Here is a 44,142-nt window from a genome sequence, read left to right on the forward strand (position 1 = left end):
GGCGATCTTCTCGCGGTCCAGCGTGTGAACCCAGTGAAACCTCTCGGCGATCGTCCGCGTCTTGTTCGATTGAATCCGCCCGATGAAGTGCCATACGACGCCGAGCTCCGCGAGTTGCTCGAGCTTCGGTTCCGCCTCCTGGACGTAGCTCTCACCGAAATCGCGCAGTCCGGCGGCAAACGCGGCTTGAATGTGCTCTATGCTTTGTCGTTTGCTGACGCCGACGATCGTTACGTCGTCGTCGGCGCGTCTGGCGCGAATCAGCGCTTCGCGCACGCGCGCTCGCACGGCCTCCAGGTGGTACGTGATATCAGTCACGCTTTGCTGTAGCCGCTAGCTATACTATGAAAGACTCGCGTTCGCTCTGGATCGGGGCCGGTTTCGGCTTCAGTTAAGGATCGCTATGGCCGCAGTAGACATCGCCCAGCTGCTCGCTTTCGCCGTCAAGAACAACGCATCAGACCTGCATCTCTCCGCCGGCGTTCCCCCGATCATCCGTGTGGACGGCGACGTGAAGCGCATCAACATGCCAGCACTGAAGCACAAGGAAGTGCACAGTATGGTATACGACATCATGAACGACAAACAGCGCAAGGACTTCGAGGAGTTTCTCGAGACGGACTTTTCCTTCGAGATCCCGAAGCTCGCGCGCTTTCGAGTGAATGCCTTCAATCAGAACCGCGGCTGCGCGGCCGTGTTCAGGACCATCCCGTCCGAGATCCTCACCCTCGACGATCTCAATGCGCCGCGCATCTTCAAGGACATCTCGATGCACCCGCGGGGCCTCGTGCTCGTCACCGGGCCGACGGGGTCCGGCAAGTCGACGACGCTGGCTGCGATGATCGACTACATCAACGAGAGCAAGCCCGATCACATCATCACGATCGAGGATCCGATCGAGTTCGTGCACGAAAGCAAGAGGTCGCTGATCAATCAGCGCGAGGTACACCGCGACACGCTCGGCTTCAGCGAGGCGTTGCGGTCGGCGCTGCGCGAGGATCCGGACGTCATCCTCGTCGGCGAGATGCGCGATCTCGAGACTATCCGCCTCGCGTTGACCGCGGCCGAAACCGGCCACCTCGTCTTCGGCACTCTGCACACGAGCTCGGCGGCGAAGACGATCGACCGCGTCGTCGACGTCTTCCCGGCGGCCGAGAAGGAGATGGTGCGCAGCATGCTCTCGGAGTCGCTGCGCGCGGTGATCTCGCAGACGCTGTTGAAGCGCATCGGCGGCGGGCGCGTCGCGGCGCACGAGATCATGATCGGCACTCCGGCGATCCGCAATCTAATCCGCGAAGGCAAGGTCGCGCAGATGTACTCCGCGATCCAGACCGGCCAGGCGCAGGGCATGCAGACGCTCGACCAGAACCTCCAGGAGCTCATGGCGAAGGGCCTCATCACGAAGGAAGAGGCGCGCTTCAAGGCCGTGATCAAGGAAAACTTCTGATCGTCCCGGAGCCGTAGCCAAGCGAAAGGGCGGAGATGGAACGCGATCAAGCCGTCAGATTGACGCAGAACCTGCTGAGGAAGATGGTCGAGCTGAACGGCTCGGATCTCTTCATCACTGCGGACTTTCCGCCGGCGATCAAGATCGACGGCACGATCAAGCCCTTCGCCGACAAGCCGCTGACGCCTGCGCAGAGCTCGCTGATCGTCCGCTCGATCATGAACGACAAGCAGGCGAAGGAGTTCGATGCGACGAAGGAATGCAACTTCGCGATCGCGCCGCAGGGCATCGGCCGGTTCCGCGTGAGCGCGTTCGTCGCGCAGGGCAACGTCGGCGCCGTGATCCGGCAGATCGTCACGAAGATCCCGACCTTCGAAGACCTCGAGCTGCCGCCGCAGCTCAAGGACGTCGCGATGACGAAGCGCGGCCTTTGCCTCGTCGTCGGCGGCACCGGATCGGGCAAGTCGACGACGCTCGCGGCGATGATCGGCTACCGCAACGAGAACAGCCGCGGCCACATCATCACGATCGAGGATCCGGTCGAGTTCGTGCACACGCACCGCGGCTGCGTCGTCACGCATCGCGAGGTCGGCGTCGACACGGAAAGCTGGCACAACGCGCTGAAGAACACGCTGCGTCAGGCGCCGGACGTCATCATGATCGGCGAGATTCGCGACCGGGAGACGATGGAGTACGGCATCCAGTTCGCGGAGACGGGGCACCTCTGCGTCGCGACCCTGCACGCGAACAGCGCGAACCAGGCGCTCGACCGCATCATCAACTTCTTCCCCGAGGAGCGCCGCCAGCAGCTCCTGATGGATCTCTCGCTGAACGTGACCGCGCTGATCTCGCAGCGGCTGATTCCGCGCGAGAACGGCATGGGGCGCGTCGCGGCGATGGAGATCATGCTCGCGTCGCCGCTGATCCGGGACCTGATCTTCCGCGGCGAGGTCGCCTCCATCAAGGAGGTCATGGCCAAGTCGAACCGGCTCGGCATGCAGACGTTCGATCAGGCGCTGTTCAATCTGTACGAGGACGGCGTGATCTCGTACGACGAAGCGATCCGCAACGCCGACTCGCAGAACGAGCTTCGCCTGCGGATCAAGCTGCAGAGCAAGCGGGAATCGGCGGCCGCGCAGGAGCAGGGCGAGAGCCTGCGCCTGCTCGAGGAGGAGCGCGCCACTCGATTCTGACTGCGAGCTGCGTCTCGCGCGCCGCCCGAGGGAGGGCTTCGGTCCGGGCGCAGCGAAGGGGACGGTCCGCCATTCGAAAAATCGGCCTGCTACAACGCGATGAACGTCAAGCCGCTCTTCAAGCTGATGGTGGACAAGAAGGCGTCCGACCTCTTCTTCACCACCTATGCGCCCGTCATGATCAAGATCGACGGCAAGATCATGCCGGTGAATCAGATGGAGCTGACGCCGAAGATGGTGCGGCAGGCCGCGCTCGAGCTGATGAACGAGGAGCAGCTCGAGGCCTTCACGCGCGATCTCGAGATCGATTTCGCGATCTCGGAGCCCGGTCTCGGCCGCTTCCGCGTGAACATCTTCCATCAGCGCGGCAACGTCGCGATGGTGCTTCGGTTCATCACGCCCGATCTGCCGCGCCTCGAGGATCTCGGCGTGCCGGAGATTCTGAAGGATCTCGTCATGCTGCGCCGCGGCCTGATCCTGATGGTCGGCGCGAGCGGCTCGGGCAAGTCGACGACGCTCGCGGCGATGATCGATCACCGCAACCGCAACTCGGCGTCGCACATCATCACGATCGAGGATCCAATCGAGTTTCTGCACACGAATCAGAAGTCGATCGTGAATCAGCGCGAGATCGGGCTCGACACGCATTCGTTTGCGCGCGCGCTGCGGAGCGCGATGCGCGAGGCGCCCGACGTCGTGCTGATCGGCGAGATCCGCGACCGCGAAACGATGCAGGCGGCGATCGACCTGGCCGGAACCGGCCACCTCGCGATCGCGACTCTGCACGCGAACAACGCGCCCGAGACGCTCGACCGGATCATCAACATGTATCCGAACGATCAGCACAACCAGGTGCTGATGGATCTTTCGCAATACCTGCGCGCCGTGATCTCGCAGCGGCTCGTGCGCTCGAAAGAGGGGCGACGCGTCGCCGCGGTGGAGGTCATGCTGAACACGCCGCACATCTCCGAGATGATCAAGAAGGGCGACATCGCGCACGTGAAGGAAGCGTTCCGGGAGACGCGCGAGCCCGGCGTGCAGACGTTCGACGAGGCGCTGTTCGAGCTCTACCGCAACGGCGTGATCAGCATGGAGGAGGCGCTGTCGAACGCCGATTCGCGCAGCAACCTCGAGGCGAAGATCAACTTCGGGTGACGGCCCGCTAGAGCGGCGCGTCCGGATTTGCGATCGTGCGCCACATGTGCGCGACGGGGCTGCCGTCGTTGCCGAGCCCTTCCTTCGGCTGCCGGAAGTGCCGGCCGATCAGGTCGACGAACGGCTCGATCGACACGACCGCGTTCGGATCGAACGCGTACAGGTCGCTGACCGTCACTTCTCGGGCGGCGTCGTACCAGCGGTGCCTTCGGGCGTAGTCGTACGCGGCCTGGATGTGCGGCGGCGGCACGTAGTCCTCGCCGAAGATCCGGTGGTAGAGATCGGGGTAGCGGTAGCCCGCGGTCTCGTCGGGATAGAACCGCAGGGCCTGGTGATAGCGGATCGCGAACGCCGTGCGCTCGGGGACGTAGGGCTCGAAGAGCTGCGCGCCCCAGTAGCCGTGATCCGTCTTCATGATCTCCTGCACGACGTCGTGCAGCAGGCACGCGAGCACGATCTCGTCGTCCGCGCCGCGCTCGCGGGCCTTGTTCGCGCTCTGGAAGCAGTGGTTGCGCGTCCGCGTGAACCTGCGCTCGAAGAAATCGAGCAGCGTCGGTGAGTCCGGCATCGCGGGCAGGCGCGTGACGTTCGCACCGGTGGTGTCGAGGAACAGGTTGCCGACGCCGCGCCGATAGGGGCGCGTCGTGATCGCGGCCTCGACCTCGGCGGCGGTCGGGAAGTCGGACGCGGTGCCCGCATTCGCCGCGGCACCGGAATCGAGCTGGGCGATCAGCGCGTCTTCCAGCGCGTCCGCCCGCGCCTCGTGACTCATAGCCGCCACGGCCGCGGCACCGCCGAGTGCCGCGATGAAGGTCCTGCGATCGAGCTCCATGACTACCTCCCCCGGGCGGCCGGAGTGCCGCCTGCATCCCTACTTAACGCGAACGAGGACGGCGATCAACTCGCGAAATCGGGGGTCCGAAATCGGGGTCAGAGCCCTTTTTGTGCTTCCCGTCGAGCGCGGAATCGGGGTCAGAGCCCTTTTGTGCTTTTCCCGCCGCGCCGCCGAACCCTCTTGGGTGCAGCGGCATGTCGGTCGGCCGCGCGGCGAAATTCAGGGTCAGAGCCCGTTTACGCCTTTCCTACGTGCTGCCGAATCGCCCCCCGCAGGCAGCGCACTGGGGCGGCCGCGAGTGGCCAAATTGGGTTCAGAGCCCCATTGCGGACATCGAAATTGGGGTCAGAGCCCCTTTGCGGAGATCGAAATTGGGGTCAGAGCCCATGGCGGAGATCAACTGGGGGCGTGCCAGTCGGCCGCGGGGGCGCGCGTTCGATCTGCGCTTTCGGCGGCACGCGGGAAGAACATCCTGTCGCTCGACGGCGGCCGTCCATGGCCGCCGAACGGCCGCCGAAAGCGCAGATCGAACACGCACCCCCGCTACGTCGGCGCGGGGGCACGGGGCAGCGCGCGGAAGAGCGGCTTCGCCAGGCGAAGCCGAAATGGGATCGGAGCCACATTGGGTGCCGGAGCCACATGGGGGCCGGAGCCACATTGGGGTCAGAGGGCTCTGACCCCAATGCTGCTGCTGGAAAAGGGCTCTGACCCCAATTTCACTGACCCCAATTTCACGCTGACCCCAATTTCACGCGAAGACGGCGGGGTAGACCTCGCGGGCCTCGAAGACGGGGCCGTCGACGCAGACGCGCTTCATCGCGGGGCCCGCCGGGGTCTCGATACGCACGGTGCAGCCCGCGCAGCCGCCGACGCCGCACGCCATGTACTCCTCGAGCGCGAGCTGGCACGGCAGGTCGAACTCGTGCGCGAGGACGGCGAGCGCGCGCAGCATCGGCTCGGGGCCGCAGCCGATCAGCTGCGTCTCTCGACGGGCGTCGTCGGGCATCGTCTCGAGGAGGCGTCTCGCGAGCGACGGGACGAAGCCGGCGTAGGCGCCCGCAAGGCCCGCGTTGCTCGCGAGCCGCGACGGGATGCCGAGGGCCTCGAGAAACGCCATGCCGTGCGTCGCGTCCGGCGGCGCGCCGGGCACCGGCAGCGCGGACGGCACGAGGTCGAACGGGAACGGCAGCTCGCTGCCCATCAGCACGATCGGCGTACGGAACTCGGGCCGCCCGGCGAGGCGTTCCGCCGCGAAGATCATCGGCGGGATGCCGACGCCGCCGCCGATCGCGAGCACGCGCGGCCGGGAAGGCGACGGGAAAAAGCCGCGGCCGATCGGCGCGAGCAGGCTCAGGCGCTCTCCCGGGCGGCGCGCCGTCAGCTTCTCGAGGCCGGCGCCGACCGGCTTGTACAGGAACTCGAGCCAGCCCCGGTCAGGGTCCGCGCGCATGATCGACAGCGGCCGCCGCAGCGGGACGCACGGGTCGCACGTGACGTGCGCGAAGGTGCCCGGCTCCGCTCGCCGGGCCGCGGCCGGCGCCGCGACGCGCAGCACGAACTGTCGTCCCGGCCACGCGTCGTGCGCGAGGATCTCGGCGTCCTCGAGGTAGATGGTGCCGCGCGTCCCGGGACCGCTCCCGCCCGCGCCGCTCACCGCCGTCACGTCATCGCTCTCCATTTTCCGCAGTGCTCATCCATTGCTCGGCGATCAGGCACGCGGCCCGGGCGTCGATCTCGGCCTTGCGGCTTCGCCGCCGCAGCGCTCCGCTCCTGCGGGCCTCCGCAAGGTCCGCCGCGGCGGCGGCCGACGTGAAGGCCTCGTCGACCGTCTCGACCGGCAGCCCGTAGCGGCGCGCGAGCGCGGCCGCGAACGCCCGCGCGGCCTCCGTGACCGACGTCGCGCCCTCGGATGACTCCGGCACGCCGACCACGAGCCGCTCCGGGCGCCATTCGGCGACGACCGCGTCGATCAGCGGCCACGGCGGCTCGCGGCCGCTCGCGAGCGTCGTCAGCGGCGACGCGGTGCGCGTGCGCAGGTTGCCGGTCGCGACGCCGATCCGCCGGCGGCCGAAGTCGAAGGCGAGCACGATTCCGCTGCCGCGCGTCGACGCCACGCCGCCGCCGGCCTACGCGTGCCCGGCGTAGCTCGCGAGCTGGTGGATGTCGACGCCGAGCAGGCCCGCGGCCGCGCGCCAGCGTTGCTCGAACGGCGTCTCGAACAGCACCTTGTGATCCGCCGGCACGCTGAGCCATGCGTTCGCCGCGATCTCCGCCTCGAGCTGACCCGAGTCCCAGCCCGCATAGCCGAGCGCGACGAGCACCGGCTCCGGCCCCTCGCCTCGGGCCATCGCCGCGAGGATGTCCTGCGAAACCGTGATCTTGATTCCGCCGCCCGTCTCGAGCGTGGAGTCGTAGCGTCGATCGGAACGATGCACGACGAAGCCCCGGTCGCGCTGCACGGGACCGCCGGCGAGGACCGGCAGCTCGGCGAGCCGCGGATCCGTCGGCTCGAGCGAAAGCTGCCGAAAGACCTCGGCGAGCAGCATGTCGGTCGGTCGGTTGATCACGATGCCCATCGCGCCTTCTTCGTCATGCTTGCAGATGTAGGTGACCGTCTCGTTGAAGTTCGGGTCGACCATCGCGGGCATCGCGATCAGGAAGTGATCCTGAAGGCTCCGCACCTGCCGTGTTTCGCGTTCCATGATGAACCGGATTCTATCGCAGGTCGCCGGAGCACGTCGCCGCGGCAGCAGGTCGCGACGAAGGACGGTGTGACGTCAGTCTGCGATCGGCGACGAGGCCGCCGCGGAGCGCGCGTCTGTGCCGCCCGAGAAGTCCCACTCGTACGCGAAGCGCAGCACGTCGTATTGGCTGCGGATCTCGGGCGGCAGCGGATCGAACGGCGCGGCGAGCCGCAGGATCGTCAGCGCGGCCTGATCGAGCGCGCCGTCGCCGGACGAACGACGGACGACGATCTCGGTCAGCGCGCCGTCCGCGCCGATCGCGACCTCGAGCATCGGACGGCCGACGTTCTTCCGCTCGCGTAGCGTCGCCGGAAAGTTCAGCGTGCCGATCCGCTCGACGCGCCGCCGCCACGTATCGAGGTACTCGGCGAGGATCGACTCGCGCGTCGACGGCGCCGCGGCGAAATCGGGATCGTCGGTATCCGGCAGCGCGGCGACGTCGTCGATCTCGAGCGCGAGGGTCTGCTCTGCCGAGCGGTCGAGGAGCGCCGCACGCGTCTCGGCCTCGGCCGCCGAGACCTCGGTCGCCTTCGGCACGGCCGCGACCTGCCGCGCGGACGCTCCCCGGGTCACGATCTCGTCGGCCGCGGGCGCGGCCTCGCGCGGCCTCGCGTCCGCGGCGTCGGCGGCGCTCGGATCCCCGACCGCGGTCATCGGCTGATCGGCGGCGAGCGTCGTGGTCGGGCGGACCCCGTCTCGCGGCGCACCGCCGCCGTCGATGTTCGCCTGCGCGAGCCACTCGGCATCGGGCCGCGGCTCGTCGATCCGGTTCGTGTCGACGACGAGCGTGACCTTGAGCGACGGCAGCGCATCGTTTTCGGGCGCGCGGGGGGCCGTGAACGTGACGCCGAGGATCAGCACGCCGTGCGCGAGCGCCGCGAGAAACAGCGTCGAGCTCAGCCGGTCCGCGCTGACCTTTGCCGGCGGCGCGCTCGCGTCGGGCGGAGAGGACGTGCCCCGCGCGTTACGAGTCGGCGACGACATCCCACTGCTCCGCGGTGCCGGCGACGAGGCGCCGGCGCATCGTTTCGGTCGCCTCGATCCGCCCGCTCGAGTCGACGCGCAGCACGGCATCGACGTCGAGCGCATCCGCGACGTCGGCCCAGTCGTCGCCGGCGACGAAGAGCGCCGTCGCGGCGGAGTCCGCCGCGACGCCGTCGCGAGCGATCACGGTCACGGCCCGGCTCTCGTCGGCCGGCCGGCCGGTGCGCGGATCGAGGAGGTGATGCAGCCGTTCGCCGCCGCGCTCGACGTAGCGCTCGTAGTCGCCCGACGTGAACGCCGCTTCTCCGTCGGCGAGCTCGATGACCCCGAGCACGTCGTCCGCGCGCGGGTCCTGAATGCCGATGCGCCATGCGCGGTCGCCGCGCGTCCCGAGGACGCGAAGATCGCCGCCGGCGTTGACGAGCGCGGACGTGATGCCGTGCCGGCGGAAGAGCTCGACGATGCGGTCGACGGCCGCGCCCTTCGCAATGCCGCCGAGGTCGAGCAGCACGGGCGTCCGCGCCGAGACCTCGACGCCGTCGATGTCGACGGCCGCGATGCTCGCGCCGGCGCCGAGCCACGCGTCGATCTCGGCGGGTGTCGGCTCGCGGGGCTCGCCGGCGGCCTCGTGGAACCCGTAGCGCTCGACGAGCGCCCCGACCCCGGGATCGAAGGCTCCGCCGCTCAGGGCGTTGGCGCGCTTCGCCGCGACGAGGAGCGCGGCCATCTCGGGGCTCACGGTCGCCTCGCGGAGCTCGGCGAGCGCACGGTTCAGCCGCGCGAGCTCGCCGTCGGGCGCCCACGCGTAGTAGTCGATCTCGAAACGGCGCAGGAACGCCTCGGCCTCGTCGAGGGCGGCCTCGGCCGTCCGCGGCGCCGCGACGACCGCGAGATCGACCCACGTGCCCATCGCGTATACGCGACGTTCCGCGAGGCCGGGCCGGTCCGCGCACCCTGCGACGATCAGCGCCGCGAGAAGGAACGGGATCGAAAATGGTGTCAGACGCCTTTTTCGTGCGACTCGCGAAAATGGTGTCCGACACCTTTTTCGCAGAGATGGCGTCGAGCGTCTTTCGCGTTCAGGGCGAAAAAGGCGTCCGACACCATTTTCGAAAAGGTGTCCGACACGGTTTTTGCTCGCGGGAATCACGCGCAACCGGTCACTTGTCGAGCCGCCGCTCCACGGCGTCGAGCAGTCTAGCAGCGATGTCGATGCCGAATTGCCGATCCAATTCACGTATTCCGGTCGGGCTCGTGACATTGATTTCGGTGACGAAATCGCCGATCACGTCGAGCCCGGCGAACAGCACGCCCTTGGCCGCGAGCGTCGGCCCGACCTCGGCCGCGAGCCAGCGGTCGCGCGGCGTCAGCGGCCGGCCCTCGCCGCGGGCGCCCATCACGAGGTTGCCGCGCGATTCGCCGGGCGCCGGGATCCGGGCGAGCGCGTACTCTACCGGCTCCCCGTCGATCAGGATGACGCGCTTGTCGCCGTCGGCGATCTCGGGAAGGAAGCGCTGCGCGAGCGTGAAGCGGGTGCCGTTCTGCGTCAGCGTCTCGAAGATCACGTTCGTGTTCGGATCGCCCTTCGCCACGACGAAGATCGAGCGCCCGCCCATGCCGTCGAGCGGCTTCAGGACGATCTTCCCCTGCTCGTCGAGGAACCCGAGCAGGTCCGGATGCGAGCGCGTGATCAGCGTCGGCGGCGTGCAGTGCGGGAACCAGGCCGTGTAGGCCTTCTCGTTGATTTCCCGAAGGCTCGCCGGCTTGTTCACGACGAGCACGCCGCGCTCCTCGGCGAGCTGCAGGATATACGTCGTATAGACGTACTCCATGTCGAACGGCGGATCCTTGCGCATCAGCAGGGCGTCGAGACCCTCGAGGGGACCTGCCCACTCGTCGCCGTACGTGAACCACCGCTTCGTGTCGTCCTCGACGGTGAGCAGCCGTCCCCGGCCGAAAGGTCCGCCGTAGCGCACGGACAGACCGTTCTGCGTGAAGTACGCGATGCGCCAGCCGCGGCGTTGAGCGGCGAGCAGCATCGCGAGCGTCGAATCCTTCTGCGGCTTGATCGACTCGATCGGGTCCATGACGACGCCGAGCAGTCGTGACGAGCTGTCCATCGGTCCTCGCTTTTTGAGTGCAGGTTCGCAGTTTCGCCGAAAACGGCAACGCTACCATAGCTCGCGGAACGCGGTGCTCCGGTACCGCGACGAGGCGCGTTCGGGACGTAATCGCAGTCCTCGGTCGGCGGCTCCTCCGACCGACGGACGGAGTCGTTGGAAGCGTCTCATCAATATGTTAAAAGGCGCGTTGAGCTCGCGCGGTGCCGCTGTGGAGCAACCGGGGAGCGGCGGCCGCCGAAAGCGCAGGGAGAAGTGCGTGTCGACCGGTAACGCGGTAAGCCCGAGGCCGAGCCTTCAGGGCCTCAAGATCCTTGTGATCGACGACAGCAAGACGATCCGTCGCACCGCCGAGACGTTGCTCGCGAAGGAAGGGTGCACGGTGTACACGGCGGTCGACGGCTTCGACGCGCTGTCGAAGATCGCGGACCACCAGCCCGACATCATCTTCGTCGACATCATGATGCCTCGTCTCGACGGCTATCAGACCTGCTCCCTGATCAAGCACAACAAGCTCTTCAAGGACACTCCGGTGATCATGCTGTCCAGCAAGGACGGGCTGTTCGATCGTGCGAGGGGCCGGCTCGTCGGTTCCGAGCAGTACCTGACGAAGCCCTTCACGAAGGACGAGCTGTTGAGTGCGATTTCGAGTCACGTCGGGCGCTGAGGCCGTTCGACGTCGGGGGGCTGACCATGGCACTGATCATGATCGTCGACGATTCGCCTACCGAGGTGCACGTGATGAAGACCGTGCTCGAGAAGCACGGCTTCGACACGGTGTCCGCCGCGGACGGCTCGGAATGCATCTCTCTCGCGCGGGAGATGCGTCCGGATTTGATCCTGATGGACGTCGTGATGCCGGGCGTGAACGGCTATCAGGCGACGCGCACGTTGACGCGCGACCCGCTGACGAAGTCGATCCCCGTCGTGATGATCACGACGAAGAGCCAGGAATCCGACCGGATCTGGGGCATGCGGCAGGGCGCCGTCGACTACCTCGTCAAGCCGGTCAGCGAGGCCGTGCTCGTTGCGAAGGCGAACGAAGTTCTCGAGCGGCGGACCGAGGGGCCCGGCGCTTGAGCCTCGCGGAGCTCAGGGAACGGCCGTTCGAGCTGCTGCTCGAGCTCGAGCGCCTCGCGCGCGCGGCGAGCGCGGCGCGGGACGGCGGTGCGGCGGCGGCCGACGAATGGGCCGGCATCGGCTTCCGGCTCGGCAACGAGCATTTCGTGACCGGGCGCGGCGACGTCCGCGAAGTCCTGCCCGTGCCGGACCCCGTGACCCGCGTGCCCGGCGCGAAATTCTGGCTGCGCGGCATCGCGAACGTCCGCGGGCAGCTCCTGACCGTCGTCGACCTGAGGGCGTTCCTCGGCGCGGGCAGCGCCGGGTCGGACCGGCGCTGCCGGATCCTCGTCGCCGCGAGCCGTGACGTCCCGACCGCGCTGATCGTCGACGAGGTGGTCGGTATCCGCCGGTTCGCGCACGACGATTTCAGGCAGCAGGTGCCCGCGACGGTCATCCGCTGCGACCACTATCTCGATGGGGGATTCGTGCACGGGTCGGAAGTCTGGCCCCGTTTCAGCCTCGGTAAGCTGCTTGCCGACGAGCAGTTCCTCAACGCCGGCGAAACGACGAGGAAATGAGCTGACGATGATCAAGTCGAGCCCTTGGATCAAGCTCCTCCCTCCGCTTGCGTTCGCGTCGGCGGCGTTTATGGTCGGCGCCGCCGTGCTGCTTCTCACGCGGGAAGGCGGCGGCGGTCTTCCGCTGCTGCTCGTCGGCGCCGCGCTGCTCCTGCTCCTGACGATGATGCTCGCGTACCAGCGGGCCGGCGACCTGCGACGGATCGCCGAGACGCAGGCGGCGCAGAACGAGCGCAACCAGCAGGCGATCCTGCGGCTGCTCGACGAGCTGTCGAACCTCGCGGACGGCGATCTGACCGTCCAGGCCACGGTCACGGAGGACATCACGGGCGCGATCGCCGACTCGATCAATTACGCGATCGAGCAGCTGCGCGACCTCGTCGCAACGATCCACGACACGTCGATCCTCGTCGACGCGGCGGCGAAGCAGAGCGAGGCGACCGTGCGGCACCTCGTCCGCTCGAGCGAGACGCAGGCGAAGCAGACCGCCGCCGCGTCCGAGGCCGTGGCCCGCATGGCGCAGTCGATCGAGGAGGTGTCCGGCAATGCGGAGCGCTGCTCCGACGTCGCGCGGCACGCGGTCGACGTCGCGCACAAGGGCGGCGAGGCAGTGCGCCGGACGATCGACGGCATGAACACGATCCGCGAGACGATTCAGGACACGTCGAAGCGGATCAAGCGCCTCGGCGAGAGCTCGCAGGAGATCGGCAACATCGTCGAGCTGATCGAGGAGATCGCCGAGCAGACGAACATCCTTGCCCTGAACGCGTCGATCGAGGCGTCGCGCGCCGGCGAAGGCAGCCGCGGTTTCGCGGTCGTCGCGGACGAGGTGCAGAAGCTCGCGGAACGCTCGACGGCGGCGACGCGCAAGATCGAGGTGCTCGTGCGCACGATCCAGTCGGACACGAACGAGGCGGTCGTGTCGATGGAGCGCAGCACGACGGACGTCGTCGGCGGCGCGCTCCTCGCCGAGAACGCGGGCGCCGCGCTCGACGAGATCGAGCAGGTGTCGCACCAGATCGCGAGCCTCGTGCAGAACATCTCGAGCTCGGCGCGCGAGCAGACGCGCGCGACGGCGGCGATCACCGAGTCGATGCGCGTCCTGCGCGAGATCAGCGCGAAGGCGACCGAGTCGACGAACGCGGCGTCCGCAGCGATCAGCAAGCTCTCCGAGCTCGCGTCGCAGCTACGTGAGAGCGTCAGCGGCTTCACGTTGCCGCAAGACACGGCCGGCACGAGCGTGCTGAGCCAGGCGCGGATCGCCTCCGCGCTCGAGGCCGGCCGGCCGCCGCGCGCCGAGGGTCCCGCGCCCGTGCCCGCGGCCGCCGGCGCCGGGACCCGAGCCGCGCAGGCCGCCCGGACGGAACCGCGCAGACGATCCGGATGAGCGTATCGATGTCGACCGAAGCCGAGACGAACGATCTCGCGGCGCATTCGCTCGATCTCGTCAGCCGCGAAATCGGCAACACGCTCGAGACGGCGCGCCGCGAGCTCGAGGACTTCGCCGAGGGCAACGCTGCACGCGACGCGCTCGACCGTGCGGCCGACCTGCTGCATCTCGCGCAGGGCGCGCTGAAGATCATCGAGCTCAACGGCGCGGGCATGCTGGCCGAGGAGATGGAGCTCACGTGCCGGCACGTCCGTGCGTGCAAGGAGCAGCAGCAGGTCGACACGGGCCTCGAGGCGCTGACCCGTGCGATGGTGCAGCTGCCTGCGTACCTCGAGCGCGTGATGAGCGGCGGGCGCGACATCGCGCTCGTGCTGCTGCCGCTTCTGAACGAGCTGCGCCAGGCGCGCGGCGAGCCGAGCCTCTCGGAGGGCTCGCTGCTCCTCTTGAACGCCGGGCCGTTCGAGCGCCACCTCGCGTCGAAGCCGCAGGTCGCGGTCGACGCCGAGTCGAGCCGGCGGTTCCAGCTGACGGCGCGCCGGCTGCGCCCCGCGTTCCAGTCGGCGCTGCTGCAGTGGATCCGCGGCCACGAGGCGCCGCAGCACCTCGAGCGGCTGATTCAGATCAGCGGCGCGCTCGAGAAGGCCGCATCGACCGAGGCCGTGCGTCAGCTCTGGTTCGTGCTGACGGGCGTGCTCCGCGCGCTGCGCGGCGGCCAGCTCGAGCCGACCGTGAACGTGAAGCGTCTCGTCGGGCAGGCGGACCGGCAGCTCAAGCGCCTGATCGACGGCGGCGAGGCGGCCTGGGTCGAGTCGCCGCCGGTCGAGCTGCTGAACAGCCTCCTCTATTACGTCGCGCGGGCCGGCAGCGGCGACGAGCGGCTCGCGCAGATCCGCGAGCTGTACCGGCTCGACGAGGCGGTGCCGCCCGAGTCACAGCTCGCGGAGGCCCGCGAGAGCCTCGCCGGGCCGAGCGTCAAGCTGATGCGCACGGTCGCGAAGGCGATCAAAGAGGACCTGTCGTCCGTGAAGGACGCGCTCGACATCTTCGTGCGCACCGGCATGGAGGACGTCGAGCAGCTGAAGCCGCAGCTCGACATGCTGAAGAAAATCGGCGACACGCTTGGCGTGCTCGGGCTCGAGAAGGCGAGGGCGGAGATTCAGCGCGAGGCGCGAGAGCTGCACGCGCTCGTCGGCAGCCGCAAGATCGAGAGCCCGCTCGCGCTCGAGAAGATCGCGGCGACGCTGCTCGACGTCGAGGACGCGCTCGACCGCGAGCTGATCCGAGCGATCGTGCCGGGCGGCCACGACCCCGCGCCGAGCGAGAGCGAGGCCGAGGCGCAGTACCGCCACGTCACGCAGGCCGTGATCGGCGAATGCATCGTGAACCTCACGAAGGTCAAGGAAGCCGTCACGCAGCTCGTCGAGACGCCCGAGGACGGCCGCGTGCTCGAGCACGTGAAGCCGCAGCTCAGAGGCATCACCGCCGGCCTCCTGATGCTGAACAAGACCCGGGCCGTGAAGATCGTCGAGCGGATCGGCGCCGTGATCGCGACGCGGCTCGGCCCCGGCCGCAAGCCCCTGAAGCCCGAGTACCTCGAGCGGCTGGCGGATGCGGTCGTCGCCGTCGAGTACTACATGGAGACGATCAGCCGCGGGCGCAGCGACCCGTGGTACATGCTCGACAACGCGAGCCGCTGCCTCGATCTCCTCGAGGCGCTGCCGGCCGCGAAGCGGCCCGCGCCGGCACCGGTCGCCGCCGCGCCTCCGCCGAAGAAGGCGCAAAAGCCGCCGTCGGTGATGGAGGTCGACGAGGAGCGCTCCGATCCGGAGCTCCTCGAGCTCTTCATCGAGGAAGCGAAGGAGGAGATCGCGAGCATCGCGCGGTTCCTGCCGATCTGGGCCGAGCGGCCGGAAGACTCCGATGCGCTGATCTCGGTCCGCAGGTCGTTCCACACGCTGAAGGGCAGCGGCCGCATGGTCGGCGCGCAGATGATCGGCGAGTTCGCGTGGAGCATCGAGAACCTGCTGAACCGCGTGATCAACCAGACGCTCGAGCCGACCCCGGCGATGATCGCGTTCATCCAGGAAGCGGCCGACGTCTTCCCGCAGCTGATCGAGCAGCTCGAGGTCGGGATCCAGCCGCGTGCGGACGTTCAGCTCTTGATGAAGCGCGCGGAGGCGTTCGCGGCGGGCGACCCGGACGCGGCCCGCCTTTCCGGCGACGCGCTGCGGTTGCCCGCGCCGGACGAGGCCGACGCGCCGGCGGGCGCGGCGTCCGCCGCGGCCGGCGACGATCGTCGCGCCGCCGCGCCGGACATGGATCCGGTGCTCGTCGACATCTTCGTCAAGGAGACGCTGGGACATCTCGAGACGCTGCGGGCCTTCGTCGAGTCCGCCCGCCGCGGCGAGGCGCCGCACCCGGTCGACGAGCCGGTTTATCGTGCGTGCCACACGCTCCTCGGCAGCGCGAAGATGGCCGCGTTCGCGCCTGCGGTCGCGCTCGCGCAGCCGCTCTCCGAGCATCTCGGCCGGCTGTTCCAGGCGGGTCGCGGACTGGTCGACGACGGCATCGAGACGCTCGCCGCGGCCGCCGACGAGCTCGCGCGCATGACCGATGCGCTGTCGAGCGGCACGCCGTTCGCGCCCGATCCCGACGTCGTCGCGCGGCTCGAGCGCCTCGAGGATTCGGCGGCACCGGAGCAGCCGGCCGCTCCCGAGGAAGTCTCGTCGCCCGCGCTCGTGCCGAACTTCGATCCGGAGATCGCCGCGATCTTCATGGAGGAGGCGGCCGAGATCCTCGAGAACGCCGAGAGCGCGCTCGGCACGCTGCGGCGCGAGGGTGAAGGCTCGGCGTCGGTCGTCGAGCTGCAGCGCCTGCTGCACACGTTGAAGGGCGGCGCGCGGATGGCCGGCGTCACGCCGATGGGCGACCTGAGCCATGCGCTCGAGACGCTGCTCGCCGGCATGGCCGAGCGGCGCGTTGCGCCTTCGGCCGAAACGCTCGATCTGCTGCAGCAGTGCCTCGACACGTTGCATTCGATGCGGGATTGCATCGACGCCGGGCGCCCGCTGCCGGCCGCGAAAGAGCTCGTTGGCCGCATCGACGCGCTGTCCTCGCCGGGTGCCAAGCCCGCCGAGCCCCCGCCGGCCGCGCCGGCGCCTGCCGCCGCGGCCGACGCCGGTGCGGCGGCGCAGGACGGCGAAGCGGTCGCACGGCCCGGCGAAGAGCCTACGGTGCGCCAGCTCGCGCCCCCGCTCGACGCCGCCGCCGGCGGCGAAACGCGCGCCGACGCGGCGCCCGCAGCGGATCGGCCCGAGCTCGCCGCCGAGGCCGAAGCGCCAGCGGCGGCGCGCGACGGCGGTCCGGCGGAGGCCGCCACCGATGGCGCGGCACGCGCCGACACGGATACGTCCGCCGCCGACAAAGGTTTTCGCCGGACCGTGCCCGGCCTCGACGAGCTCGCGCGGCGGCTCACGAGGTTCAAGCGAAGCGCGGACACGAAGGCGCCGGCGAAGCCGCCCGAGCCCGAAGCGCCGGCGGCCGCCGAGCCGGCCGTCGATCCGGACGACGCGTCATTCGCCGCCGCCGCGACCGCCGACGCGCAGGGCGCGGCCGTAGCCGCGGACGCTCAGAGCGCCGTCGCGGCCGCCGACGCCGGCCCTGCCGCGGCCGAGCCCGCGGGCGCGGAGGAGGCCTCACCGTCGCGCGACGCGCCGCCGCGACCTGCACAGCCGGAGGGGCGCACCGCGGAGCGGGCCGAGACCGCCCGCGTCGACGCCGCGCTGCTCGACGCGCTGCTCAACAGCGCGGGCGAGATCAACATCTTCCAGTCGCGGCTGAGCCAGCAGCTCCATTCGATCGACTTCCACCTCGGCGAGCTCGGCCAGACCGTGACGCGGCTGCGCGAGCAGCTGCGCAAGCTCGAGGCCGAGACCGAGGCGCAGATCCTGTACCGCCACCAGGACGACCTGACCGCGGGCGGGCAAGGCTTCGACCCGCTCGAGCTCGACCGCTACTCGACGATCCAGCAGCTGTCGCGCGCGCTCGCCGAGACCGCGAACGACGTCGCGAGCATCAACGAGCTGCTGCAGGGACTCGCGAACGAGGCCGAGACGCTCCTGAGCCAGCAGGCGCGCGTGACGAGCGAGCTGCAGGAAGGACTGATGCAGACGCGGATGGTGCCGTTCCAGCGGCACTCGTCCAGGCTCGCGCGCATCGTCCGGCAGGCGGCATCGGACACGAACAAGCTCGCGGAGCTCGTCGTCCACGGCGGCGGCAGCGAGGTCGACCGTCAGGTCCTCGACACGATGCTCGCGCCGTTCGAGCACCTGCTGCGCAACGCGGTCGTGCACGGCATCGAGCCGCCGGCCGAGCGGCGCAACGCCGGCAAGCCCGAGACCGGGCGCGTGGAGCTGTCGCTGCGCAGGGAAGGCTCCGAGGTGCTGATCGAGGTTGCCGACGACGGCCGCGGGCTCGATCTCGACGCGATCCGCCGCAAGGCGATCGAGCAAGGGCTCATTTCCGACAAGCAGAAGATTTCCGATGACGAGGCTGTCGAGCTGATCCTGCGTCCCGGGTTCAGCACGGCGCACGAGCTGACGCAGGCCGCGGGCCGGGGCGTCGGCATGGACGTCGTCGACAACGAGATCAAGAAGCTCGGCGGGTCGATGCGGATCGAGTCCGTGCAGGGCCGCGGAACCCGCTTCTACATCCGTCTGCCGTACACGCTCGCGGTCACGCACGCGCTGATCGTCGACGCGGGCGAGGAGACCTTCGCGCTGCCGCTGCCGACGATCGAAGGCGTGACGCGCGTGCCGCGCGAGACGCTGCTCGACCTCCTGACGCACGACGAGCCGAAGCTCGAGTACGGCGGCGTGAGCTATCGGATCCAGCATCTCGGCAGCCTCGTCGGCGGCATGCCGTCCGCGCTGCCGGCTGAGGAGGGCGCGGTGTCGCTCGTGCTGGTCCGCGCAGGCGAGCACTCGACGGCGCTCCTGACGGACGCGCTCGAAGGCAGCCGCGAGATCGTCGTGAAGACGCTCGGGCCGCACCTCGGCAGCGTCGCGGGCGTCTCGGGGGCGACGATTCTCGGCGACGGCCGCGTGATCGTGATCCTCGACGTCGGCACGCTCGTGCGCGCGCAGCACGGTGCGGCGAAGGTGCCGGTGCATGCCGCGCCCGCGGCACGTCCGCCGACGGCGCTCGTCGTCGACGACTCGATCACGATGAGGCGCGTCACGCAGCGGCTGCTCGAGCGGCGAGGCGTGCGCGTGATCACGGCCCGCGACGGCCTCGACGCGATCACGGCGCTGCAGGAGCACGAGGCTCCCGACATCATCCTGCTCGACATCGAGATGCCGCGCATGGACGGCTATCAGTTCGCGTCGCACGTGAGGAACGACGAGAAGCTGAAGGACGTGCCGATCGTGATGATCACGTCGCGGTCGGGCGAGAAGCACCGCGCGAAGGCGATCGAGCTCGGCGTGAACGATTACTTGAGCAAGCCGTACCAGGAGGCGCAGCTGATCGCGTCGGTCGAGGCGTTGCTCGGGAGGACGTTGTGAGCGCGATGGCGGTCGAGCAGCGCGAGCTGTACAGCCTGCTGATCCCGCTTCGCGAGGAGCGCCTGCTCGTGCCGCGAATGTGCGTCGCGGAGGTCATCGCGTTCGTCGAGACGCAGGTGCCGGTCGGCGACGACGTGCCGGAGTGGTACCTCGGTACCGTCGACTGGAACGGCCGGGCGCTGCCGGTGATCTCGTTCGACGGCAGCCGCCCAGGCGATGCGTCGGCGAAAAAGCGCGGCCGCACGCGCGTCGTCGTGTTCCATGCCGTCACCGGCGCGCTGAAGGGCTACTACGGCATCCTGACGCAGGGCTTCCCGCAGCTCGTCCGCGTGAATCCGGACGTCCTGATGCTCGATACCGAGCGGCCGATCCCCGAAGGCCAGCCCGCGCTCTGCCGCGTGCGGATGATCCACGAGTTTCCGCTGATCCCGGACGTCGAGCGGCTCGAGGCGATGGTCGCGGACGTGCAGAAGCAGATGCGCGCAACGACTTAGGGTTGCCGTCCTCGCTGGCCTGTCATGCATTGTCCATGAACGTTCGGGGGACGGTGGTGGCCGGGCGTGGCGTGATATGCGCGTCCTGAGGACCGCCGTGAATACGTCCCTGTAGGCTTCGCGCGCGCCGTCCGTGGCGCGCACGATCCTCAGGACGCGCATATCACACCACGCCCTCGTTAGACGGCGTGCCGTTCATGAACAATGCATGACAGGCCGCAAGGCTCGAGCGCAGCCGGCTCTTTGGCCGCAGTGGTGTCTTTAGCGCAGGTCGCCCCAAAGGGCTTGGACGAGACCGGCCGCGACGATCGCGGCAGTCTCGGCGCGCAACGTGCGCGGACCGAGCCGCATCCGTGTCACGCCGTGACTCTCGATGCGCTCGAGGTCCGCTTCGCTGAAGCCGCCCTCGGGGCCGATCAGCAGGAACAGCTCACCGGCAGGCGGCTCGGTGCCGGACAGCGGCCGCGCGGCGCGCGGGTCGAGGACGATCCGCGTGCTGCCGGACGGCATCTGCTCGAGGCTCGCCGCGAGCGGCTGCACGGCCTTGATCTCCGGCGGCCGGTGCCGGCCGCACTGCTCGCACGCGCTCTGCGCGACGCGCCGCCAGTGCACGGCCCTGCGCTCGGCCCGTTCCGGATCGAGCCTGACGACGCTGAAGTCCGACGTGACCGGCCACAGCGCGCGCACGCCGAGCTCCGTCGCCTTCTGCACGACGAAATCCATCGCTTCGGTCTTCGGCAGCGCCTGCACCAGCGTCAGCGCGAGCTTCGACTCGGGCAGCGGCTCGACGAAGTCGAGCAGCGCGAGCTCGCCGTGCGCGCGCGCGAGCGACGCGATCGTCGCGAACCGTTCCTGGCCACGTCCGTTGAACGCGAGCACGCGATCGCCGCGCTTCAGCCGCAGCACGCTGCCCAGGTATTTCGTCTCGCGCTCGGTCAGCGGCGCTCGATCCTCGCCGAGATCGCATTCGACATACAGGCGCGTGATGCGACGGTCCGACATCGTTCTCGCTCGTCCGACGCCGCGGCTCGTGCACCGTCTCGGCCGGATTCGGCGGCGGTGTTGTATAGTGCGGCTCGATCCGCGGGCGGGTCCCGATCCTCAATGTAGCATGCCGATGATCATCGACAGCGGTTGGATACGCGGCGTGAGGAAAGTCCCTTCGCCGAACTGCGACGCCCGCCCGCCCGGCGCGTCGCTCGAGCTCATCGTCGTGCACGGCATCAGCCTGCCGCCGGGTTGCTTCGGCGGCCCATGGATCGACGATCTGTTCGTCAATCGGCTCGATCCGGACGCGCACCCGTACTTCGCATCGATCGCGGGCCTCGCGGTCTCGGCGCACGTGCTGATCGCGCGCGACGGTCGGCTGACGCAGTACGTCGGCTTCGAGCAGCGCGCGTGGCATGCCGGCGCTTCCGAGTATCGGGGCCGAGCACGCTGCAACGACTTTTCCGTCGGCATCGAGCTCGAAGGCGCCGACGACGTGCCTTACGAGCCCGCGCAGTACGAGGCCCTCGCGCACCTCGTCGGCGCGCTCCGCGCCGCATACCCGACGTTGCGCGACGCGCCGATCGTCGGGCATTGCGACATCGCCCCGGGACGCAAGACGGACCCCGGTCCCGCGTTCGACTGGGCACTCTGCCGGCGCATGTGCGCCGCGTGACCGCGCGATGAAGCTGATCGCGCTCCTGTTCGGCCTCGCGCTCGAGCACGTCGCGACGCGGCGGCTCAGGCTGCGCGAGCTGCGCTTCTTCGATCCGTACTTCGACTTCGCGCTCGCGCGTGTGCGGCGGCTCTCGACGGGCGCCGCCGCGGCCGTGCTCGCTGCGTTCCTGCTGCTCGCGACCGCGCCCGTGCTCTGGATCGACCGCGTGCTCGATCAGGCATTCGTGCGCTGGGACGTGCCGTATCTCGTGTTCGCCGTCCTCGTCGTCTTTCTGTGCCTCGGTCCGCGTGACCTCGGCAGCGAAGTCGACGACTACTGCGCGGCGCTCGATCGGGGCGACCAGGACGAGGCGCGGCGCGTGATGACGGAGCTCGCCGAGTCGCGGCACGCGATGCCGCGCGACGTCGACGCCGTCGAGGAGGCGATCTTCGTGCAGGCGACGAATCGCATCTTCGGCGTCGCGTTCTGGTTCGTCGTGCTGGGACCCGTCGGCGCGTGGCTTTTCCGGGTCAGCGATCTGCTGCGGCGCCGCGCCGCCTTCGAGTCCGCGCGCGACTACGGCGTCGCCCGAGCGGGGCTGCCGGCCGCGGAGGCGCTGCACGGCGTGCTCGCGTGGCTGCCCGCGAGGCTCGCCGCGCTGGGCTATGCGCTGGCCGGCAGCTTCGACGACGCGTGGAATCGCTGGCGCAGCGTCACGCCCGCGCCGGGCAAGCCGTTCCACGTCCACACGGAGCGCTTGTCCGCGCAGGTCGGCAAGGCGGCGATGACGGGCTTCCTCGAGCAGCCCGCGAACTCGAGCGCCGCGGCGCGCAACGCGCTGCGGCTCGTGATGCGCACGCTGTTCATCTGGGTCACCGTGATCGCGCTGATGACGATCTTCGGCTGGGCCGTGTGAGCGACGCTCGCGCGGCGCTCAACGGTTACGCTTCTTCTGCCAAAGCGTCTCGTCGATGCCGCTGTCGCGGGTCAGCCGGCGCGCGGCGACGAACAGGAGATCCGACAGGCGATTCAGGTAACGAGGCAGCTCCGGATTGAGTTCCGCCTGCTCGGCGAGCGCCCAGACGCTTCGCTCGGCCCGCCGTGCGATCGCGCGCGCGAGGAAGCACGCGGCGGCCGCACGCGTCCCGCCGGGCAGGACGAAATCCTCGAGCGGCGGCAACGCGGCGTTCATCGCGTCGAGGACCTGCTCGAGCCGCTCGACGTCCGCCGCGGTGATGCCGCGATACTCGGGCATCGCGAGCTCGCCGCCGATCTCGAAGAGGTCGTGCTGGATCGAGCGCAGCACGTCGCGGACGTCGGCCGCGATGCCCGCTTCGGCGAGCACGAGCGCGATCGCGCTGTTCGTCTCGTCCACGTCGCCTATCGCGTCGACGCGGCGGTCGTGCTTGCGCACGCGAACGCCGCCCGCGAGCCCGGTCGTGCCGTCGTCGCCGGTTCGGGTGTAGATCTTCGAGAGGCGGTGTCCCATGGCTCGTTCCGCGCGCGGGGCCGGAACGACGATCATAGCAACCGCCCGCGTGCTCGCGCTTTCCCGGGCCGAAAAAAAAAGAAAACCCGGCGGTGGGAGCGCCGGGTCAGAGACTTGTTGTTATCGGAGTTTACGGTTTCAAGTATGCGGCCTGGCTGTCGGTCATTCCCTTAATGGTCATGCCCCATTTTTTGTTCTCGTCGTTATTACAGCCTTTCTCTTCTTCTTGTTCTCGTTCTTCTTCTTGTCTCGGGACAAAATTTAACAGAACCCTTTGCTCTTAAGCATCGTTTTCTGTCGGTTTGCGCACTCACTGACCCTTGACGGGTCGGCCTGATATGAGCAAGAGACGTGCCATATCCGGAAATTATTCGTTTGCACAATCTGTTACGGCGATCGGATCCGGAGCCGGCGTGCCTTTGGACCCAGTCTTGTAAGGATCGCCGACGAAGCGGTTACTGCACGTAGTTCAACCCGATTTTCACGATCCGCCCGTAACCGGCTGTCACTACGCATTGCGCAAATTTCGAACCGGTCCGGACGTTCTACGCCGACCCCGGGACGCTCGTGTCGGTGGAAGTTTCCTCAACGCCCGGCCAGCTCGGCCTGGTCGAGCCATACGCCGCCCTTGACGACCGCGACGACGTTCAGCGCATCCGCGATGTTCGCGAGCGGGTTGCCGTCGACGACGACGAAGTCCGCGAGCTTCCCCGGCTCGAGCGTGCCGAGCTGCCGGTCGAGCCCGAGCGCGAGCGCGTTGCCGGCCGTCGCGATCCGCAGCACCTGATCGGGCGCGATGCCGGCGTCGGCCAAGAGCGCCATCTCGACGTGGACGCCGAGGCCGTACGGCACCGTTGGCGCGCCGGTGCCGACGGCGACGAGCCCGCCGGCGCGGATCAGCCGGAGCAGGTGCTGCTGCATCGCGCCGGCGGCGCCGGCCCGGAAGGGTCGCGACAGCCACGCCCGGCGCTCGGCGTCCGCGTAGAGGCGCTCGAAGACGGGATGCCGCACGAGCCGGTCGAGCACGCTCGACCCCGGCGATACGCCGTACGCGGCGCCGAGGCCCGAGACGAGCACCGTGCGCGACTCGATGATCGTGTTGAAGACGTCGTCGTACGCGAGCCCGAGCGGCGACGCTCGGACGGGCAGCGCCGTCGGCACGGGCAGCGCGAGCGGCGCGCCGACGAGCGCCGGGAAGACGGACGTGGCCGAGCGCAGGTTCGAATAGCCGTGCACCGGGATCGGATACGGCGCCGCCGCGCGCTGCGGCGCCTCTGCGCCGGTCGGATCCGCCGACGTCGCGGTCCCCGCGTCGCCGGACACGGGTCCGGCCGGCGAGACGACGAGCCGCGGGCCGAGCCGGCGTCCGCTCGCCCAGGATTCGGCGCGCTCGAGCGCCTCGGCCACGTCCGCGGCGTGCTCGCGGACCGTCGTCACGCCGTGCGCGAGCCACGCGCGGCCGAGGCGCTCGCCGAGCAGCGCCGAGCTCTCGGCATGCACGTCGATGAGGCCCGGGATGATCGTGCCGTCGCGCAGGTCGATCACGCGCTCGGGCAGCGGCAGCATGCCGCGCGCGACGATCGCCTTGATCCGCTGCCCTTCGATGTGCACGTCGACGTGCCGGACGTAGTCGGACCGGATCGAGTCGAACAGGCGGCCGACCTGGATCGCGTACGGCGCGTCCGGTCCGGCCGGGCGCCACTCGATCTCGGGGAGCGCGCGCGGCTCGTCTGCCGCGGCCGGCTCGTTCGCCGCGGCGGCGTCGGTTCCGCTCGGCCCGGCCATGGCTCCGGTCGCCGCGTCGTACGTGACGTGCCCCGCGTCGCCGCCGTCCGCCGCCCGAAGCTCGACCGAGATGCGGTCGTCGCCGTCCCAGCGGATGCTCGTCGCGCCGACGAGCCCCGTCGCGACGGTCCTGGCCGCGCCGCCCGCCGCGGGCAGCACGCGGAGCCGCGATGCGCCTCTCGGGTCGATGCCGTCCGTCTCGAGGAACGCGATCGTACGGCCGTCGGGCGACACGGCGGGCGCGTGGTCCCTGGCGGGGGTTCGCGTCAGCTGCGTGAGCACGCCGCCGGGCAGCGAGACCTTCCACAGGTCCATGTCGCCGCCGCGGTCGCTCGCGAAGACGGCGAGCTCGCCGTCGGGCGAGACGCTCGGATCGATGTCGACCCACGCGTCGTCCGTCAGCCGGCGCGGCGCACCGCGTCGCTCGACGAGCCACAGATCGCCGAGCGCGCCGACGACCTCGACGCGGCCGTCGCGCGAGACGCTGCGGCCCGCGTGGCCGCGCACCGGATGCGGTCCCGGCGCATCGAGCGGGATGTCGATCGCAGGCGGCACGCTCGCGTCGACCGCGACCGCGGCGAAGACGTGCACGGGGTCGCGGGACGCATGCGCTATCCCGCGCCGCCAGATGCGGCCGTCGGCGGCGTAGAAGTATTCGCCGGGGGAGAGCCACGCGACGCGCGACTCGAACACGTCCTCGGCGCGCGTCAGCGTCTTCACGACGGGCCTCGCCGACAGCACGAGCATCTTGAGCTCGCTGCTCGGCCCCGCGTCGTTCACGGCCGCGCGCTGCTCGTTGTAGACGATGACGCCGTCGCCCTCGCGCCAGCTCGGCGCGGTCAGCCGATTCGGGGACTCGAGCAGCTCGATCGCCGCGCCGCTCGGCAGCAGCGCGCGCAGCGACCAGCCGTCGGGGTCGCGGCGGACGTACGCGATCTCGTCGTGCTCGGACACGGTCGGGAACGACGCGTCGCCGGGCTCCGCCGTCAGCTGCGTCAGCACGCCGCTGTCGATCTCGACGCGCCACAGGCTGAACGTGCCCGTCCGGTTCGATGCGAACACGACGGAGCGGCCGTCACGCGTGAAGTCGGGCTCGCGCTCGTCGAATTCGGTCGCGAGGAGGGCGCGCCGCTCGCCCGTGTCGACGTCGAGCAGCCACAGGTCCCATTGGCCTCCGACGAGGCGCTGGTACACGACCTGCCGGCCGTCCGGCGCGACACGCGGGTGGCGCGCGGCCTCGTCGGCCGGCGTCAGCGGCTCGGCGCCGCCGCCGCTCGCGGGCACGCGCCACAGCCTACCGAGCAGGTCGATCACGAGCCACTCGCGGTCGGGGAAGATCGCGAGCGAGAAGTTCGTGCCCTGGCTGACGTTCGCGATGCGCTGCTCGGCGCGGGCCGCGCCCGGGCCGAGCACGCACGCGGCGAGCGCGACGCAGAGCGAGGCCGCGAGTCGGATTCGACGGGGCATCGGCGACGCGGATTTACGGCTGGAGTCGTTCGAAGCGCCACGGGCCGCCGCAGAGACGGCCGTCCGGGTCGCTCGACAGGTCGCGCGAATAGCGCAGGCGGGTATGGAAGCGTCCGCTGCCTTCGGTCCACAGCTCGACGCGGTCGCACCAGAGCCTGTAGCCGCCCCAGTGCGGCGGCCGCGGCACGCTGCGCGGCGGCGGCGCGTCCGTCGAGAAGTCGCCGCCGAGCTCGCGCGCCTTCGCGATCGCGCGCCGCTCGAGCTCGCTCGAGTCGGTCAGCAGGTCGCTCTGCGCGCTGATCCAGGCGTTCAGCTGGCTGCGGAACGGGCGGGTCGCGAAGTACGCGTCGCTTTCCTCCTCGGGGGATTTCACGACGCGCCCTTCGAGCCTGAGCTGGCGGCCGAGCTCCTCCCAGTAGAGGACGCCCGCGGCCCACGGAAACCGCTCGAGCTCGCGGCCCTTCCTCGAGCGGTAGTTCGTGTAGAACACGACGTAGCCGTGCTCCTCGGACACGCTCTTCAGGAGCACCATGCGCGCGGCGGGGCGGCCGTCGTCGCCGACGGTCGCGAGCGCCATCGCATTCGGGTTGCGGCGCGAGCCGGACGCCGCGTCGTCCAGCCAGCGCCGGACGAGCTCGAACGGCTCCGCAGGCTCGCGCTCCGACATCGGTGCCGCCCCGGCCGCTCGGCTCAAGCGAGCGCCTTCGCGTGAAACGCGAGATGCTCGCCGATGAACGTGCTGACGAAGTAGTAGCCGTGGTCGTAGCCGGCCCGCTCCCGGTACTCGAGCTTCTGGCCGGAGGCCGCGCAGGCCTCCTTCAGGTCGTTCGGGCGCAGGCGGTCGAGGAACGGGTCGGCGCCGCCCTGATCGACGAGCAGCGTGTGCCGGCTCGGCGACGAGCGAATCACGAGGCTCGCGTCCCATTCCTTCCACGCCTCGCGGTCGGGCCCGAGATAGGCCTCGAGCGCCGGCATGCCCCATTCCGACCGGCTCGCCGACGCGATCGGCGAGAAGGCCGAGATCGAACGGTATTTGTCCGCGTTCTTCGTGCCGATCAGGAGCGCGCCGTGCCCGCCCATCGAGTGGCCGCTGATCGACTTCCGGGCCGGATCGACCGGCAGGTGGCCGTTCACGAGCTCGACGAGCTCCTTCGCGACGTAGTCGTACATGCGGTAGTGCGCGGCCCACGGCTCGACGGTCGCGTTCACGTAGAAGCCGGCCGCGCTCCCGACGTCGATCCGCTCGTCCTCGCCGGGGATGTTGACGCCGCGGGGGCTCGTGTCCGGGATGATCAGCGCGAGCCCGAGCTCGGACGCATAGCGCTGCGCGCCGGACTTCACGCTGAAGTTCTCCTCGGTGCAGGTCAGGCCGGACAGCCAGTAGACCGCCGGGACGGGGCCGCGCTCGGCCGCGGGGGGGAGGTAGACCGCGAACTGCATCGTGCAGCGGCAGCTTTCGGACTGGTGGCGGTAGGTGCGCTGCCAACCGTCGAAACAGCGCGCTTCGCTGACTAGCTCCAGATGATGCGACATCCCTTCCTCCTCATCGGGTTGCGCCGCCGAAACAGCGTGTCGGACACCTTGTTGCCGGCCTGATCTTGCGTCGACCTCGGTTGCGCGGGTACAAACCCCGGACCCCAACCGGAGAACCCCGATGACGCTCGAAGAACTGCGGCGGCGGCTGTCCGAAGTGGACCGCGAGCTCGTCGAGCTGATCGCCGCGAGGCAGCGCATCGTCGCCGACATCGGCGTGCACAAGATCGAGCATGCCGTGCCCACGCGCGATTATGAGCGCGAGAAGGAAGTGTTGAAAGGCGCGCGCACGCGGGCCGCGGAGCTCGGCCTCGACCCGGACCTCGCCGAGGAGGTCATGCGCCTGTTGATCCGGTCGTCGCTGACGCAGCAGGAGCAGACGCGCGTCGCGGCGCACACGTCGGGCGCCGGCAAGCGCGTGCTCGTGATCGGCGGCGCCGGCAAGATGGGCGCGTGGTTCGCGCAGTTCCTCGCGTCGCAGGGCTTTGCGATCGAGCTCGCCGATCCGGCCGAGACCGAGCTGCCGTACCCGCGCATCGCCGACTGGCGGGACAGCGCGCTCGACCACGACATCATCATCGTCGCGACGCCGATCAAGATCGCGGCCCTCGTGCTCGCCGAGCTCGCCGAGCGCCGGCCGAAGGGCCTCGTGATGGACATCGGCTCGCTGAAGACGCCGCTGCGCGACGGGCTCGCGCGGCTCGTCGCGGCGGGCTGCCGGGTCACGTCGATCCATCCGATGTTCGGCCCGGATACGCGGCTCCTGTCGGGCCGCCACGTGATCTTCGTCGATCTCGGCGACGCGTCCGCGACCGCCCAGGCGCGGGAGCTCTTCTCGGCGACGATGGCCGAGCAGATCGAGATGAGCCTCGAGGAGCACGACCGCCTGATCGCGTTCGTGCTCGGCCTGTCGCACGCGCTGAATCTCGTGTTCTTCACGGCGCTCGCGAACAGCGGCGAGCTCGTGCCGCGCCTGCAGAAGCTTTCGAGCACGACGTTCGACGCGCAGCTCAAGGTCGCGGCGCTCGTCGCGAGGGACAATCCGCACCTCTATTTCGATATCCAGACGCTGAACGAGTACGGCGGCACGGCACTGAAGGCGCTGACGGAGGCCGCCGCGACGATCAGGCGGCTCGTCGAGACGCGGGACGAGGCGGGCTTCGTCGCGCTGATGGAGGCGGGGCGCCGTTATCTCGAGAATCGGGGCTGACGGCGCCGGCGTCGTACGGTCGGTCGCCGTGAGCGGATTCGGGCATCGACGTCGCGGCGGGGAGCCGCGCCGTCGCGCGAGGCACGGGGGATGAAGGGGCTCAAGCTCTCCGAGCTCGAGCGCCGAATCGAGCGGCTTGCCGACGAGGCGCGCAAGAACGAGGAGGCGTGGAAGCGCGCGCAGGCGCGCGAGATGGAGCTGCTCGAGGCCGACGATCTCGCAACGCTCCTGACGCGCGCGACGGACGGGCTGCGCGCCGGCTACAGCCTCGAGGCCGTGACGCTCCTGCTCGTCGACGAGGCGCACGAGCTGCGGCATCTCTTGATCGGCGAAGGCGCGAGCCCGGACGCGTTCCCCAATGTGCTCTTCGTCGACCGCCTGCCGGAATCGTTGCCGTTCGATGCCGCGGCGCCCCGTCCATGGCTCGGCGCGTTCGACCGGGAGCGGCACGGGCGCCTGTTTCCGGGGGCGGAGGGCCTGCGCAGCGTCGCGCTCGTGCCGCTCGCCCGCCGCGAGAAGCTCGTCGGCAGCGTGAACATGGGCAGCGCGAACCCGTCGCGGTTCACGCGCCGTCACGCGACGGATTTCCTGCATCACCTCGGCATCATGGCCGCGTTCGCGCTCGAGAACACGGCGAACCGCGCGCGCCTCGTCCGCAGCGTCCTGACCGATCCGCTGACCGGCTGGAGCAACCGCCGGTATCTCGAGGCCCGGCTCCGCGAGGAGATCGCGCGCTGCCGCCGGTCCGGCGCGCCGATGGCGTGCCTGATGATCGATGTCGATCACTTCAAGCGGGTCAACGACGGCTTCGGCCACCTGGTCGGCGACGACATCCTGCGAGGCGTCGCGGATCGGATCGCGCGCCAGGTGCGCGGCAGCGACGTGGCCGCGCGCTATGGCGGCGAAGAGTTCGTGATCCTGCTGCCCGGCACCGATGCGCACGCGGCCGCCGCGCTCGCGGAGCGGATCCGGGCGGCGGTCGCGGAGCAGCCGTTCGAGATCGGCGGCGGCCGCGAGCCGATCCCCGTCACGGTCTCCGTCGGGGTCGCCGAGCACGCGGCGGCGCCGGCCGGCGGGGACGCCGGCGAGGCCCTTCTCGCGCGCGCGGACGCCGCGCTGTACGCGGCGAAGTCGGGCGGCCGGAATATGGTCGTCGTGCAAAATGACGGCTAATATAATCATGCGGTTAAGAAGAACGGGAGCGACTCGCAGTCGGCCGCCGGCTGCGACCGGATCCATGGACTTCATCGACGAAGAGGGCTACCGCGCGAACGTCGGCATCATCCTGATGGACGGCGACGGTCACGTGCTGATCGCCGGCAGGCGCGGCCGAGGAGGATGGCAATTTCCGCAGGGAGGCGTTCGGCCCGACGAGAGCACGGAGTCCGCGATGTACCGCGAGCTGCGCGAGGAGGTGGGCCTCGGGCCGAACGACGTCGAGCTCGTCGGCCAGACCCGCGACTGGCTTCGCTACCGCCTGCCGCAGCGTTACGTCCGGCGTGAGCAGACGCCGCTCTGCGTCGGCCAGAAGCAGCGCTGGTTCCTGCTGCAGCTCAACTGCGACCCTGGCAGGCTCCGCTTCGACCTGACGGACGAGCCGGAATTCGATCGCTGCCGGTGGGTCGACTACTGGCGGCCGGTCAAGGAGGTCATCTACTTCAAGCGGCTCGTGTATGTCCGAGCACTCGCCGAGCTCGGTCCGCTCGCGTTCCCGCACAGCGGTCCTCCGGCGCCGCCGGCGTGGTGGCCGCGCCGCTGGCAGCGCGCGTGCGGGCTCGGTTGACCCGGCCAGTGAAGCGCGTCCCGTTTCCGGCGATCGGCCACTGCGACAATACGCGCGTGATGACGCTGGACGGCCGAGATCGATGAGACGCGCGCGCGCCTGGCTCGTCGGCCTCGCGACCGTGCTCGTGCTCGGAGCCGCCTACCTCGTGTTCGAGCTCGGCCGCTACGAGGCGGGCTACTCGCTGCTCGACCACCGTAACGAGGTCGAGCGGCTCCGCACCCGGGTCGGGGAGCAGGCGCAGCGGATCGAGGAGCTCGAGCGGGAGCTCGCGATGCTCGAGACGTCGAGCGAGATCGACCAGGAGACGTACGCGCAGCTCAAGGTGACGCTGACGGAGCTCGAAGCGAAGCTCCAGGCCCAGGAGGAGGAGCTCGCGTTCTATCGGGGCATCATCTCGCCGCCCGACGGCCAGCCCGGCCTGCGCGTGCAGAGCGTCGAGGTCGCGCCCGGCAACGGCGAGCAGCGCTACGTGCTGCGCATCGTGCTGATGCAGGCGATCGCGCAGAACCGCAAGGCGGCCGGCGTTGTAAGATTGAGCGTGTCGGGCAACCTGCACGGGGAGCCGCAGACGCTCGGTCTCGAGGAGTTGACCGGCGCGGCCGAGGTCGCCGAGCTCGAGTACGATTTCCGCTACTTTCAAGGGCTCGAGCAGGAGATCACGTTGCCCGACGGATTCGAGCCGCTCGACATCGAGGTCGAGGTACGGCCGTCGGAGCCGCGCGGAGAGCCGTTGACGCAAACGTTCGAGTGGGCGGCCGTGAGCGGCGTCGGCCCGGAGGAATGACTGCCGATGTTTGGTGGAAAGAAGCGCAGGCAGCCGGCCACGGGCACGCTGATCGGCGCGGAATCGCGGATCCAGGGCGACATCGAGTTCAAGGGCGGTCTGCACATCGACGGGTACGTCCGGGGTAACGTGATCTCGCTCGACGAGGAGCGGAGCATGCTGTCGATCAGCGAGCGAGGATGCGTCGAGGGCGTGGTCGCGGCGCCGCACGTGCGGCTGAACGGCACCGTGAAGGGCGACGTGAAGGCGACCGAGCGGGTCGAACTCGGTCCCCGGGCGAAGGTCATAGGGAACGTCCAGTACAAGTTGATCGAGATGGCGGTCGGCGCCGAGGTCAACGGCAAGCTGATCCACGAGAGCGAGCGCCGCGGCGAGTCGGTCGCCGAGCTCGACGAGACCGGGCCGGTCGGCTCGGTCAATCTGGTCGGAGAGTAGTCGAATGAGCGAACCGCGCATGGCGGGCAACGAGCCGCCGCTTCATTTCACCGACGCCGCCGCCGCGAAGGTCGGCCAGCTGATCGAGGCCGAGGGCAATCCGGACCTGAAGCTTCGCGTGTACATCCAGGGCGGCGGCTGCTCGGGGTTTCAGTACGGCTTCACGTTCGACGAGGAAGTGCAGGAAGGGGACACCGAGATCGAGAAGGCCGGCGTCACGCTGCTCGTCGATCCGATGAGCGTGCTGTACCTGCAGGGCGCCGAGATCGATTACAAGGAAGACCTTTCCGGCGCACAGTTCATCATCCGCAACCCGAACGCGACCACGACCTGCGGCTGCGGGTCGTCCTTCTCCGTCTGATCGGCGAGAGTTGCCGCGCGAGAGCGAGAAGCCCCGGGGCGACGATGCCGGCGTCATCGCCGCCGTCGACCTCGGGTCCAACAGCTTCCACATCGTCGTTGCCCGCGCGCACGACGGCGGGCTCGCGATCCTCGACAGGCTGCGCGAGATGGTGCGTCTCGCGTCGGGTCTCGACGCGCGCGGCAATCTCGACGCCGAGAGTCAGCGGCGCGCGCTCGCGTGCCTCAAGCGCTTCGGTCAGCGGCTGCGCGACATGGAGGCGCACCGCGTGCGCGTCGTCGGCACGAGCGCGCTGCGCCGCGCGAGGAACGCCGAGACGTTCCTCGCCGCCGCCGAGGACGCGCTCGGCGGCCACCCGGTCGAGGTGATCTCCGGCGTCGAGGAGGCGCGACTGATCTATCTCGGCGTCTCGCACTACGCGCCGAGCATCGACGGCTCGACGCTCGTCGTCGACATCGGCGGCGGCAGCACCGAGCTGATCATCGGCGAAGGGTACGAGCCGCGGCAGCTCGAGAGCCTTTCGGTCGGCTGCGTGGACCTGTCCCGGCAATTCTTCGGGGACGGGAAGCTCGGCCGCCGGCGCTTCGCGCGGGCGCGGCTCGAGGTGCAGCTCGAGCTCCGCTCGGTGCGCGAGCCGTTCCGGCGCGCGGGGTGGTCCCGGGCGATCGGCTCGTCCGGCACGGTCAAGGCGGCGGCGGAGATCGCGCGCGAGCTCGGCCTCGTCGACGGCGGCGTGTCGCTCGCCGCGATCGAAGCGATCATCGAGCGGATGATCGACGCCGGCCGCGTCGCGGACCTCGATCTTCCCGGGCTCGGCGCCGAGCGCGCGCCGGTCTTCCCCGGCGGCATCGTGATTCTCGCCGAGGTGATGGCGGGCCTCGGGCTCGAGCATCTCGACGCGAGCGAAGGCGCGCTGCGCGAGGGGCTGCTCTACGACATGCTCGGCCGCCTGCGCGACGAGGACGCGCGCGAGCGCTCGGTGCGCGACATGCAGCGCCGCTATCACGTCGACGTCGAGCAGGGCGCGCGCGTCGAGAAGACGGTCGACGTGCTGCTCGAGCACGTCGAGGCGGCGTGGGGGCTCGACGACCCGCGCTGCCGGCAGCTCCTCGGCTGGGCGGCTCGCCTGCACGAGGTCGGTCTCGACATCGCGCATTCGAAGTACCACCAGCACAGCGGTTACCTGCTCGCGCATGCGGACATGCCGGGCTTCGGCCGGCTCGAGCAGCAGCTCCTGGCCGCGCTCGTCGCGACCCACCGACGCAAGCTCGACGAGTCGATCGTCGAGCGGCTGCCGGCTGCCTGGCGCGTGCCGGCGGAGCGAATGATCGTGCTGCTCAGGCTCGCCGTGCTGCTGAACCGCGGGCGCGGGCCGCTCGATCTGCCGCCGCTCGATATCGAAGTCGCCGAACGATCGCTCGCGCTGCGCTTCCCTCGGGAGTGGCTTACCGCGAACCCGCTGACGCACGCCGATCTCGAGCAGGAGCGGCGCTGGCTCGGCGCGGTCGGCTTCGAGCTGTCGTTCGGCCCGGACGCGCCGCGCTACGAGGCTTCGGCGAGCTGACCGAGCAGCCGGGCCTGCGCGGAGACCGGCGGGTCTTCGGCGCCCGCGCGGACGAGCGTGTAGCCGCCGTCGGGCTCGAGCGTCCACGCCTGCGTGTTGTCGGCGAGGTAGAGCTCGAGATCCGCGATCAGCCGCGACTTGAGACCGGGATCGAGGATCGGATACATGACCTCGATGCGCCGGAAGAAGTTGCGGTCCATCCAGTCGGCGCTCGCGCAGTAGACCTCCTCCTGGCCGCCGTTGCGGAAGTAGTAGCAGCGCGAGTGCTCGAGGAATCGGCCGATGATCGAGCGCACGCGGATGTTCTCGGACACGCCGGGCAGGCCCGGACGCAGGCAGCAGATGCCGCGCACGATCAGGTCGATCTCGACGCCCGCGATGGACGCCTCGTAGAGCGCGCGGATCACCTCGGGCTCGACGACCGCGTTCAGCTTCGCGACGATCCGCCCGCGCCGGCCGCTCGCCGCGTGCTGCATCTCGCGGCGGATCAGCGACAGGAGCCGCGCGTGCAGGTTGAACGGCGACTGCGACAGGAGCTTCAACTCCTGCGTCTTCATCAGGCTCGTGAGCTGCATGAAGACCTGATGCACGTCCTCGCCGAGCTGCTCGTTCGCGGTCAGGAGGCCGTAGTCCGTGTAGGCCCGCGCCGTGCGCGGATGGTAGTTGCCGGTGCCCAAATGCACGTAGCGGCGCAGCCGGCCCCGCTCCCTGCGCACGACGAGCGTCATCTTGCAGTGCGTCTTGTAGCCGACGACGCCGTAGACGACGTGCGCCCCCGCCTCCTGCAGCTTGCTCGCGAGCGCGATGTTCGCCGCCTCGTCGAAGCGCGCCCTGAGCTCGATCAGCACCGTGACTTCCTTACCCGCCTTCGCGGCCGACACGAGGCTCTCGACGAGCGTCGAGTCGGGCGTCGTCCGGTACAGCGTGCTCTTGATCGCGAGCACGTCGGGATCCTGCGCGGCGCGGTAGTAGAAATCCGCGACGGGCGAGAACGACTCGTAGGGGTGATGCAGCAGCACGTCGCGCTTCGCGATCGCGTCGAAGATGCTCGTGTTCACGAGCTGCTTCGGCAGACCCGGCGTGAACGGGGGGTACTTCAGGTCGTCCCGGTCCACGAGGTCGTAGACGGCGAGCAGGCGGTTCAGATTGACCGGTCCCGGGACGCGGTAGAGGTCCTGCGCCGACAGCTGGAAATGGTTCAGCAGGTAGTCCGCGAGCTCGTCCGTGCAGTCGTGCGCGGTCTCGAGGCGCACCGCGGCGCCGTAGCGGCTCTCGAACAGCTCGCCTTCGAGCGCGCGCATCAGGTCGTCGACGTCCTCGTCGTCGACGTAGAGGTCGCTGTTGCGCGTGACCCGGAACTGGTAGCAGCCGTCGATCTCCATGCCCGCGAAGAGCCGATCGACGAACGCGTGGATCACGGACGACAGGAAGACGAAATGCGACTCGCCGGACTCGACGAGCTCCGCCGGAAGCTGGATCAGCCTCGGCAGCGAGCGCGGCGCCTGGACGATGGCGCGGTGAACGGGGCGTCCGAACGCGTCGCGGCCGTGCAGGCTCACGATGAAGTTCAGGCTCTTGTTCAGGATGCGCGGGATCGGCCGGGTCGGGTCGAGCGTCGTCGGGCTCAGCACCGGCACGATCTCCTCGCGAAAGAGCCGCTCGAGCCACTCGCGCTGCGCGTCGCTCCATTCGTCGCGGCGCACGAAGCGGATGCCCTCCGCCTTGAGCGCGGGAATGAGCTCCTCGTTGAGCACGCGGTACTGCTCGTTCACGAGGCCGGCGGTCTTCTCGGCGATCCTGCGCAGCACCTCTGCGGGACCGAGGTTGTCGGGGCCCGCCGGCGCCGCGCTGACCTCGATCCGCTGCTTGAGGCCCGCGACGCGGATCTCGAAGAACTCGTCGAGGTTCGTCGACGAGATGCAGAGAAACTTCAGCCGCTCGAGCAGCGGGACACGCGCGTCCTTGGCCTGCTCGAGGACGCGGAGGTTGAACTCGAGCTGCGACAACTCGCGGTTGATGTAGTAGTCGGGCAGCTTGAGGTTCGGAGCGTCCATCGTCGTGCGGCGCCGGCTTCCTCGCCGGCTCGGATCGGCATCGGTCCAATCAGCGCCTTGAGTCCGCGCCTGTCGCGGCGCGGCCCGCCGTTCCGAGCGATGCTACCTGCCGCGCATGCACGTTCCGCGGCGGCGGTCACGTTCGGGCGGCGTCAGTCCGTCGCCACGTCAGCGTAGCGCGGCCCGGACGCCTGCTCCAGGCGCTCCCACAGCACGGCAACCTTCGCCTCGAAGTCCGCACGGGAGCTTTCCGGGACCGGATCGGCCGGCGGCAGCGGCACCGTGCGCGGATTGCGGTGCACGCCGTCGACGCGATACTCGTAGTGCAGATGCGGGCCCGTCGCGAGGCCCGTCGCGCCTACGTAGCCGATGATGTCTCCCTGCTTCACGCGGCTCCCGACCCTGAACTGGCCGAAGCGCGACAGGTGCGCGTACAGCGTCGTGATGTTGCCGCCGTGCTGCAGCGTGATGCTGTTGCCGTAGCCGCCGTTCGGGCCGCGCTGAATGACCTTGCCGTCGCCGGCCGCCTTGACCGGGGTACCCGTCGGCGCCGCGTAGTCGACGCCCTTGTGCGCGCGGATCGTGTTCAGGACCGGATGGCGCCGATTCAGGTCGAAGTTCGAGCTGATGCGCGTGAAGTCGACCGGTGCGCGGAGGAACGCCTTGCGGACGCTGCGGCCGTCCGGCGTGAAGTAGTCCGTGCGGCCCGTGTCGTCCGTGTAGCGCGCCGCGCGATAGACCTTCCCTTGGTTGACGAACTCGGCGGCGATGATTGGGCCGTCGCCGAGCTTCTCGCCGTCCCGGTAGTGCTCCTCGTAGATGACGGTGAAGGTGTCGCCGACGCGCGGATCGAGGATGAAATCGATGTCCCATTGAAAGATGCCGGCCATCGTCATCGTCAGCGAGTCGGACATGCCGGCCGCCGTCCCGGCCTCGAACAGCGACGTGCGAATCTCTCCGTGCGCGATCCGCTCCTTGACCTCGACCGGCAGCTCGATCGTCTTCGCGTCGAACCCGGTCTCTGCGCGCTCGATCGTGAGCAGGTGAGCGCGGTCGATCGGCCGGACCATCGACAGGACCTCGCCGCCGCGATGCTCGACCCGGATCGTATCCCCGGGGCGCAGCAGCCTCAGATGCTCGGCGACGTCGCGGAGGCTGACCATCGCCGCGAGGTCCGTGAGGCTCAGGCCGTTGCGGCGGAAGAGCCGCTCGAGCGTGTCGCCGGGCTTCACGACGAGCTCGAGCACGGATGCGGCGGCGTCCTCGAGCAGCGCCCGCGCCGCCGATCCGGAGCGGCTCTCGACGGGATTGGGCGGCAGCGTCAGCAGCTCGTTCGCGGTGCTGGCCGGCTGCGCGACGACGGCGCTCTCGTGAAGCACGTCGAGGCGCGGCGGGATGTCGACGGCGAGGTCGGTCAGCGAGTGGCGTGCGTCCGCTTCGCTTGCGGCAGGGACTTTCGATTCGTTGCGCTCGCTCAGCAGGAGCAGCGAGACCGCGACCAGCGGCAGCGACAGGCCGAGCAGGAACAGCCTCAGTCGACGCTCGCGACGCTGCGCCGGTGGAGCGAGGTAAAGATCCTTATAGTCGTGGCGAACGCCACTCTTGTACGGCTTCACCGGCCACCTTATGTTGAAATGGATATTAATGTACCTGCTTCCGAATCCGAGGGTCAAAGGCCGAAGAGGCCGTTCCCGAACGCGGGCGAGCGGGCGAGATCGAAGCATCGGGCTGCATGAGCGCGATGAGCGCCGCCGGGCGCCGCGTCGACGCTTCGCGGCGGTTCGACTATGCTTCGCGCCGCTTCGCGTTCCGCAAGCGTAACATCACGGACGGTGGCTCGAGGTGGAATCCGTCGCAGAACAGCTCGCCGAGTTGCGGCGAGGCGCCGAAGAGATCCTGATCGAATCAGAGCTCGCGGAGCGGCTCGCCGAAGGGCGTCCGCTGCGGGTCAAGGCGGGCTTCGACCCGACCGCTCCTGACCTGCATCTCGGCCATACCGTGCTGCTCAACAAGATGCGCCGATTCCAGGAGTACGGGCACGACGTCATCTTCCTGATCGGCGACTTTACCGGGATGATCGGCGACCCGAGCGGCAAGTCCGCGACGCGGCCGCCGCTCACGCGCGAAGAGGTCGAGGCCAATGCGAAGACCTATGCAGAGCAGGTCTACAAGATCCTCGACCCGGTGCGCACGCGCCTCGAGCTGAACTCGCGCTGGATGGGCAAGATGGACGCCGTCGGGCTCATCGAGCTCGCGGCGAAGTACACCGTCGCGCGCATGCTCGAGCGCGACGACTTCAAGAAGCGCTACGAGAGCGGCCGCCCGATCTCGATCCACGAGTTCCTGTATCCGCTCGTGCAGGGGTACGACTCGGTCGCGCTCAACGCGGACGTCGAGCTCGGCGGCACTGATCAGAAGTTCAATCTGCTCGTCGGCCGGCATCTGCAGCAGGCGTACGGGCAGAAGCCGCAGATCGTCCTGACGATGCCGCTCCTCGAGGGGCTCGACGGCGTGAACAAGATGTCGAAATCGCTCGGCAACTACGTCGGCATCACAGATCCCCCGGACGAGATGTTCGGCAAGCTGATGAGCATCTCGGACGAGCTGATGTGGCGATACTTCGACTTGCTCAGCTTCCGGCCGTTGCAGGAGATCGAACGGTTGCGCGCGGAAGTGCGGCAGGGACGCAATCCGCGCGACGTCAAGGTGCTTCTGGCGAAGGAAATCGTCGAGCGGTTCCATGACGCGGAGAGCGCCGAGCGGGCGCACCGGCGGTTCGACGAGGTGCATCGAAACCGTACGGTTCCGGATGATCTCGTCCTCGAGAAGCTCGTGATCGACGGCGGCGAGCTCGGGATCGCGCACGTGCTGAAGCGGGCGGGCCTCGCGTCGAGCACGTCCGAGGCGTTCCGGCTCATCGACCAGGGCGCGGTCCGGTTCGACGGCGAGCGGGTCGGCGATCGCACGCTCGCCGTGCGGGCGGGCGAGGCGCATCTCTACCAGGTCGGCAAGCGGCGGTTCGCGCGCATCGAGCTCGTCTCGGCCGCCGACGAGGCCGGCTAACAGTCAGAGCCCTTTTTTCCTGGAGGAGGGAATTGGGGTCAGAGCCCTTTTTTCCCTGGGAAGCGGCAGAGCCCTTCCCCTGGGAAAACTAGGGCGGGCAGAGCCCCCTTTCCCTGGGGAAACTCGGGGTCAAAGCTTTTTCCCCTCCTGCGTCGCGACCTCTCCCGCTTGCGCGAAATGATTCTGAGGTCAGCGTGGTGAGAGCCCGTTTCCCCGAGCCCCTTTCCCTGTTGAGGAGGGGATTGGGGTCAGAGCGCTTTTCCCAGGGAAACGGCGGAGCCCTTTTCCCCTGGGTCAACACGGGGTCAAAGCCATTTCCCCTGCTGCGTCGCGACCTCTCCCGCTGCAAGAAAAGACTCTGAGGTCAGCGTGACGAGAGCCCGTTTCCCCGAGCCCCTTTCCCTCCTGCGCCGGAAGGCAGTTACGGCCCGGTATCGGTCGCAGGGAACGCGATCGGTCGGACGGAAAAGGGCTCTGACCCCCAATCTTCCCCTCGCCGCCGTGATGCGCGAAAAACGCCCCGAGCATGCCGGAACTTCCTCGGCCGACGGTCGTCAAAAGGCCCGGTTCCGAGGGAAGGGTCTCGCAAAGGCGCCGCGCGCCGAGGCGGGGCCGGCGGAACCGGAGACCCAGGGACGGGTCGAATCTCCGCCGTCGCCGGGGCCGCCGCGAGGCGCCGGAGGACGGCATGGGAGGACAACGAAGATCCCCTCTTGCGTCCGGTGCGGCAGCGCTTATAATGCCGCGCCTCCTGACCAGCGTTCGTAACGATGACGTGACGGCGCTTGCAGGAAACCAGAAGTCCGAATAGACTTTTGCGTCTGCCCGGGAAGCCTTCCGGGTCGCTCTTTAACAAATCAATCTCAAGCAACTTGTGTGGGCGCTCGCAAGAGCAAAAGTGCCAGAGCCCGCGCGAGGCGGCGCTTCGGCGTCGAATCGTGCCGGCTCGAAAAAGCTCACAAGTCTTTACGTTTTAAAGTGAAGAGTTTGATCCTGGCTCAGATTGAACGCTGGCGGCATGCCTAACACATGCAAGTCGAACGGTAACAGGCCCTTCGGGGTGCTGACGAGTGGCGAACGGGTGAGTAATACGTAGGAATCTACCCAGTAGTGGGGGATAACCCGGGGAAACTCGGGCTAATACCGCATACGCTCTACGGAGGAAAGCGGGGGACCGAAAGGCCTCGCGCTATTGGATGAGCCTACGTCGGATTAGCTTGTTGGTGAGGTAACGGCTCACCAAGGCGACGATCCGTAGCTGGTCTGAGAGGACGATCAGCCACACTGGGACTGAGACACGGCCCAGACTCCTACGGGAGGCAGCAGTGGGGAATATTGGACAATGGGCGAAAGCCTGATCCAGCAATGCCGCGTGTGTGAAGAAGGCCTGCGGGTTGTAAAGCACTTTCAGCAGGGAAGAAAAGCCTGGCGCTAATACCGCCGGGTCTTGACGTCACCTGCAGAAGAAGCACCGGCTAACTCCGTGCCAGCAGCCGCGGTAATACGGAGGGTGCAAGCGTTAATCGGAATTACTGGGCGTAAAGCGCGCGTAGGCGGTTTGGTAAGTCGGATGTGAAAGCCCCGGGCTTAACCTGGGAATTGCATTCGATACTGCCTGACTCGAGTATGGTAGAGGGAAGTGGAATTTCCGGTGTAGCGGTGAAATGCGTAGATATCGGAAGGAACACCAGTGGCGAAGGCGACTTCCTGGGCCAATACTGACGCTGAGGCGCGAAAGCGTGGGGAGCAAACAGGATTAGATACCCTGGTAGTCCACGCCGTAAACGATGAGAACTAGATGTCGCGAGGGTTTGCCTCGTGGTGTCGCAGCTAACGCGTTAAGTTCTCCGCCTGGGGAGTACGCCGGCAACGGTAAAACTCAAAGGAATTGACGGGGACCCGCACAAGCGGTGGAGCATGTGGTTTAATTCGATGCAACGCGAAGAACCTTACCTGCCCTTGACATGTCCGGAACCCTGCAGAGATGCGGGGGTGCCTTCGGGAGCCGGAACACAGGTGCTGCATGGCTGTCGTCAGCTCGTGTCGTGAGATGTTGGGTTAAGTCCCGCAACGAGCGCAACCCTTGTCCCTAGTTGCCAGCGGTTCGGCCGGGAACTCTAGGGAGACTGCCGGTGACAAACCGGAGGAAGGTGGGGATGACGTCAAGTCATCATGGCCCTTATGGGCAGGGCTACACACGTGCTACAATGGCAAATACAAAGGGTTGCGAACTCGCGAGAGCCGGCCAATCCCGTAAAGTTTGTCGTAGTCCGGATCGGAGTCTGCAACTCGACTCCGTGAAGTCGGAATCGCTAGTAATCGCGAATCAGAATGTCGCGGTGAATACGTTCCCGGGTCTTGTACACACCGCCCGTCACACCATGGAAGTTGGTTGCACCAGAAGTAGGTAGCTTAACCTTCGGGAGGGCGCTTACCACGGTGTGGCTAATGACTGGGGTGAAGTCGTAACAAGGTAGCCGTACGGGAACGTGCGGCTGGATCACCTCCTTTAAAGAGCCTCTAAAGAAAGAGGGACGCCTCGAGCAATCGAAGGCGCGAGTGCCCGCACAAGTTATCTGATCGAATTCAGCAGCCCTGGACTTCTGCCGGATCGTGGTTGACCACGGTCGGGCTTCGCTCGTCGAGCTGCGGGGCACCGCACATCTCCGGGTCTGTAGCTCAGTTGGTTAGAGCGCACCCCTGATAAGGGTGAGGTCGGAAGTTCAAATCTTCCCAGACCCACCAGAACTTGCGCGGTGCGTTCGCCGGCCAATGGTTACCGGAAATGGGGCCATAGCTCAGCTGGGAGAGCGCCTGCTTTGCAAGCAGGAGGTCGTCGGTTCGATCCCGTCTGGCTCCACCAGCATTTCGCACCGGCTGCTCAAGAGTCTGCAACGGAAAGGAGCACGTTTCCTTTGCGGATTTTCGTTCTTTAACAATCTGGAAATATTTCTGACGTCTTGACCGGGTCAATTTTTTATTGACTCGAATCAAGTGTCGCATTTGCACAAGTGTCGCATTGACCGCCCGGCGTTCGCGCCGGGTGACGGTGGCCACGAGCTCGCCTGTACAAAAGGAGGCGAGGGAACGGCGCCGGCCCATTCGGCCTTCGGGTCGGAGCTTTCGACGGTTCAGTCGGGAGTGTTTTGGGTTATATGGTCAAGTGAACAAGCGCACATGGTGGATGCCTAGGCAGTAAGAGGCGATGAAGGACGTTGTAGTCTGCGATAAGCCACGGAGAGCTGACAAACAAGCATTGACCCGTGGATTTCCGAATGGGGAAACCCACTCCGCTTGCGGAGTATCCGTAGCTGAATACATAGGCTGCGGAAGCGAACCCGGTGAACTGAAACATCTAAGTAGCCGGAGGAAAAGAAATCAACCGAGATTCCCTGAGTAGCGGCGAGCGAAAGGGGACCAGCCCAGTTGCCATCAATCTGAGGACCCTAGTGGAACGTTCTGGAAAGTTCGGCCACAGACGGTGATAGCCCCGTACACGAAAGGTGAATCAGAGGAGCAACGAAGAGTAGGGCGGGGCACGAGAAACCCTGTCTGAACATGGGGGGACCATCCTCCAAGGCTAAATACTCCTTACTGACCGATAGTGAACCAGTACCGTGAGGGAAAGGCGAAAAGAACCCCGGAGAGGGGAGTGAAATAGAACCTGAAACCGTGTGCGTACAAGCAGTCGGAGCCTCGTTTCGACGGGGTGACGGCGTACCTTTTGTATAATGGGTCAGCGAGTTGCTTTCAGTTGCAAGCTTAACCAGGTAGGGAAGGCGTAGGGAAACCGAGTCCGAACAGGGCGATACAGTAGCTGGGAGCAGACCCGAAACCGGACGATCTATCCATGTCCAGGGTGAAGGCAGGGTAATACCTGCTGGAGGCCCGAACCGGGAACTGTTGAAAAAGTTTCGGATGAGGTGTGGATAGGAGTGAAAGGCTAATCAAGTCCGGAGATAGCTGGTTCTCCTCGAAAGCTATTTAGGTAGCGCCTCGTGTATCACCACCGGGGGTAGAGCACTGTTTCGGCTAGGGGGCCATCCCGGCTTACCAAACCGATGCAAACTCCGAATACCGGTGAGTGCAATCACGGGAGACACACGGCGGGTGCTAACGTCCGTCGTGGAAAGGGAAACAACCCAGACCGCCAGCTAAGGTCCCAAAATCAAAGCTAAGTGGGAAACGAAGTGGGAAGGTACAGACAGCCAGGAAGTTGGCTTAGAAGCAGCCATCCTTTAAAGAAAGCGTAATAGCTCACTGGTCTAATCGGCCCGCGCGGAAGATTCAACGGGGCTCAAGCTTTGTACCGAAGCTGCGGATGCATGCTTGCATGCATGGTAGAGGAGCGTTCTGTAAGCCTGCGAAGGCGCGTCGTGAGGCACGCTGGAGGTATCAGAAGTGCGAATGCTGACATGAGTAACGATAATGCGGGCGAAAAACCCGCACGCCGAAAACCCAAGGTTTCCTGCGCAACGTTAATCGGCGCAGGGTGAGTCGGCCCCTAAGGCGAGACCGAGAGGTGTAGTCGATGGGAAACTGGTTAATATTCCAGTACTTCGTGTTACTGCGATGAGGGGACGGAGAAGGCTAGGTCTACCGGGTGTTGGTTGTCCCGGGGAAAGCAAGTAGGCAGAGAGCTCAGGCAAATCCGGGCTCTCATATGTCGAGATGCGAGACCACCGGCCTTTGTGCCGGGAAGTGGCCGATGCCATGCTTCCAGGAAAAGCCTCTAAGCTTCAGGTAACACGGAACCGTACCGTAAACCGACACAGGTGGGTGGGGAGAGAATCCCAAGGCGCTTGAGACAACTCTGGTGAAGGAACTAGGCAAATTGGTACCGTAACTTCGGGAGAAGGTACGCCCTTGCCGGTGAAGAGACTTGCTCTCGGAGCTGGTGGGGGTCGAAGTGACCAGGTGGCTGCGACTGTTTACTAAAAACACAGCACTCTGCAAACACGAAAGTGGAAGTATAGGGTGTGACGCCTGCCCGGTGCCGGAAGGTTAATTGATGGGGTTAGCTTCGGCGAAGCTCCTGATCGAAGCCCCGGTAAACGGCGGCCGTAACTATAACGGTCCTAAGGTTAACTATCGCTAGCCTTAGTAAAACCAAGCCATATGCGGGAAACTCCTCCAAAACTTCTCAGTACTCGTCGATCGAAAGATCGGCAGTAAAAATCTGGAAGTCATGGGGACAATCCGCAGGGAAGACTTAGTAGCACTAAGAACCCTCAGAGACTTTACGCTTGGAAGCTATCGATGAAACTCGACGCTCAATGGATCACAGGCTTCGTGGACGGTGAAGGTTGTTTCCACGTGGGTATCAACCCCCACAAGGAAATGACTGCCGGTTTTCAGGTATTACCGGAATTCACCGTTGTGCAACACGAGCGCGATGTG

34 protein-coding genes, 2 tRNA genes, 2 rRNA genes and 1 pseudogene (1 of these 39 running past the window's edge) are annotated in these 44,142 nt (G+C 67.9%); 24 read left to right on the forward strand and 15 right to left on the reverse strand.

Going from position 1 to position 44,142, the window contains the following annotated elements:
• Nucleotides 1-318 carry the start of a YggS family pyridoxal phosphate-dependent enzyme gene (locus tag VF329_02940; GenBank protein ID HEX7079955.1) on the reverse strand. 366 nt of this gene lie to the left of the window's left edge, so only the first 318 of its 684 coding nucleotides appear in the window; its start codon is at nucleotides 316-318; its stop codon lies off the left edge, out of view.
• Between the two features lie 85 nt (nucleotides 319-403).
• Between VF329_02940 and VF329_02945 the strand changes: the two genes are divergently transcribed.
• The 3 genes from VF329_02945 to VF329_02955 all read left to right on the forward strand — a co-directional run bounded on the left by VF329_02945 (nucleotide 404) and on the right by VF329_02955 (nucleotide 3,795).
• Entirely contained in the window at nucleotides 404-1,447 is a 1,044-nt protein-coding gene (locus VF329_02945; GenBank protein HEX7079956.1) for a type IV pilus twitching motility protein PilT, read from the forward strand.
• 35 nt (nucleotides 1,448-1,482) lie between these two features.
• Entirely contained in the window at nucleotides 1,483-2,640 is a 1,158-nt protein-coding gene (locus tag VF329_02950) for a PilT/PilU family type 4a pilus ATPase (GenBank protein HEX7079957.1), read from the forward strand.
• A 99-nt stretch (nucleotides 2,641-2,739) separates the two neighbouring features.
• The gene (locus tag VF329_02955) at nucleotides 2,740-3,795 is read left to right on the forward strand and encodes a PilT/PilU family type 4a pilus ATPase (GenBank protein HEX7079958.1); all 1,056 of its coding nucleotides are present in this window, start codon (nucleotides 2,740-2,742) and stop codon (nucleotides 3,793-3,795) included.
• 7 nt (nucleotides 3,796-3,802) lie between these two features.
• On the opposite strand, the gene VF329_02960 is transcribed toward VF329_02955, so the two are convergent.
• From VF329_02960 to gshB, 7 genes are all read right to left on the reverse strand, one after another.
• On the reverse strand, nucleotides 3,803-4,627 hold the full coding sequence (locus VF329_02960) for a hypothetical protein (GenBank protein HEX7079959.1): 825 nt from the start codon (nucleotides 4,625-4,627) through the stop codon (nucleotides 3,803-3,805).
• 751 nt (nucleotides 4,628-5,378) lie between these two features.
• Nucleotides 5,379-6,293 (reverse strand): dihydroorotate dehydrogenase electron transfer subunit, encoded by a 915-nt coding sequence (locus VF329_02965; GenBank protein ID HEX7079960.1) that lies wholly within the window; start codon nucleotides 6,291-6,293, stop codon nucleotides 5,379-5,381.
• Nucleotide 6,294: 1 nt separating this feature from the next.
• The gene (ruvX, locus tag VF329_02970) at nucleotides 6,295-6,744 is read right to left on the reverse strand and encodes a Holliday junction resolvase RuvX (protein ID HEX7079961.1); all 450 of its coding nucleotides are present in this window, start codon (nucleotides 6,742-6,744) and stop codon (nucleotides 6,295-6,297) included.
• Between the two features lie 12 nt (nucleotides 6,745-6,756).
• Entirely contained in the window at nucleotides 6,757-7,332 is a 576-nt protein-coding gene (locus tag VF329_02975) for a YqgE/AlgH family protein (GenBank protein HEX7079962.1), read from the reverse strand.
• A gap of 75 nt (nucleotides 7,333-7,407) precedes the next feature.
• Complete coding sequence (locus VF329_02980) at nucleotides 7,408-8,358, reverse strand: TonB family protein (GenBank protein ID HEX7079963.1); 951 nt, start codon at nucleotides 8,356-8,358, stop codon at nucleotides 7,408-7,410.
• Nucleotides 8,339-9,268, reverse strand: coding sequence for an FAD:protein FMN transferase (locus VF329_02985; GenBank protein ID HEX7079964.1), 930 nt, complete (start codon nucleotides 9,266-9,268; stop codon nucleotides 8,339-8,341). The genes VF329_02980 and VF329_02985 overlap by 20 nt, the downstream gene beginning before the upstream one ends.
• Nucleotides 9,269-9,518: 250 nt before the next feature.
• Entirely contained in the window at nucleotides 9,519-10,478 is a 960-nt protein-coding gene (gshB, locus tag VF329_02990; protein ID HEX7079965.1) for a glutathione synthase, read from the reverse strand.
• A 259-nt stretch (nucleotides 10,479-10,737) separates the two neighbouring features.
• Here gshB and VF329_02995 point away from each other — a divergent pair, with 259 nt between their 5' ends.
• The 6 genes and pseudogenes from VF329_02995 to VF329_03020 all read left to right on the forward strand — a co-directional run bounded on the left by VF329_02995 (nucleotide 10,738) and on the right by VF329_03020 (nucleotide 19,566).
• Nucleotides 10,738-11,145 (forward strand): response regulator, encoded by a 408-nt coding sequence (locus VF329_02995; GenBank protein HEX7079966.1) that lies wholly within the window; start codon nucleotides 10,738-10,740, stop codon nucleotides 11,143-11,145.
• A 26-nt stretch (nucleotides 11,146-11,171) separates the two neighbouring features.
• The gene (locus VF329_03000) at nucleotides 11,172-11,558 is read left to right on the forward strand and encodes a response regulator (GenBank protein ID HEX7079967.1); all 387 of its coding nucleotides are present in this window, start codon (nucleotides 11,172-11,174) and stop codon (nucleotides 11,556-11,558) included.
• Nucleotides 11,555-12,118, forward strand: coding sequence for a chemotaxis protein CheW (locus tag VF329_03005; GenBank protein ID HEX7079968.1), 564 nt, complete (start codon nucleotides 11,555-11,557; stop codon nucleotides 12,116-12,118). Before VF329_03000 ends, VF329_03005 begins: the two co-directional genes overlap by 4 nt.
• Nucleotides 12,119-12,314: 196 nt before the next feature.
• Nucleotides 12,315-13,337 (forward strand): annotated as a pseudogene (locus VF329_03010) (methyl-accepting chemotaxis protein).
• 176 nt (nucleotides 13,338-13,513) lie between these two features.
• Nucleotides 13,514-19,072: an Hpt domain-containing protein gene (locus tag VF329_03015; GenBank protein ID HEX7079969.1), complete on the forward strand. Its 5,559-nt coding sequence runs from the start codon at nucleotides 13,514-13,516 to the stop codon at nucleotides 19,070-19,072.
• Nucleotides 19,073-19,077: 5 nt separating this feature from the next.
• Entirely contained in the window at nucleotides 19,078-19,566 is a 489-nt protein-coding gene (locus VF329_03020) for a chemotaxis protein CheW (GenBank protein ID HEX7079970.1), read from the forward strand.
• Between the two features lie 261 nt (nucleotides 19,567-19,827).
• Here VF329_03020 and VF329_03025 read toward each other — a convergent pair whose 3' ends face one another.
• Nucleotides 19,828-20,568: a 16S rRNA (uracil(1498)-N(3))-methyltransferase gene (locus tag VF329_03025; GenBank protein ID HEX7079971.1), complete on the reverse strand. Its 741-nt coding sequence runs from the start codon at nucleotides 20,566-20,568 to the stop codon at nucleotides 19,828-19,830.
• A gap of 109 nt (nucleotides 20,569-20,677) precedes the next feature.
• On the opposite strand from VF329_03025, the gene ampD reads away from it, so the two are divergent.
• Both ampD and ampE read left to right on the forward strand, forming a co-directional pair.
• Entirely contained in the window at nucleotides 20,678-21,229 is a 552-nt protein-coding gene (ampD, locus tag VF329_03030) for a 1,6-anhydro-N-acetylmuramyl-L-alanine amidase AmpD (protein ID HEX7079972.1), read from the forward strand.
• A 7-nt stretch (nucleotides 21,230-21,236) separates the two neighbouring features.
• Complete coding sequence (gene ampE / locus VF329_03035) at nucleotides 21,237-22,127, forward strand: regulatory signaling modulator protein AmpE (protein ID HEX7079973.1); 891 nt, start codon at nucleotides 21,237-21,239, stop codon at nucleotides 22,125-22,127.
• An 18-nt stretch (nucleotides 22,128-22,145) separates the two neighbouring features.
• Here ampE and VF329_03040 read toward each other — a convergent pair whose 3' ends face one another.
• The 4 genes from VF329_03040 to fghA all read right to left on the reverse strand — a co-directional run bounded on the left by VF329_03040 (nucleotide 22,146) and on the right by fghA (nucleotide 27,485).
• A complete protein-coding gene (locus tag VF329_03040) occupies nucleotides 22,146-22,700 on the reverse strand; it encodes a cob(I)yrinic acid a,c-diamide adenosyltransferase (GenBank protein ID HEX7079974.1) in 555 nt (184 codons plus the stop codon).
• A gap of 585 nt (nucleotides 22,701-23,285) precedes the next feature.
• Nucleotides 23,286-25,952 carry an amidohydrolase family protein gene (locus VF329_03045; protein HEX7079975.1) on the reverse strand — a complete coding sequence of 889 codons (2,667 nt, stop codon included), beginning with the start codon at nucleotides 25,950-25,952 and terminating at the stop codon, nucleotides 23,286-23,288.
• 13 nt (nucleotides 25,953-25,965) lie between these two features.
• Nucleotides 25,966-26,619 (reverse strand): pyridoxamine 5'-phosphate oxidase, encoded by a 654-nt coding sequence (pdxH, locus tag VF329_03050; GenBank protein HEX7079976.1) that lies wholly within the window; start codon nucleotides 26,617-26,619, stop codon nucleotides 25,966-25,968.
• Nucleotides 26,620-26,642: 23 nt separating this feature from the next.
• The gene (fghA, locus tag VF329_03055; protein ID HEX7079977.1) at nucleotides 26,643-27,485 is read right to left on the reverse strand and encodes an S-formylglutathione hydrolase; all 843 of its coding nucleotides are present in this window, start codon (nucleotides 27,483-27,485) and stop codon (nucleotides 26,643-26,645) included.
• A 121-nt stretch (nucleotides 27,486-27,606) separates the two neighbouring features.
• Here fghA and VF329_03060 point away from each other — a divergent pair, with 121 nt between their 5' ends.
• From VF329_03060 to ppx, 7 genes are all read left to right on the forward strand, one after another.
• Nucleotides 27,607-28,695, forward strand: coding sequence for a prephenate dehydrogenase/arogenate dehydrogenase family protein (locus VF329_03060; GenBank protein HEX7079978.1), 1,089 nt, complete (start codon nucleotides 27,607-27,609; stop codon nucleotides 28,693-28,695).
• A 90-nt stretch (nucleotides 28,696-28,785) separates the two neighbouring features.
• Nucleotides 28,786-29,868: a DUF484 family protein gene (locus tag VF329_03065; protein ID HEX7079979.1), complete on the forward strand. Its 1,083-nt coding sequence runs from the start codon at nucleotides 28,786-28,788 to the stop codon at nucleotides 29,866-29,868.
• A 64-nt stretch (nucleotides 29,869-29,932) separates the two neighbouring features.
• Nucleotides 29,933-30,478, forward strand: a complete 546-nt coding sequence (locus tag VF329_03070) for an RNA pyrophosphohydrolase (protein ID HEX7079980.1) — start codon at nucleotides 29,933-29,935, stop codon at nucleotides 30,476-30,478.
• A gap of 82 nt (nucleotides 30,479-30,560) precedes the next feature.
• A complete protein-coding gene (locus tag VF329_03075; GenBank protein HEX7079981.1) occupies nucleotides 30,561-31,265 on the forward strand; it encodes a DUF6776 family protein in 705 nt (234 codons plus the stop codon).
• Between the two features lie 6 nt (nucleotides 31,266-31,271).
• Nucleotides 31,272-31,700: a polymer-forming cytoskeletal protein gene (locus tag VF329_03080; protein ID HEX7079982.1), complete on the forward strand. Its 429-nt coding sequence runs from the start codon at nucleotides 31,272-31,274 to the stop codon at nucleotides 31,698-31,700.
• A gap of 4 nt (nucleotides 31,701-31,704) precedes the next feature.
• Complete coding sequence (gene erpA / locus VF329_03085) at nucleotides 31,705-32,061, forward strand: iron-sulfur cluster insertion protein ErpA (GenBank protein ID HEX7079983.1); 357 nt, start codon at nucleotides 31,705-31,707, stop codon at nucleotides 32,059-32,061.
• 10 nt (nucleotides 32,062-32,071) lie between these two features.
• Entirely contained in the window at nucleotides 32,072-33,625 is a 1,554-nt protein-coding gene (gene ppx, locus VF329_03090) for an exopolyphosphatase (protein ID HEX7079984.1), read from the forward strand.
• Here ppx and ppk1 read toward each other — a convergent pair.
• Nucleotides 33,604-35,679: a polyphosphate kinase 1 gene (gene ppk1 / locus VF329_03095; GenBank protein ID HEX7079985.1), complete on the reverse strand. Its 2,076-nt coding sequence runs from the start codon at nucleotides 35,677-35,679 to the stop codon at nucleotides 33,604-33,606. The two genes, ppx and ppk1, sit on opposite strands and share 22 nt — an antisense overlap.
• Before the next feature lie 152 nt (nucleotides 35,680-35,831).
• Nucleotides 35,832-37,295, reverse strand: coding sequence for a peptidoglycan DD-metalloendopeptidase family protein (locus VF329_03100; protein ID HEX7079986.1), 1,464 nt, complete (start codon nucleotides 37,293-37,295; stop codon nucleotides 35,832-35,834).
• A 226-nt stretch (nucleotides 37,296-37,521) separates the two neighbouring features.
• On the opposite strand from VF329_03100, the gene tyrS reads away from it, so the two are divergent.
• The 6 genes from tyrS to VF329_03130 all read left to right on the forward strand — a co-directional run.
• A complete protein-coding gene (tyrS, locus tag VF329_03105; GenBank protein HEX7079987.1) occupies nucleotides 37,522-38,742 on the forward strand; it encodes a tyrosine--tRNA ligase in 1,221 nt (406 codons plus the stop codon).
• Between the two features lie 975 nt (nucleotides 38,743-39,717).
• Nucleotides 39,718-41,253 (forward strand): 16S ribosomal RNA (locus VF329_03110).
• A gap of 157 nt (nucleotides 41,254-41,410) precedes the next feature.
• Nucleotides 41,411-41,487: transfer RNA gene (locus VF329_03115), tRNA-Ile, on the forward strand.
• Nucleotides 41,488-41,529: 42 nt separating this feature from the next.
• A tRNA-Ala gene (locus VF329_03120) sits at nucleotides 41,530-41,605 on the forward strand.
• Nucleotides 41,606-41,899: 294 nt separating this feature from the next.
• Nucleotides 41,900-43,989 (forward strand): 23S ribosomal RNA (locus VF329_03125).
• The 16S and 23S rRNA genes sit together here with 2 tRNA genes alongside, the layout of an rRNA operon.
• 12 nt (nucleotides 43,990-44,001) lie before the next feature.
• A partial coding sequence (locus tag VF329_03130; GenBank protein ID HEX7079988.1) for an LAGLIDADG family homing endonuclease occupies nucleotides 44,002-44,142 on the forward strand: 141 nt, incomplete at its 3' end.

The organism is Gammaproteobacteria bacterium, assembly GCA_036381015.1.
GTDB lineage: Bacteria > Pseudomonadota > Gammaproteobacteria > Steroidobacterales > Rariloculaceae > ZC4RG20.

Bases quoted from the DNA above. Each gene is read 5' to 3' on its own strand.
- VF329_02945 (HEX7079956.1), top strand. From the start codon at position 404: ATGGCCGCAGTAGACATCGCCCAGCTGCTCGCTTTCGCCGTCAAGAAC.
- VF329_03015 (HEX7079969.1), top strand. From the start codon at position 13,514: ATGTCGACCGAAGCCGAGACGAACGATCTCGCGGCGCATTCGCTCGAT.
- VF329_03000 (HEX7079967.1), top strand. From the start codon at position 11,172: ATGGCACTGATCATGATCGTCGACGATTCGCCTACCGAGGTGCACGTG.
- pdxH (HEX7079976.1), bottom strand. From the start codon at position 26,619: ATGTCGGAGCGCGAGCCTGCGGAGCCGTTCGAGCTCGTCCGGCGCTGG.
- VF329_02985 (HEX7079964.1), bottom strand. From the start codon at position 9,268: ATGGGCACGTGGGTCGATCTCGCGGTCGTCGCGGCGCCGCGGACGGCC.
- ampD (HEX7079972.1), top strand. From the start codon at position 20,678: ATGCCGATGATCATCGACAGCGGTTGGATACGCGGCGTGAGGAAAGTC.
- ampE (HEX7079973.1), top strand. From the start codon at position 21,237: ATGAAGCTGATCGCGCTCCTGTTCGGCCTCGCGCTCGAGCACGTCGCG.
- VF329_03040 (HEX7079974.1), bottom strand. From the start codon at position 22,700: ATGGGACACCGCCTCTCGAAGATCTACACCCGAACCGGCGACGACGGC.
- fghA (HEX7079977.1), bottom strand. From the start codon at position 27,485: ATGTCGCATCATCTGGAGCTAGTCAGCGAAGCGCGCTGTTTCGACGGT.
- VF329_03070 (HEX7079980.1), top strand. From the start codon at position 29,933: ATGGACTTCATCGACGAAGAGGGCTACCGCGCGAACGTCGGCATCATC.
- VF329_03060 (HEX7079978.1), top strand. From the start codon at position 27,607: ATGACGCTCGAAGAACTGCGGCGGCGGCTGTCCGAAGTGGACCGCGAG.
- VF329_02975 (HEX7079962.1), bottom strand. From the start codon at position 7,332: ATGGAACGCGAAACACGGCAGGTGCGGAGCCTTCAGGATCACTTCCTG.
- VF329_03025 (HEX7079971.1), bottom strand. From the start codon at position 20,568: ATGTCGGACCGTCGCATCACGCGCCTGTATGTCGAATGCGATCTCGGC.
- ppk1 (HEX7079985.1), bottom strand. From the start codon at position 35,679: ATGGACGCTCCGAACCTCAAGCTGCCCGACTACTACATCAACCGCGAG.
- VF329_03080 (HEX7079982.1), top strand. From the start codon at position 31,272: ATGTTTGGTGGAAAGAAGCGCAGGCAGCCGGCCACGGGCACGCTGATC.
- VF329_02950 (HEX7079957.1), top strand. From the start codon at position 1,483: ATGGAACGCGATCAAGCCGTCAGATTGACGCAGAACCTGCTGAGGAAG.
- VF329_02980 (HEX7079963.1), bottom strand. From the start codon at position 8,358: ATGTCGTCGCCGACTCGTAACGCGCGGGGCACGTCCTCTCCGCCCGAC.
- VF329_03045 (HEX7079975.1), bottom strand. From the start codon at position 25,952: ATGCCCCGTCGAATCCGACTCGCGGCCTCGCTCTGCGTCGCGCTCGCC.
- VF329_02960 (HEX7079959.1), bottom strand. From the start codon at position 4,627: ATGGAGCTCGATCGCAGGACCTTCATCGCGGCACTCGGCGGTGCCGCG.
- VF329_02955 (HEX7079958.1), top strand. From the start codon at position 2,740: ATGAACGTCAAGCCGCTCTTCAAGCTGATGGTGGACAAGAAGGCGTCC.
- VF329_03065 (HEX7079979.1), top strand. From the start codon at position 28,786: ATGAAGGGGCTCAAGCTCTCCGAGCTCGAGCGCCGAATCGAGCGGCTT.
- VF329_03020 (HEX7079970.1), top strand. From the start codon at position 19,078: ATGGCGGTCGAGCAGCGCGAGCTGTACAGCCTGCTGATCCCGCTTCGC.
- VF329_03075 (HEX7079981.1), top strand. From the start codon at position 30,561: ATGAGACGCGCGCGCGCCTGGCTCGTCGGCCTCGCGACCGTGCTCGTG.
- erpA (HEX7079983.1), top strand. From the start codon at position 31,705: ATGAGCGAACCGCGCATGGCGGGCAACGAGCCGCCGCTTCATTTCACC.
- gshB (HEX7079965.1), bottom strand. From the start codon at position 10,478: ATGGACAGCTCGTCACGACTGCTCGGCGTCGTCATGGACCCGATCGAG.